General features: G+C 67.8%; 50 protein-coding genes, 1 tRNA gene and 2 pseudogenes (1 of these 53 cut by a window edge). 25 read left to right on the top strand and 28 right to left on the bottom strand.

Features of this window, described 5'->3' with window-relative positions:
- Positions 1 to 174 precede the first annotated feature (174 nt).
- The 4 genes from BY998_RS11675 to BY998_RS11660 all read right to left on the bottom strand — a co-directional run bounded on the left by BY998_RS11675 (position 175) and on the right by BY998_RS11660 (position 5283).
- The gene (locus BY998_RS11675; RefSeq protein WP_245421562.1) at positions 175 to 1317 is read right to left on the bottom strand and encodes a DUF4880 domain-containing protein; all 1143 of its coding nucleotides are present in this window, start codon (positions 1315 to 1317) and stop codon (positions 175 to 177) included.
- Entirely contained in the window at positions 1280 to 1825 is a 546-nt protein-coding gene (locus tag BY998_RS11670) for an RNA polymerase sigma factor (RefSeq protein ID WP_110351787.1), read from the bottom strand. Before BY998_RS11670 ends, BY998_RS11675 begins: the two co-directional genes overlap by 38 nt.
- A gap of 631 nt (positions 1826 to 2456) precedes the next feature.
- Entirely contained in the window at positions 2457 to 4172 is a 1716-nt protein-coding gene (locus BY998_RS11665; RefSeq protein ID WP_110351786.1) for a bifunctional protein-serine/threonine kinase/phosphatase, read from the bottom strand.
- A 271-nt stretch (positions 4173 to 4443) separates the two neighbouring features.
- On the bottom strand, positions 4444 to 5283 hold the full coding sequence (locus tag BY998_RS11660; RefSeq protein WP_110351785.1) for a formate/nitrite transporter family protein: 840 nt from the start codon (positions 5281 to 5283) through the stop codon (positions 4444 to 4446).
- 290 nt (positions 5284 to 5573) lie between these two features.
- Between BY998_RS11660 and BY998_RS11655 the strand changes: the two are divergent.
- Positions 5574 to 6098: pseudogene (locus BY998_RS11655) on the top strand (IS630 family transposase); the annotation flags it as partial.
- Between the two features lie 363 nt (positions 6099 to 6461).
- Here the strand turns inward: BY998_RS11655 and BY998_RS24325 are convergent.
- Entirely contained in the window at positions 6462 to 7031 is a 570-nt protein-coding gene (locus BY998_RS24325; RefSeq protein ID WP_110351784.1) for a hypothetical protein, read from the bottom strand.
- Between the two features lie 1904 nt (positions 7032 to 8935).
- On the opposite strand from BY998_RS24325, the gene BY998_RS25165 reads away from it, so the two are divergent.
- The 3 genes from BY998_RS25165 to BY998_RS11620 all read left to right on the top strand — a co-directional run bounded on the left by BY998_RS25165 (position 8936) and on the right by BY998_RS11620 (position 10575).
- Positions 8936 to 9544, top strand: coding sequence for a hypothetical protein (locus BY998_RS25165; RefSeq protein WP_348629216.1), 609 nt, complete (start codon positions 8936 to 8938; stop codon positions 9542 to 9544).
- 104 nt (positions 9545 to 9648) lie between these two features.
- Positions 9649 to 9900, top strand: coding sequence for a hypothetical protein (locus BY998_RS11625; protein ID WP_110351846.1), 252 nt, complete (start codon positions 9649 to 9651; stop codon positions 9898 to 9900).
- A gap of 33 nt (positions 9901 to 9933) precedes the next feature.
- Positions 9934 to 10575 carry a MarC family protein gene (locus BY998_RS11620; protein ID WP_110351782.1) on the top strand — a complete coding sequence of 214 codons (642 nt, stop codon included), beginning with the start codon at positions 9934 to 9936 and terminating at the stop codon, positions 10573 to 10575.
- Between the two features lie 419 nt (positions 10576 to 10994).
- Here BY998_RS11620 and BY998_RS11615 read toward each other — a convergent pair whose 3' ends face one another.
- From BY998_RS11615 to BY998_RS11590, 5 genes are all read right to left on the bottom strand, one after another.
- Positions 10995 to 11894 carry a diguanylate cyclase gene (locus tag BY998_RS11615; RefSeq protein ID WP_110351781.1) on the bottom strand — a complete coding sequence of 300 codons (900 nt, stop codon included), beginning with the start codon at positions 11892 to 11894 and terminating at the stop codon, positions 10995 to 10997.
- A 104-nt stretch (positions 11895 to 11998) separates the two neighbouring features.
- Positions 11999 to 12319, bottom strand: coding sequence for a hypothetical protein (locus BY998_RS11610; protein WP_110351780.1), 321 nt, complete (start codon positions 12317 to 12319; stop codon positions 11999 to 12001).
- Positions 12320 to 12343: 24 nt separating this feature from the next.
- The gene (locus tag BY998_RS11605) at positions 12344 to 12844 is read right to left on the bottom strand and encodes a protein phosphatase CheZ (protein WP_245421561.1); all 501 of its coding nucleotides are present in this window, start codon (positions 12842 to 12844) and stop codon (positions 12344 to 12346) included.
- Positions 12845 to 13471: 627 nt separating this feature from the next.
- Positions 13472 to 14269 carry a molybdate ABC transporter substrate-binding protein gene (gene modA / locus BY998_RS11595; RefSeq protein ID WP_110351778.1) on the bottom strand — a complete coding sequence of 266 codons (798 nt, stop codon included), beginning with the start codon at positions 14267 to 14269 and terminating at the stop codon, positions 13472 to 13474.
- Positions 14270 to 14305: 36 nt separating this feature from the next.
- Entirely contained in the window at positions 14306 to 15361 is a 1056-nt protein-coding gene (locus tag BY998_RS11590; RefSeq protein WP_110351777.1) for an NAD(P)-dependent alcohol dehydrogenase, read from the bottom strand.
- A gap of 137 nt (positions 15362 to 15498) precedes the next feature.
- Here BY998_RS11590 and glp point away from each other — a divergent pair, with 137 nt between their 5' ends.
- The 7 genes from glp (at position 15499) to BY998_RS11555 (ending at position 24059) form a co-directional block, all read left to right on the top strand.
- Positions 15499 to 16749 (top strand): gephyrin-like molybdotransferase Glp, encoded by a 1251-nt coding sequence (gene glp / locus BY998_RS11585; protein WP_110351776.1) that lies wholly within the window; start codon positions 15499 to 15501, stop codon positions 16747 to 16749.
- 96 nt (positions 16750 to 16845) lie between these two features.
- Positions 16846 to 17190 (top strand): winged helix-turn-helix domain-containing protein, encoded by a 345-nt coding sequence (locus BY998_RS11580; RefSeq protein ID WP_110351775.1) that lies wholly within the window; start codon positions 16846 to 16848, stop codon positions 17188 to 17190.
- A gap of 182 nt (positions 17191 to 17372) precedes the next feature.
- Entirely contained in the window at positions 17373 to 18035 is a 663-nt protein-coding gene (locus tag BY998_RS11575) for a DUF2325 domain-containing protein (protein ID WP_245421560.1), read from the top strand.
- Positions 18036 to 18194: 159 nt separating this feature from the next.
- Positions 18195 to 18761, top strand: a complete 567-nt coding sequence (locus tag BY998_RS11570; protein WP_110351774.1) for a DUF2478 domain-containing protein — start codon at positions 18195 to 18197, stop codon at positions 18759 to 18761.
- Positions 18762 to 18915: 154 nt separating this feature from the next.
- Positions 18916 to 20553, top strand: coding sequence for an OFA family MFS transporter (locus BY998_RS11565; RefSeq protein WP_110351773.1), 1638 nt, complete (start codon positions 18916 to 18918; stop codon positions 20551 to 20553).
- A gap of 129 nt (positions 20554 to 20682) precedes the next feature.
- A complete protein-coding gene (locus tag BY998_RS11560) occupies positions 20683 to 22053 on the top strand; it encodes a sigma-54 dependent transcriptional regulator (RefSeq protein ID WP_110351772.1) in 1371 nt (456 codons plus the stop codon).
- A complete protein-coding gene (locus BY998_RS11555) occupies positions 22041 to 24059 on the top strand; it encodes a cache domain-containing protein (RefSeq protein WP_110351771.1) in 2019 nt (672 codons plus the stop codon). Before BY998_RS11560 ends, BY998_RS11555 begins: the two co-directional genes overlap by 13 nt.
- A gap of 25 nt (positions 24060 to 24084) precedes the next feature.
- On the opposite strand, the pseudogene BY998_RS11550 reads toward BY998_RS11555, so the two are convergent.
- Positions 24085 to 24255, bottom strand: a pseudogene (locus tag BY998_RS11550) (IS5/IS1182 family transposase); the annotation flags it as partial.
- Positions 24256 to 24287: 32 nt separating this feature from the next.
- On the opposite strand from BY998_RS11550, the gene BY998_RS24320 reads away from it, so the two are divergent.
- Positions 24288 to 24449 (top strand): hypothetical protein, encoded by a 162-nt coding sequence (locus tag BY998_RS24320; protein WP_181425489.1) that lies wholly within the window; start codon positions 24288 to 24290, stop codon positions 24447 to 24449.
- A 184-nt stretch (positions 24450 to 24633) separates the two neighbouring features.
- Here BY998_RS24320 and BY998_RS11545 read toward each other — a convergent pair whose 3' ends face one another.
- The 4 genes from BY998_RS11545 to BY998_RS11530 all read right to left on the bottom strand — a co-directional run bounded on the left by BY998_RS11545 (position 24634) and on the right by BY998_RS11530 (position 31422).
- Positions 24634 to 25656, bottom strand: a complete 1023-nt coding sequence (locus tag BY998_RS11545) for a hypothetical protein (protein ID WP_146221765.1) — start codon at positions 25654 to 25656, stop codon at positions 24634 to 24636.
- Positions 25657 to 25880: 224 nt separating this feature from the next.
- Positions 25881 to 26939: a serine/threonine-protein kinase gene (locus tag BY998_RS11540; protein WP_210205496.1), complete on the bottom strand. Its 1059-nt coding sequence runs from the start codon at positions 26937 to 26939 to the stop codon at positions 25881 to 25883.
- A 31-nt stretch (positions 26940 to 26970) separates the two neighbouring features.
- Positions 26971 to 27423 carry a hypothetical protein gene (locus BY998_RS11535; protein WP_110351768.1) on the bottom strand — a complete coding sequence of 151 codons (453 nt, stop codon included), beginning with the start codon at positions 27421 to 27423 and terminating at the stop codon, positions 26971 to 26973.
- Positions 27424 to 27690: 267 nt separating this feature from the next.
- The gene (locus BY998_RS11530) at positions 27691 to 31422 is read right to left on the bottom strand and encodes a vitamin B12-dependent ribonucleotide reductase (RefSeq protein WP_110351767.1); all 3732 of its coding nucleotides are present in this window, start codon (positions 31420 to 31422) and stop codon (positions 27691 to 27693) included.
- A 508-nt stretch (positions 31423 to 31930) separates the two neighbouring features.
- On the opposite strand from BY998_RS11530, the gene BY998_RS11525 reads away from it, so the two are divergent.
- From BY998_RS11525 to BY998_RS11515, 3 genes are all read left to right on the top strand, one after another.
- Positions 31931 to 32347 carry an NADH:ubiquinone oxidoreductase subunit NDUFA12 gene (locus tag BY998_RS11525; RefSeq protein ID WP_110351766.1) on the top strand — a complete coding sequence of 139 codons (417 nt, stop codon included), beginning with the start codon at positions 31931 to 31933 and terminating at the stop codon, positions 32345 to 32347.
- 90 nt (positions 32348 to 32437) lie between these two features.
- Entirely contained in the window at positions 32438 to 33535 is a 1098-nt protein-coding gene (locus BY998_RS11520; protein ID WP_110351765.1) for an L-dopachrome tautomerase-related protein, read from the top strand.
- A gap of 120 nt (positions 33536 to 33655) precedes the next feature.
- A complete protein-coding gene (locus BY998_RS11515) occupies positions 33656 to 34315 on the top strand; it encodes a DUF2155 domain-containing protein (RefSeq protein ID WP_110351764.1) in 660 nt (219 codons plus the stop codon).
- Positions 34316 to 34438: 123 nt separating this feature from the next.
- On the opposite strand, the gene BY998_RS11510 is transcribed toward BY998_RS11515, so the two are convergent.
- On the bottom strand, positions 34439 to 34918 hold the full coding sequence (locus tag BY998_RS11510; RefSeq protein WP_110351763.1) for a DUF4188 domain-containing protein: 480 nt from the start codon (positions 34916 to 34918) through the stop codon (positions 34439 to 34441).
- Between the two features lie 47 nt (positions 34919 to 34965).
- On the opposite strand from BY998_RS11510, the gene BY998_RS11505 reads away from it, so the two are divergent.
- On the top strand, positions 34966 to 35577 hold the full coding sequence (locus BY998_RS11505) for a TetR/AcrR family transcriptional regulator (protein ID WP_110351762.1): 612 nt from the start codon (positions 34966 to 34968) through the stop codon (positions 35575 to 35577).
- A gap of 114 nt (positions 35578 to 35691) precedes the next feature.
- On the opposite strand, the gene aat is transcribed toward BY998_RS11505, so the two are convergent.
- The 10 genes from aat to carB all read right to left on the bottom strand — a co-directional run bounded on the left by aat (position 35692) and on the right by carB (position 47048).
- Entirely contained in the window at positions 35692 to 36363 is a 672-nt protein-coding gene (aat, locus tag BY998_RS11500) for a leucyl/phenylalanyl-tRNA--protein transferase (RefSeq protein ID WP_110351761.1), read from the bottom strand.
- 117 nt (positions 36364 to 36480) lie between these two features.
- Positions 36481 to 37848: an acetyl-CoA carboxylase biotin carboxylase subunit gene (accC, locus tag BY998_RS11495; protein ID WP_110351760.1), complete on the bottom strand. Its 1368-nt coding sequence runs from the start codon at positions 37846 to 37848 to the stop codon at positions 36481 to 36483.
- A 9-nt stretch (positions 37849 to 37857) separates the two neighbouring features.
- On the bottom strand, positions 37858 to 38331 hold the full coding sequence (accB, locus tag BY998_RS11490) for an acetyl-CoA carboxylase biotin carboxyl carrier protein (RefSeq protein ID WP_110351759.1): 474 nt from the start codon (positions 38329 to 38331) through the stop codon (positions 37858 to 37860).
- Between the two features lie 18 nt (positions 38332 to 38349).
- Positions 38350 to 38805, bottom strand: a complete 456-nt coding sequence (gene aroQ, locus BY998_RS11485) for a type II 3-dehydroquinate dehydratase (protein WP_110351758.1) — start codon at positions 38803 to 38805, stop codon at positions 38350 to 38352.
- Positions 38806 to 38920: 115 nt separating this feature from the next.
- Positions 38921 to 39811, bottom strand: a complete 891-nt coding sequence (locus BY998_RS11480; RefSeq protein WP_110351845.1) for a LysR family transcriptional regulator — start codon at positions 39809 to 39811, stop codon at positions 38921 to 38923.
- A gap of 357 nt (positions 39812 to 40168) precedes the next feature.
- The gene (gene trxB / locus BY998_RS11475; RefSeq protein WP_110351757.1) at positions 40169 to 41143 is read right to left on the bottom strand and encodes a thioredoxin-disulfide reductase; all 975 of its coding nucleotides are present in this window, start codon (positions 41141 to 41143) and stop codon (positions 40169 to 40171) included.
- Between the two features lie 157 nt (positions 41144 to 41300).
- A complete protein-coding gene (locus BY998_RS11470; RefSeq protein ID WP_245421558.1) occupies positions 41301 to 42374 on the bottom strand; it encodes a mitochondrial fission ELM1 family protein in 1074 nt (357 codons plus the stop codon).
- Positions 42375 to 42461: 87 nt separating this feature from the next.
- Positions 42462 to 42956 (bottom strand): hypothetical protein, encoded by a 495-nt coding sequence (locus tag BY998_RS11465; protein WP_110351756.1) that lies wholly within the window; start codon positions 42954 to 42956, stop codon positions 42462 to 42464.
- Positions 42957 to 42961: 5 nt separating this feature from the next.
- Entirely contained in the window at positions 42962 to 43438 is a 477-nt protein-coding gene (greA, locus tag BY998_RS11460) for a transcription elongation factor GreA (RefSeq protein ID WP_181425498.1), read from the bottom strand.
- A 136-nt stretch (positions 43439 to 43574) separates the two neighbouring features.
- Positions 43575 to 47048, bottom strand: a complete 3474-nt coding sequence (gene carB, locus BY998_RS11455; protein WP_110351755.1) for a carbamoyl-phosphate synthase large subunit — start codon at positions 47046 to 47048, stop codon at positions 43575 to 43577.
- A 296-nt stretch (positions 47049 to 47344) separates the two neighbouring features.
- On the opposite strand from carB, the gene BY998_RS11450 reads away from it, so the two are divergent.
- Positions 47345 to 47779, top strand: a complete 435-nt coding sequence (locus BY998_RS11450; protein WP_110351754.1) for a pseudoazurin — start codon at positions 47345 to 47347, stop codon at positions 47777 to 47779.
- A gap of 57 nt (positions 47780 to 47836) precedes the next feature.
- Here the strand turns inward: BY998_RS11450 and BY998_RS11445 are convergent, their stop codons facing one another.
- On the bottom strand, positions 47837 to 48325 hold the full coding sequence (locus tag BY998_RS11445) for a CAP domain-containing protein (RefSeq protein WP_110351844.1): 489 nt from the start codon (positions 48323 to 48325) through the stop codon (positions 47837 to 47839).
- Positions 48326 to 48531: 206 nt separating this feature from the next.
- Positions 48532 to 48608: transfer RNA gene (locus BY998_RS11440), tRNA-Asp, on the bottom strand.
- 530 nt (positions 48609 to 49138) lie between these two features.
- Here BY998_RS11440 and BY998_RS11435 point away from each other — a divergent pair.
- The 8 genes in view from BY998_RS11435 to nuoH are tightly spaced (at most 52 nt apart) and all read left to right on the top strand, a layout consistent with a single transcriptional unit that may run on beyond the window.
- Positions 49139 to 49504: an NADH-quinone oxidoreductase subunit A gene (locus tag BY998_RS11435; protein WP_110351753.1), complete on the top strand. Its 366-nt coding sequence runs from the start codon at positions 49139 to 49141 to the stop codon at positions 49502 to 49504.
- Positions 49505 to 49556: 52 nt separating this feature from the next.
- A complete protein-coding gene (locus BY998_RS11430; protein ID WP_110351752.1) occupies positions 49557 to 50144 on the top strand; it encodes an NADH-quinone oxidoreductase subunit B in 588 nt (195 codons plus the stop codon).
- Positions 50145 to 50155: 11 nt separating this feature from the next.
- Entirely contained in the window at positions 50156 to 50815 is a 660-nt protein-coding gene (locus BY998_RS11425) for an NADH-quinone oxidoreductase subunit C (RefSeq protein WP_110351751.1), read from the top strand.
- Between the two features lie 12 nt (positions 50816 to 50827).
- Positions 50828 to 52018 carry an NADH-quinone oxidoreductase subunit D gene (locus BY998_RS11420; protein WP_110351750.1) on the top strand — a complete coding sequence of 397 codons (1191 nt, stop codon included), beginning with the start codon at positions 50828 to 50830 and terminating at the stop codon, positions 52016 to 52018.
- Positions 52019 to 52038: 20 nt separating this feature from the next.
- Positions 52039 to 53277: an NADH-quinone oxidoreductase subunit NuoE gene (nuoE, locus tag BY998_RS11415; protein WP_110351749.1), complete on the top strand. Its 1239-nt coding sequence runs from the start codon at positions 52039 to 52041 to the stop codon at positions 53275 to 53277.
- Positions 53278 to 53287: 10 nt separating this feature from the next.
- Entirely contained in the window at positions 53288 to 54589 is a 1302-nt protein-coding gene (nuoF, locus tag BY998_RS11410; RefSeq protein WP_110351748.1) for an NADH-quinone oxidoreductase subunit NuoF, read from the top strand.
- A 34-nt stretch (positions 54590 to 54623) separates the two neighbouring features.
- A complete protein-coding gene (gene nuoG, locus BY998_RS11405; RefSeq protein WP_110351747.1) occupies positions 54624 to 56690 on the top strand; it encodes an NADH-quinone oxidoreductase subunit NuoG in 2067 nt (688 codons plus the stop codon).
- A 12-nt stretch (positions 56691 to 56702) separates the two neighbouring features.
- Positions 56703 to 57132, top strand: the 5' end (the start) of a protein-coding gene (gene nuoH / locus BY998_RS11400) for an NADH-quinone oxidoreductase subunit NuoH (RefSeq protein WP_110351746.1). The gene runs 593 nt beyond the window's last position; the window shows 430 of its 1023 coding nt (coding positions 1-430); it begins with the start codon at positions 56703 to 56705; its stop codon lies off the right edge, out of view.

Raw genomic sequence — 57132 nt, 5'->3', positions numbered from 1 at the left:
CCTGCTGCCATCCGCCGACCGTTCCGTCCCGCATTCCCCGTCTGTCGCCGCCCGTTCATCAGCCCACCGTCTCCCGCGCGGCTTGCCGCCGCTCTCCCGCAGGTCGATCCGTGCCTGCCTGAGTGCTGAGACGTGCGGGCGCCCAAACCCCGCAAAGAAAGTTTGGCGGGGGCTTCAGCGCAGGATGACGAGGCCGGCGCCCAGGCGGTATTCGGTAAGGCCGAGGGCGGCGCCGATGCTCGTGAGAGCCTCATCCGGCCGGTCGAGATGGAACACGCCGGTGACACGGCGCGCGGTGGCGCTCGCCAGCATGATCCGCCCGGACCGGTAGCGGTTGAGGTCGCTGACGACCGTCGCGAGTGGCGTGTCGCGAAAGACCAGCAGGCCGCGGCGCCACGCGGCGGCCGTGGCTGCATCAATTCCGTGAACGGTGCCCGCGCCGTGCCCGGTTCCGATGCCGTATCCCGCTCGCAGGCGCGTCGGCGTCACGCCCGCGCCGCTCTGGAAGTCCACCTCGCCGGACAGGCAGGCGACACCGACATCCGTGCCGCCCAACCAGCCTGCGGCGTCGGGCGCCGAACGACACGACACAGCGATTTCGGCTGGAAGGCCGGCACGCGTACTCGTCCGGGTGTCGCCTGCCCGGACGGTGACCGAAACGGCCTCCGGTGCCGTCACGACGAGAGCGCCGGCACGGAGACTGACGACGTGCCGTTGCCCGACGGTCTCCAGATCGAGGGCCGTCTGTGCGTCGAGGTCGAGACGCGTGCCGTCCGGCAGTCTCACGGATCGGACTTCGCCCGTTCCGGTTCGATGCGTGGCGCTCAGTTCCGACCAACGGAGCGCGATCGCCCCGCCGCCCGCCGCGAGGGAGGCGGCACCGGCGCCCCAGGCGGCCCGGCGCAGAACCTGTCGCCGTGTCGGCTGGGACAGGGCCCGTCCGTCCCATGCGGACGCGCTGTTGCGCAGAGCGGGCGCGGCCTGCTGCCAGAGGCGGGCGGCCGCCCGGAAGGCGGCATCGTGATCCGGGTTCGCGCGCCACGCCGCGCAGGCGTCCGCATCGGCCTGCGTCGCCGAACCCGAAGTCAGCCGGATGATCCAGGCACGCGCCTGCGCATCGAGACCGCCGCCCGCCGGCTCGACCGGTCGCTTCTCGTCATCGGCCCCCGTCATGCCTGCCGCATCCGCTCCTGCCTTGTCCGAACGGCGACGCTGCCGCGCCGGTTTCGTCGGTTCGTCGCCCCGATTGTTCGACGTCTCAAGGGGCGGACCTCCGCAATCAACGGCCGGGCTGGGTTCGGCCGAGCCGTTCGGCACAATGATCGAGGGCCATGCGGATCTCAGCCTCGACGGTGCGCACCGATACACCGAGGCGGGCTGCGATGGCCTGATGGCTGAGACCCTCCAGGCGGCTGAGCCGGAACGCGTCCGCGCGCCGCGGCGGCATCTCGGCCAGGGCGCGGGCGAGGCTCTGACCTTCGAGGCGCGCCTGCGCGGCGTCGGCGGGACGCGCGGTCTCATCGGGAATGTCGAGGATGGCATCGATCTCGTCGCCCGTCAGCAGGCGCGAGCGGCGACGTGACTCCCGGCCGTGATCGGCCGCGAGGTTGCTCGCCACCTGAAACAAGAACGCCTTGTCGTTGCGGACCGAGTGCGGATCGGTCTTGGCGCGGGCCATCCGGATGAAAGCCTCCTGAAGCAGATCCGGAGCATCATCGTGGCCGACACGCCGCGTGAGGAAGCGCAGCAAGGCGGTCCGGTACAGGCGATAGAGCAGGCCGAGATGGGAATTCGACTCGTCCTGCCGTTCGGAAGCCGCGGCCATTAAGAACATCCGATGCACCGCAACGCTGCGGCAACGTCGCAAGAGCGTCTGATGATCGGCTTTTGCCTCGATTGCTATGGCCTGGAAGGCACACCCTTCAATCAACGAGTCAATTTAGAAGAGTTATAATCAAAATCTGTCACAGATTACTGATGATAGACTATCGATTTGAAACGTATTCATAGAATTTGACGGGCGAAAACCGCGAGCGATCCGAAATTTGCGTATTGGACATCTTTGAGCAGACTCGCGCGCCAATTCCGGCCCGAGATCGACGTCGGAACATCTCGGCCTTCGTGCCGACGCTCGCCGCGCGCAACGACCTTCAGCCTCCGGTCCGATAGCGGCCGAAAAGCCGAAGCCTCGGATCAAGGCGCCCGTCACCAGACGTCACGCTCCTCATCCGGCGTCAGGATCGTCGGCATGGCGCTTGGATGGAGCGGTGCCCCGGATGTGGTCGAGCGCTTCGCCGACGACGCGTGTGGCCGGCCTACGCCGGCGGCCGGCTGGGGCGCTGGCCGAGCCGACGCTGGGTGGGCCCGATGCGGGCGACCATGATCGCGTTCACCCACGACGCGCCGGGGCACGAGATCGGGCGGTACAGAGCGGAGAAAAGCGTCGACCGGTGTGCTCAGGCTGCTCGGCTCGCGAGCAGGGCCAGGAGTGCGAGCGCGAGCCCCAGCGAGACGAGCTTCCAGAACAGGACCGGATTGCGCTCCAGCAACGCCGCCCGGCGCACCCCGGCGAGCGATGGGTTCGGGTGGCGCAGGTCGTAGGTGAAGGCCGAGAGCGCCTCGTAGCGCAGCGCCGGGTTCGGATGGACGGCCTTGCGCAGGGCGCCGTCGACCCAGACCGGTAGGCCCGGCCGCACGGCGGAGAGCGGGACGTAGCGCAGGCGCCGCGCCCGCGCCTCGGTCAACGCCCGGGCGGCGGCCGCGCCGTAAGGCAGCTGCCCGGTCAGCATCTGGTAGGCGATGATCCCGAGGGAGAACACGTCCGCCGCGGGCGTGCCGGGATGGCCGGCGAGGTATTCGGGCGCGCTGTATTGCTGGGTGCCGAGCACCGGTTCCTCGGGGGCGAGCTCGGCCACGCCCGCGACGCGCGTTGCGCCGAAATCGATGATCCGCGCGGTGCCGGCGGCGTCGATCAGGACGTTCTGTGGGCGCAGGTCCTGATGCACCATCTCGCGCCGGTGGAAGGCCTGCAGGCCCCGCGCGATCTGCTCGACGAGGTCGCGCACCGTCTCCAGATCCGGCGCGGGATTGTCGCGCGTCCACTGCGCCAGCGTGCATCCCTCGACATATTCCATCGCCGTGTAGAGGTGGCTGCGCCGCCGCGCCTGCGGCTGGGCCTTCAGCACGTGCGGGCTGTCGATGCGCCGGGCGATCCACTCCTCCATGACGAGCCGGCGGAGCTGCGCGGGGTCGTCGCGCGCTTCCGTCGAGGGGACCTTGAGGGCGACCGTCGCGCCGGTCTCGGAATCCAGCGCGAGGTAGACGTGGCTGCGATGGCTCGCGTGGAGCGTGCGCAGCACCCGGTAGCCGTCGAAGCCGGTCGGCGGATCGAGCAGGGGGGCGGGCGCCAGATCCGCCACGCGGCCCGTGAGATCGGCCGGCCCGTCCTCGGGTGCCGCCTCGATGCGCACGATCTGTGCGGTGAGATTGTCGGTGCTGCCGGCTTCGTAGGCATGCCTGACGATTTCACGGGCAGCTTTGTCCAGATCGGCGGCATGGCGCGCGATCAGGCTGGCGATCGTCTCCGGATCGACGTGCTCGTGCACGCCGTCGGTCGTCAGGACGAAGACGTCGCCGGGCTCGGTCGGCACGCTGGCATGGTCGATCTCGACGCGTCCACCCGCGCCCAGTGCCCGACCGAGATAGGATTCCTCTGCCGACAAGACGAGGCGGTGGTCCTCGGTCAGCTGCTCCAGGGAGCGGCCCGCGACCCGGCAGATCCGCCCGTCGCCAACGTGGAAGAGGTGGGCGGTGCGACCCTTGAGGACGAGGGCGCTGAAGGTGGTGACGTAGCCGCGATCGGGCTCGTGCCGGCTGCGCCGCGTCTCGGCGTGGAGCCAGGAATTGGCCGCGGCGATCACGCGCTGCGCGGCGCTCTTCACCGACCACGTGTCGGGGGTGTCGTAGTAGTCGGTGAGGAAACTCTTGACCGCGGTCTCGCTGGCGACGTGACTGACCGCGCTGCTGCCGATCCCGTCCGCGATGGCGATGGCCGCGCCCTTGAGCCCTAGAGCCGGCTGCTCCGGGACGAGCGCCCCGTGAAAATCCTGGTTGTGGGGCTTGCGGCCTGCCTCGCTGTGCTGGCCGAGGGCGAGCCTGAGATCGTTCGGCATGAAAACGTCGCCCGGTCTGTGGCTCGTGCCCTTGCGGCGCGAGCGCCTTCCGGTCAAGCGCGCGGGCTGCGCGCATCGCTCGGCGGTCGGACTTCCGACATCCCCGGCGTCATTCCGGGGCGCTGAACGCAAGTCCGGATTTCAGGAGCACCGCGGTATCGCGCCCTGTGGCTCGGGTGCGCCTGAATCCCGGGCTCCGCTTCTCGGCCCCAGGATAGCCCGCGGAGATGGCGCCGGCCGCGATAGGGGTCGCGGCCGGAACCGGTCCGGATCAGGCGGCGAGGCGGCGCGACTCGCTCTGCACGACCGTACGCTTCGGCGCGGTGCGGACGTGGGTGGTGTAGAGGGTGAGCCCCGTGAAGGCGAGGCCGCCGACGAGGTTGCCCAGGACGGTCGGGATCTCGTTCCAGAAGAGGTAGTCGCCGATCGAGAAGTTGCCGCCCATCATCAGGCCGAAGGGGAACAGGAACATGTTCACCACAGAGTGCTCGAAGGTCATGTAGAAGAACACCATGATGGGCATCCACATGGCGATGACCTTGCCGCTCACCGTGGTCGAGATCATCGCGCCGACGACGCCGGTCGAGACCATCCAGTTGCACAGCATGCCGCGGATGAAGATCGTGAACCAGCCGCCGACGCCGTGGGCCGCGTAGCCGACGGTGCGGCGCTCGCCGACATGGGCGATGAACTCGCCGACCTTATCGGCCGGCGCGGTGAAGCCGAAGGTGAAGACGAAGGCCATCATGAAGGCCACCGTGAGCGCCCCCAGGAAGTTGCCGAGGAAGACGAGGCCCCAGTTGCGCAGCACCCCGCCCCAGGTCACGCCCGGGCGTCCATCGAGGAGCGCCAGCGGAGCCAGCACGAAGACGCCGGTCAGAAGGTCGAAGCCCAGCAGGTAGAGCATGCAGAAGCCGACCGGGAACAGCGCGGCGCCGAGGATCGGGATCCCGGTCTGCTGAGTGATGGTGACGGCGAAGACCGCGGCGAGCGCCAGGATCGCGCCTGCCATGTAGGCGCGGATCACGGTGTCGCGGGTGGACATGAAGATTTTGGATTCTCCGGCATCGACCATTTTGGTCACGAATTCGGAGGGCGCGAGGTAAGCCATACCGGTTTCCTTGTGGCGGCCGGAGGATGCTGGGGTTCGACGGGTGCCCCTGCCCGGATCTCCGGGCGTCTCCGGTCCGACGTGCTGTCTGACGCGACGGCGCGGGCGTTGCCCGCACCGGTGATCGCGCCCCGCAAGATCCGCGCCCGTTGCCTCAAGATGCGGCATCTTACGGGCTCCTACCGATCCGCTCGGCCCCCGTCGCATGCGGTCATCCCGGTGCGTCCGCCGAGCGGGCCCGGGATCTGTGAACGCCGCGGTCGCTCACCCGAGGCGGGAGCCTCGGGCCGGAGGCGGCGCGGCGCTTCGAGGTCAGCCCCGCCAGCGCGGTGCGCTGGCACGAGACCTTCGTGCAGGAGGTGCGGACACAGGCCAAGCCGATGTGCGGCGCTCAGCGCTCACAGCCCGTCGAGGCGCAGGCCGCGTTGATCCGACAGACCTACGAGGCGCAGCCCGGACTGTTCCTGCACGAACTTGCGCGACCGTCCGGCCGAGCGTGGCCGGCGGATCGAGGTGAGCAGCCTGTCACGCATCTTCAAGCGCCACGGCATCATGCGTAAAAAACTATCGGCCATGCGGCCGAGCAGGATCGAACGGACGTGAAGGCAGCCCGTCTGGCCTGGTTCGAAAGGCAAGTCGATCTCGATCCGGACCGGCTCGTCTTCCTCGACGGGACCGCAACCAACACGAAGATGGCGCGGCGTTACGGGCGAGCGCCGCGCGGCGAGCGCTGCCGCATCGCCGTCCCCTTCGGGCATTGGAACCTCATCACCGTCACGGCCGGCTTACGCGCCAACGGCCTGATGGCCACCGCCCAGCGCGTCTCGACGGCCGGGTGCCGTAACGATCTCGCAGCCGCAGGTGACGACGCCTGCGATCCAACCTGGTCGGATGCCGCTCGAGGGCGCCATGGAAAGGCAATGTCCGCTCGACCACTTCCACCCACATCGCCGAGAACTGTCCGCTCCTTCAATAGGAAGCAACCTTCCGCCTGGTGAGGGCGAAGGTGGGGTTGCAGCGGGCCGCCGAACAAGCGGCCTGCGGACGGAGGCTCGATCGGGTCCGCGACCAGTGGGCGATGATCTGCACCGCCCACTGCCTTTCGAAGCAGGCACAGGCTGGCCGTCACGTTCCTCGAGCCGCAACCACTGCTCAGAGTGACGGTTCTACCTCGGCTTTCAAGCTTGCTGTTCCGGCAGGCTCCTAGCTGATCGGACAGCGGCCTCGGCCCGTATAAACGTATGGCCGGCCGCCGAAATTATAGCAGATCTTCCCCACCGCAGGTCCGCCACCATATCCGCCCTGCCCGTAGCCGCCTCCGCCGTAATCGGCAGGCCGATAAACGCCACCGCCGGGGCGGCCTCCTCCGCCGCCGTAGCCGCCACCCTCGTTCCAGCCGCCGGGACGGCCACCACCACCGGGACGACCTCCGCCGCCATAGCCTCCGCCCTCATTCCAACCACCGGGACGGCCTCCGCCTCCGGGGCGCCCTCCGCCGCCGTAGCCGCCACTTTCACTCCAGCCGCCGGGGCGCCCCCCGCCGCCGTAGCCGCCGCCCTCATTCCAGCCTCCGGGGCGCCCTCCGCTGCCAGGACGACCTCCGCCGCCGTAGCCGCCACTCTCGCTCCAGCCACCGGGACGACCCCCGCCGCCCGGACGACCTCCGCCGCTCTCGTTCCAGCCGCCAGGACGTCCTCCGCCGCCATAGCCGCCACCCTCATTCCAGCCGCCGGGGCGACCTCCGCCACCAGGCCGCCCTTGGCCCACCGGCTTGTTGCCCACGCTCGGCGTTCCGCCATAGCCGCCGCCCCATTCAGCCTGCGCCGAGACAGCAAATGTGAACATCGCTGCGCCGAATAAGAGGGCACCCGTACTGGATTTTGTGAAGGCAAGCATTGCGTCCGCTCCTCTGTGAGATTTGGGCCCCCAAGCGACAGAGTGCGTATTATTGTCCGTCGAGGAATGAATCGACGTTACGGCCCGATTAGCACAATCGAAAGCTTTCGGATAGGATCGATCCGCTCTGCATAAATTACACCAAAGTCATTAGCAGATTTGGTTCCTATCAATTTTCGCAGAATTTGAATTGATTCCCTGCATCTAGAAGTAGTCTATGCTATTGACGACTCGGTCTGAAGATTCGAAAACGGTGGTTTGCTGAGATCCGATCTCCGTGCAGCAGCAAGTTGCAGGGTGTGGAGGGGAAGCTCCGCCACTCTGTTCCCTCTTGCTGCACAAACTCCTGAGCAGGCTCGGCCTGCGCTTCGGCGATTCCGCGTCGAGCGCGCCTTCGTTGCGTGCTTCAACCCGCGACGAACTCTTCCGCCCGCATGCGGCGATGCGGGGCGCCTTCATCGACGGCACCGTCGTACGTGACCGGATCCTCGCCCTGCAAAAGGGACCGACACCCGATTCCTTCGCCTCGCCGTCGCGGCGCACGAGTGGAAGGGCATCCAGACGGCCAATCCGACGTGCTTGATGTCGCAGCGTCCCGTTCGGGCGAGAACTGGCTGCACATGGCAGCAGCCGTAGACCCAATCCCTTGCTTTCATCGATCAAGAGGTCAACACCGAGCACCGTATGAAAGTTTAAATATTCGGAAAAGGTCCCGTTTTATCTCAAATAACTTATGGTGCGTGAATGAAATCTGGATAAGTTGAAAATAACATTTGAGATAAACAATACGATCATGAAATGAGGCAGGCCTTCCTCAATGCTTAGAGCGGCGTTAACAAATCGTTAACCATTTCCGTGAATTCATCGCGCGCAATCCGTCTGCGTTGACGCCGCGTTCATTTTTGCCTCCCGCCAGGCCATCCCGTGAGACATGGGCTCTTCTCCTCCCTCCGCAGCCTCCTCGCACTGCTGCTGGCGCTGGCAACGGGCCTCGGCGGCCTTGCGGTCCTGGGGACTGCCGACATCCGGATCGACGGCGGGCCGCACGATGACGGCAGGGCGCGCGAGGGTGCGGCCCTGATCGCGGAGAGAGTGGAAGACGCTCTTCTCTCGGCCGGACGGGATCTGGCTCTCATCGCTGAGAGCCTGATGCTCCAACCTCCGGAAGCGGTTGGAGAGACGGCCGAACGTATGTTCGCCGTGTGGCGCAGGCTTCACCCGGAATACGCCGACGTTCTGCTCGCAGATCGAACGGGCCGCATCGTCGCCACGTCGCGGCAGCGTATCCTCGGTGCCGACGTGTCCGGCAGCCCCTGGTTCGCGAAATCCCTCGCCGGCATCGTGATCGGAGAGGCGGCGGAGGCGAGCCGGGCGGGCCTCGCGGTGCCGCGGAACCTGATCGTGGCGGCACCCGTGGGCAGCGGAGAAACCACCCGGGGCGTGCTCGCGGTCCAGCTCACCCCGAAATGGACCGACGGCGTCATCGCTGCGGCCCGGCGCTCGCTGCCGGAGGCGGGTCGCGGCCTGTCGATCCAGGTGCTGAACGGGTCAGGACGCACGCTCCACCGCTCCGGCCCTGAGGTTCAGGGCTCGGAGATGAACGCCACGGTTGGCGATGTCCGGCGCGGCGGCGTCGGCTGGCTGGTGAGCGTGCGGGCGCCCGAGCCGCCACAATCGGGCGTCCCGGTCCTGACTCTGCTCGGTGCCGTCGGGCTCGTCGCCGGCTTCGGCTGGCTCGTTGGGGGGCAACTCAGGCGTGTCCGGCGACACGCCCGCGGAGATCGAGGCGGCGCAGCGGATCGTGAGCGTGGCGACGACGCGCGATCCGCTCGGCAGCCCCCTGGGACTGAGCGCGCTCGCCCAGGCGCGCGGCGTGCCGGCCCGCAGCGGCGAGACGCTCGGTCTGGCCGCCTTCGGGCTGCAGAGCCGGGAGTTCTCCGGCCGCCTGTTCCGTACGGGCTTCGACGTCACCCTGCCGACGGACTTCGTGCCCGCGGACTACGACAAGATCACCCTCGATCTCGCGGGCGGATACGCCGCCGGCCTGGAGGTCGGCGCGCAGATCATCGTCGACCTCAACGTGAGGACATCGAAGCGCATTCCCTCCAGCCTCGTGCTGCTCGGCGCGGTCCTTGCCGTGCCGGGCGCGGCCTGGGCACAGGCCTCGCGCGAGGTTCCAATCACCCGTGACCTCAATGTCGAGCGCAGGCTCGACCGGAACGCGCAGCCCGCGCTCGATCCGAACGTGACGCCCGACAACCCGGATGGCGTCGTCGGCTTCGACGGTCCGCCGGGCATCCCGGAGGACACCATCGACGCCGGGCCGCTTCCGCCCGGTTCCCCGGCCGATGCGGACCTCGAGTGACGGCCGGCATCCTTCGGCTCTTCACGAGGTCGGCGCCGGTTCCGCCCGCAGGCCGGGGCGCTTGGCCCGACACTTTCATCGTCACCAAGCGGGGAAGCCGGACGATGAGCCGCCAGTTGGTTGCTGTCGCGGCCGGTGCGGGGGCGACGATGGCGTCGACGAGCGCGCAAGCCTACCAAGGCCGAAGGGAGCGCGCCCTGTCGCCCCTGTTCGATGCCCTCGCCTCGTTCCGTGAGGCGTCGTCGAACAAGGGCGGGCACCGGGTGGAGGCGATGGCGCTGGTGCAGCAGGCCATCGAGCAGATGCAGGCCGGCATCGAATCCGCCGACGACCAGGGTGGCGGTGGTGGACGGTAGCATCGAGGCGCTTCGAAGGGAGACGGGGCGGCAATGGAATTCGATCTGACCTTCGTGACCAAGGTCTTCGCCGCCCTCTTCGCGATCATGAACCCGATCGCCAACGTGCCGGTCTTCCTCTCCCTGACCCAGGACGCGTCCGATCAGGTTCAAAGGAAGATTGCCCTCACGGCCACGCTCGGCACGATCGTCGGCTGTATCGTCAGCGTCGTTGCCGGCAAGCTGATCCTCAGCCTCTTCGGCATCAGCGTGAACGACTTCCGCTTGGCCGGCGGCCTGCTCATCCTCCTCATCGCCGTGACGATGCTGCAAGGCTCGGACAGTCACGTTCACGCCGCGACGCCGAAGGAGAAGACCGAGGATCTCGACCCCGAGGGCGTCGCGATCTATCCGCTCACCGTTCCGCTCCTCGTCGGCCCGGGAACGATCGCCACGCTCATCGTCTTCGGCGAGACCGCCCGGACACAGGGCAAGCTGGTGGAACTGGCGGTCGGACTGAGCGCCTTTCTGGCGCTGCTCGCGGCCACGCTTCTCTCGGCCCCCTTCCTGGGGCGGCACCTCCCACCGCAAGCGACGGCGATCACGCGCCGGCTCATGGGCATGATCCTCGCCGCCCTCGCCGTCGAGATGATCATCACGAGCCTCCGGACGGCGTTTCCCGGGCTTTCGAGCTGAGAATACAGGCGCGCAGGCTGTGTCGGCGCCTGCTGCTCCGTCACATGAGGTGTGGCTCGCGGCGGTACGCTCTCGCGCAGGGATGAGCGTCGCTGCCGGGCAGCCTGCCGCCAATCCACGACCGTGACGGCCGCCGCCGATCGAGCTGCACCCGCCCAAGAGATTCTGCGCGATGTGAGCCAGGCCACGCCGGCACGGGCGAGGCGGCCAGGAACATTGCAGGCGTGCAGGGTGCTGCCGAAGAAGCGGGTGTGGCAGCCCCACAGGTGCCGGCCTCAGTCTCCGAGCTGTCGCGCCAATCCGAGCATGTCGACGCCGTGGCCGGGCGCTTCCTCGCCACCACGCGCGCCGCCTGACTTGTCGAACCGTGCTCGATCCCCGCTCGTCGAGGGAGACAGAGCGCGGCCCCATTCCGACGACTAGCTCACGAACTCGGTCTTCAGCGCGGCGCTCGTCACCGCCACGCGGTCCCGGCCGCCTTCCTTGGCCGCGTACAGCGCCACGTCCGCCCGCTTGAGCAGCGTGCCGACGCCGTCGCCCTCCGACCATTCGCTGAGCCCGATGCTCACCGTGAAGCGCACCGGATTGCTCCGCTCCAGAACCGCCGTTCCGGCGCACTGGCTGCGGATGCGGTGCGCCACCACCGCCGCGCCGGCCAGGCCGTGGCCCGGCATCAGCAGCGCGAACTCCTCCCCACCCAGTCGGCCGGCGATCGTCCCGGTCTCCCGCAGGATCTGGGCGACGTGCCGGATCACCAGATCCCCCACGTCATGGCCATGCCGGTCGTTGATCCTCTTGAAATGGTCGATGTCGATCTGCATCACCGTCAAAGGCCGGCTCGCCGCCGCGTTCTCGACCGCTGCCCGAGCCTGACGCATCAGCGCTCCGCGGTTGAGGAGTTGCGTCAGGTGGTCGGTGTCGGCCTGCCGGATCAGCGCCTGCTGCAGCTTCAGCACCCGCTCGGCCGAGCGCAGGCGCCCCCGCAACTCCTGCGCCTCCGGCGGCTTCATCAGGAAATCGTCCGCGCCGGCATCGAGCACCTCGTCCAGCGGACGGTTCTCCCGCGCGGAGGACATCACGAGGATGGTCAGGGGGCGCCGGTCGTCGGCCAGTGCCCGCAGCGACCAGCACAACTCCAGCCCGTCGAGCGGCTGCACCTCGAGGCTGGTGAGCACGCAGGTCACCGACGGATCGGCACCGACATGCGCCAGCGCCGCGGCCGAGTCCGAGAACGCCACGACGGTGTGCCCGGCCGAGACCAGCATTCCCGAAATGGTCTTGCGGATCACGCCGCTGGGATCGACGAGGACGATGTGCATGGCGGGCGGATCGAACCGAAGTCAGGTGTCGCGGGGGAAGTTTGGCGTGAGAGCCGTTGCAATCGGATGAAAGGCCTTCACCAGCACGGGATCGAGGCGGTCCATCATTGCCCGAAGGATCGCGTAGGCCGCGTCGGCTTCCAGCTGGCCCCGAGCGCCAGCGCCTGAAGGCGGGTCTGCGGCGTATCCTGCCGCAGCACCACGATGCGTGGGGCGCCGCGGCGTGCCCGCATCAGCAGGTGGCGCGGACGCTGGACGTTGACCGCATCGGGATCGAGCCCGTCCGTGACCAGGACCGCCGCGGCCTCGACCGGAGCCGCTTGGGTCCACCGATCGTGAATTTGATACGCCAGGCCGAGATCGAGACCGCCCGCGAGATCCGCGCTCCGGTCCGGATCGTTCGTGATCGGGAGGATCTGCCCCATCGTGGGATCTCGCTGCCGGACGGCTTACGGGAACATCGCGTCGATGGCGTCCTGGGATACGCAAGCTGTACCGGGGAGCGCCGGACCGTTCAGGAGCGCGGCCTCGCCGGTCCGCTCGCGACGCGCCGGTTTCGGAGCCGCCGGCGCCGCATCCGGGCCGGACCAGAGGCGCAGCATCTCGGCGATCCGCTCCTCGACGAACTCGATCGTCTTCACCACCTTCGAGATGCGCTGGCCCGTGAGATCCTGGAAGTTGCAGGCCTCGAAGATCGTCTGCATCTGATCCTGGATGGCCTTCGCGTCCCCCCGGGTGGCGTCGTCCCGAGCCCGCCTCGCGATGCCGCGGGCCAGGGCATCGACGGTCTCCGAGGTCGAGAGGATCGTGTCGGTGGCCCGCTCGGTCCCCTGAACCACCGCGTTCAGCTCGTCGCAGGTGCGGCCAACCTCTTGTTCATGCCGCAGGTCGGCGATCTCCTGCCGGGTCCGCTCGATCGCCGTCGAGATCGCGGCCAGATGACTTTGCAAGAGGGCGGAACTCCCCTCGAACCCGGGGGCATTGGGTGTACCATTGGTCATGGCGTCCGACCGAACTATCATTCCGACAGTCTGGACTTAGTCCCATAACATTAATCAATTCCGAGTGCCGTCACAGCTCTTTCCCGACGTGGGTTTTTCGTGTGTGACCTGAGATCGCGTCGGCCCGATCCTGACGGAAAATATTACTAAAATAAAGATGATTGTATCTGTCTGAGCTATCCGATCGCACGAAGATCAGATCATCCATTATAATAAATTGATAGAAATATGAATGGCGCTTGTCCTGCATTCAGAAGTGTCTCAAATGATTTACATGCTAACACAGCTTGCAGCCGTTCCCAGCACGGACTGATCCGCCCGATCCGCTGGCCCAGGTTCGAAGTTCGTGCCTTTGGCCCTTGGAATCGACCCAGTTTGGCGGGTCAGGGTCGCCGATCACAATGGGGCCAGAGCGGCAGGTGCATGCCCATGTCAGGCACGATCTCGCTCCAGAACCGCCCCTGGCGAGCAGGCAGGCGATCCCGATATCCGGCGGCAGGCTCGCCAGCGTGCCGGTGGCCGCGACGAGCAAGCTGGGACGCAGTGCCGCTCACGCGTCGGGCGTGAGCCGGTCCATTACTGCGCGGCGGTGGTCGAGCGGTTCAGCACGGTGAAACCCTGCTTCTCGAAAGCGGCCTTGGCGGCTGGTCCGCGCAGATAGCTCAGCAGGGCCGACGCGTCCGGATTGCGCGAATCGGTGGTGATCGCGACCGGGTAGACGATCGCTGGGTGGCTGTCGGCGGGGAAGGTGGCGACGATCTTCACGTTCGCGTCCGCCGCCGCGTCTGTGGCGTAGACGATGCCGAGCGGCGCCTCGCCGCGCGAGACGAGTAGCAGCGCGGCCCGCACGCTCTCGGCCTGCGCGATCCGATCCTTCACACCCGCCCAGCCGCCGAGCTTCTCCAGCGCCGCCTTGCCGTACTTGCCGGCCGGCACCGCATCGACGTTGCCCATGGCGAGCTTGCCGGAGCCGAGCGCCGGCGTGAGATCGAGGCCGGGGCCCATCTTCACCTCGGCCTTCGCATCCTTCGGAGCAATCAGCACGATGCTGTTGGCCAGAAGGCTCACTCGCGTGTCGGGCCGGATGAGATCCTTCTTGGCGAGATAGTCCATCCAATCGAGGTCGGCCGAGAAGAACAAGTCGGCAGGTGCACCCTGCTCGATCTGCTTGGCCAGCGTGTTCGACGCCGCGTACGAGACCTTTGGGGCCGGGTTGCCTTCCTTGGCGTAGCTTCCGGCGATGTCGTCGAGAGCGTTCTTCAGGCTCGCGGCGGCGAAGACCGTCGGCGCTTCCGCCGCCGAGGCGGGGAGTGTCCCCGCCAGAGTGATGGCGAGGAGACGGGCCAGGAGACGGGTGCGGGTGAGCAGGGCCATACGGGAAAGTTCCTGTGTCGAACGGGGGGAGGGGGGTCAGGCGGCCTTAGGCAGGCTCGCCATGTCGATGACGAAGCGGTACTTCACGTCACTCTTCAGCATGCGGCCGTAAGCGGTCTCGATCTGATCGATCGGGATCATCTCGATGTCGGCGGTGATGCCGTGCCGGCCGCAGAAGTCGAGCATCTCCTGCGTCTCGGCGATGCCGCCGATCAGCGAGCCGGCGAAGTTGCGCCGCCGCCAGATCACGCTGAAGACGTTCACGTCGAGGGGTTTGTCCGGCGCACCGACCTGCACCAGCGTGCAGTCGCGCTTGAGCAGGCCGAGATAGGCGTTGATGTCGTGCTGGGCCGCCACCGTATCGATGATCAGGTCGAAGCTCTCGGCATGCCGGCCCATCTGCTCGGCATCCTTCGAGATCACCACGGCGTCGGCCCCGAGTCGGCGGGCATCGGCCTCCTTGCCCGGAGAGGTCGTGAACAGCACGACCTCGGCGCCCAGCGCGTGGGCGAGCTTCACGCCCATATGGCCGAGGCCGCCCAGCCCGACGATGCCGATCTTCTTGCCCGGCCCCGCACCCCAGCGCCGCAGGGGCGACCACGTGGTGACGCCCGCGCACAGGAGCGGCGCGACGCCCGCCAGATCGAGCCCCTCCGGCACGTGCAGCACGAAGTGCAGGTCGACGACGATGTGGCTCGAATACCCGCCGAAGGTGTTGGCGCCGGTGCCCTGCTCCGGACCGTTATAGGTCGCGGTGAAGCCCGGCTCGCAATACTGCTCGAGACCGTCGCCGCAGGCCGTGCAGCTGCGGCAGGAATCGACCATGCAGCCCACCGCGGCGAGGTCGCCCGGTTTGAAGTCCCTGACCTCCACCCCCACGCGGGTGACGCGGCCGACGATCTCGTGGCCCGGCACGCACGGATAGAGCGTGTTTTGCCACTCGTTGCGGGCCTGATGCAGATCGGAATGGCAGACGCCGCAATAGACGATCTCGATCTCGACATCGTTCGCGCCCGGATCACGGCGCTCGAAGGTGAAGGGTGCCAGCCCTGTCTCGGCGCTGGCGGCCGCATAGCCCGTGCAGGTGAACATGCGCGTGTCTCCGCGATGATGGCGCCCGGACCAGCCGGGCCGGCAGCCAGCCCCGGTGGCGCTATATACGGTGAAGTATAGCTTCGGCTAGGGCCGATCGGCTATTCCCGATGGACGGGATGCGCCGAGGAGCACACGTGCAGACGTCGACCACCACCGCGAACGCGACCATCGCCATGCCGGAGATCGCCGAGGCCCTCTCGCAAATGGAGCGGAGTCTGCGCGCCGTCGGCAGCGAGCGCGTCCGGCTCGATGACGCCGCCGGCCGCATCTGCGCCGAAGCACTCGCGGCGCGCCTCGATGCGCCGCCCTTCGCGGTAGCGGCGATGGATGGCTACGCCCTGCGCTGGGCCGAGGCCGACGCCCTCCTGGCTTACGCGGGCGTGGTCAGGGCGGGCGATCCGATCGGTCCGCCGCTCGCACCTGGAACCTGCCGCCGGATCTTCACGGGCGCGCCGGTGCCGCCTAGGGCCGACACGGTCGTCGTCCAAGAACTGACCGAGACCGTCGGCGAGCGCGTGCGCATCCTGCCGGGTGCAGCGCCGCACCGGCACATCCGCGCCGCCGGCAGCAACTTTCGCGCGGGCACGCCCGTCGCCCGGCCCGGGATGCGCCTGAGCGCCCGGGACATCGGCGTCGTTGCCGCCGCGGGCCATGCGGAAATCCCGGTCCACCGCCGGCCGCGCGTCGCGGTTCTCTCGACGGGAAGTGAGCTGTCGCGTTCCTTCGCGGAAGGGCAGGGGGCTCAGATCCTCGATGCCAATCGCCCGGCCCTCAAGGCGCTGGTGCGAGCCTGGGGCGGGGTGCCCGTCGATCTCGGCATCGCACCGGACGACGGCACGGCCCTTTCCGTCATCCTCTCACGGGCGCTCGCGACGGAGGGAATCGATCTTCTCGTCACGTCGGGCGGGGCCTCGGTCGGAGACTTCGATCTCCTGAGCCCGGCCCTCGCCGGCCTGGGCTTCGAGCCAGCCTTCGACAAGGTCCGCATGCGGCCGGGCAAGGCGACCCTGTTCGGGCGGCTTGGACACCTCCCGGTCCTGGGCCTGCCCGGGAATGCCGTGGCGGCGCTGGTGAGTGCGCTCCTCTTCCTCAAACCGGCGATGTCCCGGCTGGCGGGGGCGGGGTGGGCGGAGCCGTTGCCCGAACACGCCGTCCTCGCAACCGCGCTGCCGGCCACGGGCCCGCGCACGACGTTCCTGCGGGGGCGGCTCGGCCGCGATGATCAGGGCATGCCGACGTTCTCCGTCCTGGCGGATCAGGACAACGCCATGCTGTCGGGGCTGGCCCTTGCCGACGCCCTCGTCATCCGCCCGGCCGATGCGCCTCCGGCCGCGCCGGGCGATCCGGTCACGGTCATCCGCTTCGATCTCAGCCCTGGCTTTTGAGGGGAGGCCGCATCTGGCCGGGTCGGCAGCGATGACGCCGGCCTCGTCTTCGTCCCTTCGGGCGCTTAGAACCATTCGAACCGCGCGAGGAGAAAGATGGCCCGCTTGAGCATCCGCATCGATCTCGGGCCGGATCGGCGGATCGGGCCGGGCAAGGTTCAGCTCCTCGAGGCGATCGCCGAGCACGGCTCGATCTCCGCCGCGGGTCGGGCGCTGGGCATGTCCTACCGCCGCGCCTGGCTCCTCGTGGAGGACATGAACAAGAGCTTCGGGCGCCCGGTGATCGAGGCGCAGATCGGCGGCAAGGCGGGCGGCGGGGCCCGGCTCTCGGCGTTCGGCGCCGACGTCGTCGCGCATTACCGGGCGATCGAGCGTGCCGCCGAGAAGGCGGCCGCACCGTTCCTGGCCCGCCTGACGCAACCGGTCGATCCGGTCGCATAAGAATTCCGGCAAGGAATGGGTCTGGCCAAGGCGCGCGCTTTCCGTCTTTCTCGCTATATCTGATTGGATATAGCAATCGCACGGAGTCGCTCGTGGCGCACGGCTCTTATCAGGATGGACCCGCCCTGCTCGCCCCGAAATCGGGCGCCGGATGCCCCGCTCCCCTGTCGCCCGAGGCTGTCGTGGCGGCGGAGCGGCCGAGGGACCGGATCTGGGAGCTGGCCGAGACGCTGCACTGCTCCATCGTCGGCACCTGCCTGAGCACGGCCGACGGCCGGTCTCTGCTCGCCAAGCTCGGTGTCGCGGCAGCGAAACCGGACGACACATTGCGCGAGACCGTGAAAGGCCTCGAAGCCCGGCTCGCCCGCGAACGCGCCCATGCCGAGGCGCTGGAGGAGAAGGCCGCGGTGCTCATGTGTGCCATGGCAAAGCTCAGCCTCGATCTGGAAACCGAGACGGCGCAGCGGCGGGCGGCCGAGACGGAACTCGCCGCCGTCGAGAGCCTGATCGTCGACGATCGAGGACACGAACGCTCAGATGCGGGGCGGGACGAAAGCCGACTCACGGGGCGTACGCTGCTCAATGTCGGCGGGCGCCCCCGGCAGGTTGCCCGCCTGCGCCGGTTCGTCGAGCAGCAAAACGGCCGCATGCTCAGCTACGACGGCGGCATCGAGGACAACCTTACCCTGCTGCCGGGCCTCGTGAGCCGGAGCGATCTCGTCCTCTTTCCGGTCGAGTGCGTCAGCCACGAGGCGACCGACTTGGTCAAGCGGTACTGCGAGGCGGGGAGCACGGCTTGCAGGCCGTCCGCGGCGCCAGTCTGGCGAGCTTCGTCCACGCCGTGACGGTTCCGGATGCACATCCCGGGAACGGCGCGTGATCCTCAGCCGCAACCCTCCCCACGGGATGCACCGCTTTCACGGCTCGATGAGCTGGCGTAGGTGAAGATGAGGGACGCGAGCGCCCTACAGTCGACAACACGCTCGGCGCGGAGGGCGAGCGGCATGGCAGCGCCGATTCTGGCCCTGACGGGGGCATCGAACCCCACGATCCAGGCCCTCCTGCTGACCAGCGCGCGGCGCTGGCAGCTGGCCGGGCGGCGGGTCGTCGGTGTCGTCGAAGTGCCTTCCGGCGGATCCGGCCATCGGCTCGAAGATCTCGCGACCGGCGCACAGTACGAGATCTATCAGGAATTGGGAGCCGGCTCCGAAGCCTGCCGGCTCTGCGGTTCGGGCATCATCGAGGCCTGCGAAAGCCTCTGCCGCCAGATCGCGGCCGGCTGCGATCTCGTGGTGATCAGCAAGTTCGGCAAGCTCGAATCGTCCCGCAGCGGCCTGATCGCAACCTTTTCCGCGGCGATCGCGGCGGAGAAGCCGATCCTGACAGCGGTGGCTCCGAACTTCGTGGAGGCGTGGCAACGGTTTGCCGGTTCGCTCGCCAGCTTCGCGGATCCGGACGAGGAAGCGATCGAAGCGTGGCACTCGATGCATGCGGCCGAGGATTGGCATCGGGCGGGCGAAGAGCAAGGTCATTTTGTCCACCATCGAAGCCGTCAAGAGCGGGTGAAGTAGACAAATTGTCCAGACGATCTCCGGCGTCGAATTTGTCCAAGTTATTGCCTCATATCGATAAAATCAGCACCTGCGCAGATGGCTCGGACATTGCTGTCGAGATCTTCGAAGTGCGGCGAAGACCGCACCTCGAGGAATCGCGCCAGGAGGATTCATGTCCGTCAGCATTGCCGTCGAACCCGGCTTTTTCAGTCGTGAGCGCACGGTCGCCGCACCCAGCTTCAACCGCTGGCTCGTGCCGCCGGCCGCACTCGCGATCCATCTCTGCATCGGCATGGCCTACGGCTTCAGCGTGTTCTGGCTGCCGCTCTCGCGCGCCGTCGGCATCACGCAGCCGGTCGCCTGCCCGGCCGAGATGGGCTTCCTCGGTTCCCTGGTCGCGACGGGCTGCGATTGGAAGATCAGCCAGCTCGGCTGGATGTACACGCTGTTCTTCGTGCTGCTCGGCTGCTCCGCGGCGATCTGGGGTGGCTGGCTGGAGCGCGCCGGGCCGCGCAAGGCCGGCCTCGTCTCGGCCCTGTGCTGGTGCGGCGGCCTGCTGATCTCCGCGCTCGGCGTCTACCTGCACCAGCTCTGGATGCTCTGGCTCGGCTCCGGCGTCATCGGCGGCATCGGTCTCGGCCTCGGCTACATCTCGCCCGTCTCGACGCTGATCAAGTGGTTTCCCGACCGGCGCGGCATGGCCACCGGTATGGCGATCATGGGCTTCGGCGGCGGCGCGATGATCGGCGCGCCTTTGGCCGATTGGCTGATGCGCCAGTTCGCGACCCCGACCTCCGTCGGCGTTTGGCAGACCTTCGCGGCGATGGCCGTCATCTACGCCGTGTTCATGACGGCGGGTGCCCTCGGCTACCGCGTGCCGCGCGAGGACTGGAAGCCGGCCGGCTGGACGCCGCCCACCACGAGCAAGAGCGCGATGGTCTCGTCGCGCAACGTCGATCTCGGTGTCGCGACCCGCACGCCGCAATTCTGGCTGATCTGGGCCGCGCTCTGCCTCAACGTGTCGGCCGGCATCGGCGTCATCGGCATGGCCTCGCCGATGCTGCAGGAGATGTTCGGCGGCCGCCTGATCGGGCTCGACGTTCCTTTCGGTCAGCTCGACGCCGCGCAGAAGGCGCAGATCGCGGCGATCGCGGCGGGCTTCACCGGACTGCTCAGCCTGTGCAACATCGGCGGACGCTTCCTGTGGGCCACCTCGTCGGACAAGCTCGGGCGTAAGCTCACCTTCGCGATCTTCTTCCTGCTCGGCATCGTGCTCTACGCCGCAGTGCCGACGCTGGCGGGCCTCGGCACGACCCTGTTCTTCGTGCTCGCGGTCGGTATCATCATCTCGATGTATGGCGGCGGCTTCGCCACGGTGCCGGCCTATCTCGCCGACATGTTCGGGACCAAGATGGTCGGCGCGATCCACGGCCGTCTGCTGACGGCCTGGGCGACGGCAGGCATCCTCGGCCCGGTGCTCGTCAACTACCTGCGCGAGTACCAGATCGCGGCGGGCCTGCCGAATGCGCAGGCCTATAATCAAACCATGTACATCCTGGCCGGGCTCCTCGTCCTCGGCCTGATCTGTAACCTCCTGGTCCGGCCGGTCGCGGCGCGCCACTACATGGCCGAGGAGAAGGCAACGCCCGCCGCTCTCCGCCCGGCGAACCAGGCGTCGCTTGCCGCCACGCCGACGGCCGAGCGCACGGCCTCGCCCGTGCTCGTGGTGCTGGCCTGGGCGGCGGTCGGCGTGCCGCTCGCGATCGGCGTGCTGATCACGCTGCAGAAGACGGCGATCCTGTTGCATTGACGCGCCCGTGCAACCCGCCGGCTCTCCGCCGGCGGGTCAGCGCATCGCCATCGGGAGGAAATTCCCCTAAGCAGGCATCGCTCCGGGCCTGCTTGCGGCAGCCCCTCCCGCTGGCCCGATCGCGGTTCCATGACAGACGGCCCAGGCGCGACAGACGCTTCCGCTGCGACCAGCGACCCGTGGCTCGCCAAGGCGCAGATCCTCGTCGTCGACGACGAGCCCGGCATGCGCAACTTCCTGGTCAGGACGCTGGCGCCGCGCTGCGCCCGGGTCGAGGCGGTCGGCGATACCGTCGCCGCGGGCCGGCTGATCGAGGCGAGCAGCTTCGACCTCATCATTCTCGACAACATTCTGGGGGGACGCACGGGCCTGTCCTGGCTCGCGGATCTGCGGCGCGACGGCCTGTTCACGGAAGTGATCCTGATCACCGCCTGCGCCGATCTCGAGACGGCGATCGAGGCCGTGCGGGCGGGCGCGGCCGACTTCGTGCTCAAGCCGTTTCGCACCAAGCAGATCCTCAACGCCGTCGTGCGCTGCCTCGACCGTTCCGCCCTGCGGCGGGAGAACTTCGTCCTGCGCCGCCAATTGAGCCCGCCGACCCGGTCGCAGGCCGCCGGGCGCATCGTCGGGGTGTCGGCGCAGATGGTGCGCACCCGCGATCTCGTCGCCCGCGCCGCCGCGACGCGCAGCACCGTGCTCGTCACCGGCGAGTCGGGGACGGCCAAGGAGGTCACGGCGCGCGCGCTGCACGAGCAGTCCGCCTTCGCCGACCGGCCGTTCGTACCGGTCAATTGCGGAGCGATCGCCGCCGACATCATCGAGAGCGAGCTGTTCGGCCACGTGAAGGGCGCCTTCACCAGCGCCGCCTCCTCGCGGGAGGGCCTGTTCTTCTACGCCCAGGGCGGTACGCTCTTCCTCGACGAGATCGCGGAGTTGCCGCTCGCGCTCCAGGCGAAGCTTCTGCGGGTGATCGAGGACCGCAAGGTCCGCCCCGTCGGCTCGGACCGCGAGATCCCGATCGACGTCCGCCTGATCGCCGCGACCAATGCCGACCTCGCCGAGCGGGTCGCGGCCGGACAGTTTCGGGCCGATCTCTATTACCGGCTCGACGTCATCCGCATCCATCTGCCGCCGCTGCGCGAGCGGGTCGAGGACATCGAGCCGCTCGCGCGGATGTTCATGGACCAGCTCTCCGCTCAGCTCGGCCTGGCGCCGCTTCCGATTCCGCCGAGCGCGCTGCAGCGCTTCGAATCCTACGCGTGGCCGGGCAACGCCCGCGAGCTTCGCAACCGGATCGAGCGCGCCCTGATCCTCGGGACCTTCGGCGAGCCATCGGCTGGAATGCCCGCTGAACCCCGGACTGACGACCTCGCCGAGGTCGAGAAGCGCCATATCCTGCGGGTGCTTGCCGCCGCCGACGGCAATCGGGCCGAGGCCGCGCGCCGGCTCGGCGTCTCGCGCAAAACCCTCGACCGCAAATGCGCGGAATGGAATGCGTGAGCGATCCGGGAGCGCCTGAACCATCCGCAAGCGGCTGGCATCCGCGTTCGGTTCGCACGCGGCTGCTCACCATCGCACTGCTACCGATGGGGGCCGTGCTGCCCGTCGTCCTCGGCTTCGCCCTGTTCTGGTGGCTCGGGCAATTCGATGCGCTCCTCGTCTCCAAGGCGCATGACGACCTGATCATCGCGCGCCAGTATCTGCGCCGGATCATGGAGCGCGGCGACGAGCAGATCGCGGCGCTCGGCCAGTCGACGGCCTTCGCGGAGGCGGCTCGCTCAGGCCGGCTCGACACCCTTCTGGAGGAGAGGCGGAAAGCGCTTGGCCTCGACTTCCTCTACGTGACCGCTGCCGACGGTGCGATCCTGGCCGCCTCGCCGGCCGGAGCCGAACCTTCGGGCAACGCACGGTGGCGGGTCGTCGGCGCCGCGCTCGGCGGCAAGCCGGAGACCGCGATCGACCTGTTCGACGCCGACGCGATGGACGCGGTCTCGCCCGGTCTGGCGGCCCGCGCACGCCTCGATCTGGTGCCGACGACCGCCGCCGCCGAGACCGATCGCACGGTCGAGACCCGCGGCCTCGTCATCCACTCCGCCAGCCCGGCGCCGCTGCCCGACAGAGGGGGAGGCGCGCTCGTCGGCGGCTCGCTTCTGAACGGCAATCTCGGCTTCGTCGACACCCTCAACGACCTGATCTACGCCCATGCCGACCTGCCCGGCGGCAGCCAGGGCACGGCGACGCTTTTCCTCGACGACGTGCGGGTCGCGACCAACGTGCGCCTGTTCGGCAACCGCCGCGCGCTCGGCACGCGTGTCTCGAAGGAGGTGCGCGACGCCGTGCTCGGCCAGGGCCGCCTGTGGCTCGACAGCGCCTTCGTGGTCAACGACCGCTACATCTCGGCCTACGAGCCGGTTGCCGACAGCACCGGCCAGCGCGTCGGCATGCTCTATGTCGGCTTCCTCGAACGCCCGTTCCGTCTGGCGCGCTGGGCGATGGTGGCGGCGGTGGTGGCCGCCTTCGCCCTCGCCGCCCTCGTGACGGTTCCGTTCCTCCTCCGTCTCGCCCGAGCGATCTTCAAGCCGTTGGAGCGGATGAACCGCACGATCGCGGCCGTCGATGCCGGCGATCTCGGCGCCCGAACCGGGACCGTTTCAAGTCAGGACGAGATCGGGCTCGTGGCGCGCCGCTTCGACGAATTGCTCGACCGTCTCCAGGCGCGCGACGCGGAGCTGAGGGCCTTCGCGCGCGAGCTCGATGCCCGCGTCGAGGAGCGCACGCGCCAGCTCGAGGAGACCCGCCGGCAACTCGTCATGTCCGAGAAGCTCGCCTCGATCGGCGAGATCACGGCCGGTGTGGCTCATGAGATCAACAATCCGATCGCCGTGATCCAGGGCAACCTCGAAGTCGCACGCGAGGCGCTCGGCCCCGCCGCCGACGAGGTCCGCACCGAGTTCGACCTGATCGACCAGCAGGTCCACCGGGTGAACATGATCGTCACCCGCCTGCTGCAATTCGCCCGGCCGGACGAGTATGCCGGCTATGTCGAGACGGTCATGCCCGCCGATGTCGTCACCGATTGCCTCGTGCTCGTTCGCCACCTTCTCGAACGTGCCGCCATCGTGATCGAGAAGGAGGATATCGCCACCCGCACGGTTGAAGTCAGTCGGACCGAGCTGCAGCAGGTCGCGATCAACCTCATGGTCAACGCCATCCACGCCATGCCGGAGGGTGGGCGGCTCCGCCTGAGGACGCGGGACGAGGACCGCTCCGGCATCGAGGGGGTCGCGATCGAGGTGGCGGATACCGGTGTCGGCATCCCGGCCGACCGCCTGCGCAAGATCTTCGACCCGTTCTTCACCACCCGCACGCATGGCGGCACAGGATTGGGCCTCTCGATCAGCTACACGCTGATCGCCCGCTACGGCGGTGCCATCACGGTCGAGAGTGCGTTGGAGCGCGGCTCGACCTTCGTGATCTGGCTTCCGGCCGTTCGTCGTCCGAACTGATGGGACGCATCTGCCCCCGAAGCTGTCATGAACCGGCTGCGAGAAGCGCGGCCTGTTCGAGCATGAGGCAGATGATGGCGGCGAGGAGCAGGTCGGCCAGCGTGCTGGCGTAGCGCTCGTCGTCTTTGACGAACCGGCGAAGGCGGGGGCCCCAGGCGAAGGAGCGCCCGACGACCCAGTGCCTGGGCAAGAGCACGTCCTTCGACAAGGTCACGTTGAAGGTTGCGCTTGGCCAATGGCGTCGTCGAGGGCCTTCCCGATCGGCAGGTTTTGGTGGCCGCGTTCGACTTCGTCTGGCTGACCACCGACCACAGTCGATTCACCAACGAGATGTCGATGCCCTTAGCGGCCTGGATGGTTCACGAGGCCGAACTTCGGCCTCGTGAGTGAGCAGGCGGTGTGAAGAGCCGCATTGTTCGACCGCATCGTCCCTAAGCGAGAGCGACCAGGCTTTAGCAGGTAGGCCCGCAAACATCCTCATAGGTGGCCCGCGACGCGCCGGCCGCCGGAGGCATGTCCGAGTCTACAGGCATAAAAAAGCCCCGCAGAAGCGGGGCTCTGGTTGCCGCTAATCTCATCGAGGCAAGGCTGACTTTCGATAGAAGGCGGCACTAAAAACTTCTTGTCTCAGTGCTGGTTGGATCCCGGCCGCTTCGAGCTCAGCCTTGATCTTCAGGTGATGATTCCCGCGCTCCCGAGCGAGGTCGAAGAGGCTGACGTACTCTGCCTTAAACTTTTCGATGTCGTCTCTGTCGATCACCCGGATCGGGGCTCGTGTCTCTGGATGAACCGACATGTGCGTCCTGAGCATGCCCTGCTCGACCAGAGCCTTCACGACCGGGTAGGACCGGCGCAGCACGAACTGGGCGTCAAGGAACGTGAGGCCGGTGAGTTCGCGACCTCGGACATGCTCGCGCACCTCTGTCACGTCGACGAACAGGGCCGAAAGGTCGTTGCCGCCCACGCGGGCGGCTACCCACCCGAGCTTCCGTTCAAGAACCAGCGCGACGACCTCGGCGAGGGAGCACTGAGCCCGCTTGAAGGCCCACACGACCGGCTCGACGACGCGCCCCACCTTCATCGCCTCGTCCAGTGGGACCGCGTCGGCAAGCAGACGCGCCATCAGTCTGTCCACCGCCTCCATGGAGAACGCCGGCGTGCCTATGCCATTCCCGCTCGGCGTGAACGGGACGATGACGCCGGCGGAAACGAGCGACCTGGCCTGGATTACTGACAGACCGAGCCGTGCGGCCAAGCCGGGCAACGACAGATGATTGGTGGCCATCCCCAGCACCTCCCGGGCGGCCTCCGCGTCGAAGAGGACATGGTTGTCGCTCAGGCTTTCATGCGCCGGCTGCAACAGCCCCGCCCTGTCGAGCAGCTTCCTCAGGCGCTTCGGATGCGCGCCCGTCTCCTTCGCCGCGGTGTAGATCGAATGCAGGCGCCGCTGCTCCACCGGCATCGCCAAGACCACGTCGCCGGGGCCGACCGGGCATGTCCGGATGACATAGTCGCGCACGAAGTCCGTGACCTGCCTGAAGTCCTCCTTCTTCCGGACATCGCCCAGCCATGCGCCGATCTTTCCGAAGGTCGGCACCCTCGGCGCGCGCCTGCCGGTTGCGTAGCTTTCTTCCCTCGCCATTGAGAGGAAATCAGCGAAGGCTTCCTCGCCTCCTGAGAGGATGTCGAAGCCGGCGCCCCCAGCTCGGTGTAAGTCCTCGTCGCCTACGACCGCGGCGCTCCGCTCACTCGTGCGAGACGTGTTTGTGTCGATACGAAAAAAATTTGCCCACCTAAATCAGGTGGGCAAATTCTAGGGGCTCAGCCATAGGCGGGAAGTTCATCTGGGATCTTAGTTCTGGAGGGTCGCCGTGCTGTCATCCTAGTAGTCGATACTAATGTCGTACTAGCCACGGCACGTTCTAAGGCCCGACGTGCCTCTCGCTCGGTGGGAAACGTCCTGCAGAACTCGGTTCTTCGCCGACCGTTCACGACATACTCGGTCCGTGGTTGCCCACCGTCGAGATAGCGCAAGATCTCCGGTTTACCCGCATGTTCGCAGGACCACTCGTCCGGCCCCAGCCGAACCCACCGGCGGGCGAAGCGAAGCCGCTCTAATGCCTGACGGAAGGCAGCGGCACGTGGATAGCGATCTCCGTAACCGGGAGCGCAGGCGGTGTTGAGAATCTTCTTGAGGGGGGTAGGCACGTAGTCGGGAAATCCCACCAAGGCCGGGATGCCGCCGTTCGCAACCTCGTTTCGCCAGGAGCCATCATCAGTGATGATATGCCCCCAGGCGGCCATGTTGTTGATAGCTCGCATCAAGGTCAGGCCGGTGGCGTAGACGTCGCTCGCGGGCGAGAAGGAGCCTCCGTTAGCTGCCTCCGGCGACGCGTGTGGCATATAGAATTCGTCGATGACGCTGATCCCGGTCGATGGATGGGTTGCCGTCCCAAAATCGGAAAGTTTTGCGCCATTGGGTGCAAGCATGATGTTCCCGGGCTTCACGTCGCGATGGACGATGCCGCGGGCATGCGCGTGCTCCAGGGCGTAGAGAATGTGCTTTACGTAGGACACACTGTCCGCGACCGGCACGAACTCGCGCAGGAGCCGGTCACCGAGCGAGCCTCCTTCGACGAACTCCATCTCGATAAGGACCGAGCTGTCGAAGACATCCGCCGTGCGGACCTCGACGACATGGTCATGCCCGCAAAGGCTCTGGGCCTGCGCCTCGACCACCGCCTTGTGTCGGTCCGGCTCGGTCACCAGCACAATCTTGAGAGCCGAGATGAGGCCCAAGTTCAGGTTGCGCACCTGGAACACCTGCCCATAGCGGCCAGCCCCCAGAGGCTTGAGCACCTGGTACTTGTTCAGGATCACCTGACCGGGTTGGACCAGGAGAGGCAGGGGGCTATTCATCGAGCGACACCCATGCGCTCAGGGCGGCCAGCTTGGCGTCCTTGTCCCACTTGCCCGGGCGGCCGGAGATCAACGCATCGCAAGCGGCGAACTTGTCGTCCTTCACGCCGAGCGCCTTGGCTGTGAAGGATTGCGTCACGTATTCGCGGATGTGCAGGCCACGCTCGTGCGCGACCAGATTGAGGATCCCGAACGGGAAGGTGAGATAGGCGACTTGGTCCGCCTTCTTCGCTTCAAGCGATAGGCGGTACGCCAACCGGCTCCCCGGCGCGCGGTCGATCACCTCGGAGAAGGTCTGCTTGAAGTAATTGGCGAGCTCGGTCCGGGGCTGGGCCGCATCGAAGCGGTGCCGGTCATGGCCGACATACACTGGCGCACCGCGCGTTCCTTCGAGGATGCAATACCAGAGCTCGCCCTTCTTGATGTTGAAACCTATGACCGACATCACCCTCTCGAACCGCGACTAGAACGACCACGGGTGAAGGCTAACCCGATTCGCTGCGCGGGAGCGTCAACCATGCCGCCGATAGGCGGGCCGCCGTTAACGGGCGGCCCGACGCTTCATGGCTTCAGGTTAGGATTGGGCGCTGGGCGACGGGACGGGAGTTATCCTTGTCCCATTCGCCCGGCGGGCCGACTATGGCTCACTCTGCGGGCGGGCACTCTTTGAATGCGGACCAACAAAGGTGCTCGCCACAGGCGGCAGGGATACTTAGCTACATCCCGTCGTGCCACCGCAGGTGTCGCATTTCAGGCAGGTTCCGTTGCGGACCAGCGTGAAGTTCGCGCATTCCGGGCAGGCTTCGCCGACATAGCCCTTCATCTTCGCCTCGGCCCGCCGATCCGCGACGCTGCGCTCCGCCTTCGGCTCGGGCTTGGCGAAGGGCAGCGTCTCGACGCTGCCGAGGCTCTGCGGCTCAGCCTTGAGGGCCGTCGCGCCCCGCACGGCGTGGACCGTGCCGCCGGCCGGGGCCGATTGGCCCGTGGCCGCTGCGGCGACCCCCGTCGTGGCGCCCGACGGACCGCCCTGGATCAGGGTGAGCCGATCGGCCGAGCCGCGCAGCAGGCCGCGAGAGACGACGGCCGAGGCTGCCGGCGCCGGCTTGCCGGCCTCGCGGGTGGTGTCGCCCTCGCCGCCGCCAAGCACCGTGCCGCCGATCTCGGACGGGTTGACGTGGGCGAGATCCATCCGGCCGAGATAGGACACAGCCAGTTCGCGGAAGACGTAGTCGAGCAGCGAGGTCGCGTTCTTGATCGCGTCGTTGCCCTGCACGAAACCCGCCGGCTCGAAGCGGGTGAAGGTGAAGGCCTCGACGTATTCCTCCAGCGGCACGCCGTATTGCAGGCCCAGTGAGATCGCGATGGCGAAGTTGTTCATCAACGAGCGGAAGGTCGCGCCTTCCTTGTGCATGTCGATGAAGATCTCGCCCAGCCGACCGTCATCGTACTCGCCGGTGCGCAGGTAGACCTTGTGCCCGCCCACGACCGCCTTCTGGGTGTAACCCTTGCGGCGGTCGGGCATCTTCTCGCGCGAGCGGATCCGCTCGATGCGCTCGATCACCCGCTCGACGATCTTCTCGGCCGCCACCGTCGCCTTGGCCGCGGCGGGGGCCTGGATGATCGCCTCCAGCGCCTCGTCGGCCTCCTCCTCGTCGTCGGCGATCAGCGCCGAGTTGAGGGGCTGCGAGAGCTTGGAGCCGTCGCGGTAGAGGGCGTTGGCCTTCAGCGCGAGGCGCCAGGACAGCAGGTAGGCCGCCTTGCAATCCTCGACCGTGGCGTCGTTGGGCATGTTGATGGTCTTGGAGATCGCCCCCGAGATGAAGGGCTGCGCCGCAGCCATCATGCGGATGTGGCTCTCGACCGAGAGGTAGCGCTTGCCCGTGCGCCCGCAGGGGTTGGCGCAATCGAACACCGCGTAGTGCTCGCGCTTCAGGAAGGGCGCGCCCTCCAGCGTCATCGCCCCGCAGACGTGGGTGTTGGCGGCCTCGATGTCCCGCTTCGAGAAGCCGAGGAAGGGCAGCAGTTCGAAGGTCGGGTCGGCGAGCTTGTCCGCGGGCACCTTGAGGGTGTCCTTGAGGAAGTCGTCGCCGAGGTTCCAGCGGTTGAACACGAACTTGATGTCGAAGGCCGACTTCAGCCCGGCTTCCACCGCCGCGATCTTGTCGTCCGAAAAGCCCTTCGAGCGCAGCGAACCGGGATTGATCGCGGGCGCCTGGCCCATCGAGCCGTGGCCGACGGCGTAGGCCTCGATCTCGGCGATCTCGGATTCGCGGTAGCCGAGCGCCCGCAGCGCGTCCGGCACGGCGCGGTTGATGATCTTGAAGTAACCGCCGCCGGCGAGCTTCTTGAACTTCACGAGTGCGAAGTCGGGCTCGATGCCGGTGGTGTCACAATCCATCACGAGGCCGATCGTGCCGGTGGGCGCGATCACGGTGGCCTGCGCGTTGCGGTAGCCGTGTTGCTCGCCGAGGCTCAGCGCCCGGTCCCAGGCGGCCCGGGCATGGGCGCCGAGATCGTCTTGCGGGATGTTGGCGTGGTCGAGCGGCACGGGGGCGACGTTCAGGCCCTCGTAGCCGGCGGCCTCGCCGTGGGCGGCGCGGCGGTGATTACGAACCACTCGCAGCATGTGGTTGGCGTTGTCCGGATAGGCTTCGAAGGTTCCGAGTTCGGCCGCCATCTCGGCGGAGGTGGCGTAGGCCACGCCCGTCATGATCGCGGTGAGCGCACCGGCGAGCGCCCGGCCTGCATCCGAGTCGTAGGGCAGGCCCATGGTCATCAGCAGGCCGCCGATATTGGCATAGCCGAGGCCGAGCGTGCGGTACTTGTAGGAAAGCTCGGCGATTTCCTTCGACGGGAACTGCGCCATCATCACCGAGATCTCGAGCACCACCGTCCAGAGACGGTTGAGGTGTTCGAAGGCCTCGACGTCGAAATGCTTGGCCTGACGATCGTAGAGCGTCAGCAGGTTGGCGCTGGCGAGATTGCAGGCCGTGTCGTCGAGGAACATGTACTCGGAGCACGGGTTCGAGGCCCGGATCCGCCCGCCGGTCGGGCAGGTGTGCCAGTCGTTCATCGTCGTGTTGAAGTGTAGGCCCGGATCGGCCGATGCCCAGGCCGCCTCGCCGATCTTCTCCCAGAGCTCGCGGGCCTTGAGCGTCTTGGAGACCTTGCCCGTCGTGCGGGCCGTCAGGCTCCAATCCCCGTCCGCTTCCACCGCGCGCAGAAACTCGTCGGTCAGCGAGACCGAGTTGTTGGAGTTCTGGCCGGCGACCGTGAGGTAGGCTTCCGAGTCCCAGTCGGTGTCGTAGACGGGGAACTCGATCTTGGTGAAACCCTGGCGAGCGAACTGCACGACGCGCTTGATATAGGCGTCGGGCACCATCGCGCGGCGGGCGGCCTTGATCTCGCGCTTGAGCGCCGGGTTGCGCTCGGGGTCGAAGCAGGCGTCGCCTTCCGCCTCGCACTGGGTGCAGGCCTTCATCACCGCGGAGAGGTGCTTGGAGACGACCTTGGAGCCGGTCACCAGGGCGGCGACCTTCTGCTCCTCCTTCACCTTCCAGTCGATGAAAGCCTCGATATCGGGATGGTCGATGTCGACGATCACCATCTTGGCGGCGCGGCGCGTCGTGCCGCCGGACTTGATGGCGCCCGCGGCCCGGTCGCCGATCTTGAGGAAGGACATCAGGCCCGACGATTTGCCGCCGCCGCCGAGTTTCTCGTTCTCCGCGCGCAGCATCGAGAAGTTCGAGCCGGTGCCCGAGCCGTACTTGAACAGGCGCGCTTCCCGCACCCACAGGTCCATGATGCCGCCCTCGTTCACGAGGTCGTCCTGAACGCCCTGGATGAAGCAGGCATGCGGCTGCGGGTGCTCGTAGCTCGAGCCCGACTTGGTGAGTTCGCCGGTGCGGTAGTCGCAGTAATAGTGGCCCTGGCTCGGGCCATCGATGCCGTAGGCCCAGTGCAGGCCGGTGTTGAACCATTGCGGCGAATTCGGCGCCACCATCTGACGGGCCAGCATGAAGCGCAGCTCGTCCATGAAGGCCGAGGCATCCTCCTCCGAGGAGAAGTAGCCGCCCTTCCAGCCCCAATAGGTCCAGCAGCCCGCGAGCCGGTCGAAGACCTGGGTGGACGAGATCTCGGAGACGAAGCGCTCGTCCTCGGGCAGCTCGCTGAGCGCGGCCTCGTCGGGCACGGCGCGCCAGAGGAAGGAGGGAACGCTGTTCTCCTCCACCTTCTTCAAGCGGGCCGGGACGCCGGCCTTGCGGAAATATTTCTGCGCCAGAACGTCGGCGGCGACCTGGCTCCAGCTCTCGGGCACGGAGATGCCCTCGAGCCGGAAGACGATCGAGCCGTCCGGGTTACGGATCTCGCTCACCGCCTTGCGGAAGGCGATGGCAGCGTAGGGCGACTGGCCGGCCGTGGTGTAGCGCCGCTCGAACCGCATGAATCCCTCTCCCTCGGAGCCAAAAGGCCCCGTGCCGCGGCGGGGCCGCGGTGCGTGGATGAAAAGCCGGAACGTGCCTCGGCCGGTCCGTGCCCCTCGACAGGGGGCCGTCCGTCATGCGGAAGCAGGGTCTTTCCAGACCCCGCCGAGCCGTCCGAAGCGTTGCCCAGACCTTACGTCCGGGTCGCCGTCTGCGTCAATAACTAGTGCCGGCTACCCGTGTTCCTCGCTAGATGTTGTGTTCTGGGTGATAATCCTGTGGATATTCGCGGCGTTCCGCTAAGTGGCCTTTCGGTCGAGTTGAATCACGCGGGATTTTTTTTCGATCCACAGGATGAGGCGGTGGGCAGTCCGTTCCCGGGCTGGTCCGACAGGGTTAACGGCAGCACGAGGCGGGCGGAGCGTGCCGTAAATGCGACAGCGGCCGGTCGCGCTGGACTCGCGCGCGGGGAGTGACCATAACGGCCCGGCGACGGCGCCCGCGGACCCGTCGCCCGCCGGAGGAACCATGGCCCTCAAGGACACGCTGCTGCGCATCTTCACCTGGTGGAACGGGCAGACGATGTCGCTCGCGCTCTACACCGCGCGCAGCGGCCAGTTCGTCGGATCGGACGAACTCGGCAACAAGTACTACAAGGCGCAAGGTGCCCTGATCGACCGCTCGGTCGGATCGGAGCGGCGCTGGGTCGTCTATAACGGCTATGCCGACGCCTCCCGCGTGCCGCCGGGCTGGCGGGCGTGGCTGTGTCACAACGGCGACGTCGCCCCGAGCGAGGAGGACTACAAGCCTCGCGAGTGGCAGAAGGCCCACGAGGAGAACCTCACCGGCACGGCGGCTGCCTATCGGCCCAAGGGCTCGCAGCTCTCCTGGGGCGCACGCCCCGCCGCCACCGGCGATTACGTGCCATGGACGCCGGGCGAGTAGACGGTTTCGTGATCGCGAGGCCGGCTTCCCTCTGAACGGATCGGCGCCTCGGGCCTTGTCCCTCCATCGAAGGATGGAACGGATCGACCCATGCGAGCGACGATGTTGGCTCTGCTGCTGTGCCTCGGCGCAGCGGCATCTCAGGCCCAGGAAGCGGACGCCCAGGCGCCGTCCGAGCTGACGCCGGTCCTGAAATCCGAAAGCCTCGTCTTCAACGGCATCACCCGCACCCGGGACGGGCGGCTGTTCTCGCCGTTCCAGCGCCAGCAGAAGGACAAGGGCCTTCAGCTCGGCGAGTGGATCGACGGCAAGCCCGTGCCCTATCCGGATGCCGCCTGGAACGGCTGGAAGACGGGCGACGCCGCGTCCAAAGCCTTCGTCGGCGCCAACGCCATCCGCATCGGCCCGGACGGCGATCTCTGGGTGGTCGACAAGGGTGCGGCCGAACTCGGCGGGGCGCCCCTGCCCGGCGGGCCGAAGCTCGTGCAGATCGACCTCTCGGCCAACACGGTCCGCAAGGTGTTTCCCCTTGAGAAGGGGACCACGGACAAGAGCTTCATCGACGATTTCCGCTTCAACGGCCGCAAGGTCTACCTGACCGATGCCGGCCAGCCGGGGATCATCGTGCTCGACCTCGATGACGGCTCGCTGCGGCGGGTGCTCGACGGGCACCCCTCCACGGTGGCGCAGCGCCCGCTCACCGGGGAGAACAAGGTCCTGCGCGATGCCAAGGACCGGCCGATCGCCATCCATGCCGATCAACTGGAGGTCTCGCCGGACGGGAAGTGGTTCACCTACCAAGCCTGCACCGGCCCGCTCTACCGGATCGAGACCAAGTGGCTCAACGATGCGGGTGCCAGCGAGGCCGAGCGGGCCAAGCACGTGACGCTGTTCGCCGCCACCGTCTCGACCGGCGGCACGGCGATCGACGCGGACGGCAACATCTACGCCTCCGATACCGACAATCTGCGCATCCTGAAATTCGCGCCGGACGGCACCCAGACCACGCTGGTTCAGGACCCGCGTCTCGTCTGGGGGGACGCGATGTGGATCGACGAGGAGGGCGGGCTGTGGATTCCGGCCGCGCAGATGAACCGCAGCAAGGCGATGAACGGCGGCACCTCGAAGATCGTCTTCCCGACCACGATCTTCCGCATGTCGATCGGTGCCAAGCCGGTGCGGAACTAAGGCGATCGGCCCGGCCGCTGTTTTTCCCGCCACCCGCCCTTTTTCGACCACCCTTGGGGTGTTGGAACGGCCGGATCGTTTGCCGGCCGTGGCGGCCGGAGTCAGACTCAAGAGGGCGCCTTGAGCCGCATCCCCGCACCTGTTCTGCGCCGGACCGCGCTCGGCACGCTGGCGCTGATCCTGTCCGCACTGCCGGCCTCCGCCGACAAGATCAAGAACCCGACCGCGGTGTTCTCCGGCCTCGACAAGATCACCGGCCGGATCGTGACCTTCGAGGTCGCCATCGACGAGACGGTACAGTTCGGCGCGCTGCAGATGACGCCGCGGGTCTGCTACTCGCGCCCCCCTACCGAAACACCGAAGACGACGGCGTTTCTCGAGGTCGACGAGGTGACGCTGGACAGCAAGTACCGGCGCATCTTCACGGGCTGGATGTTCGCGGCGAGCCCCGGCCTGCACGCCATCGAGCACCCGATCTACGACGTGTGGCTGACCGATTGTAAGGGTGGCACCGACGTGATCGCCGAGGCGAAGGAGCAGGAGGACGTGCCCGCGCTCGCCTCCCGCCAGGAGAAGCCGAAGAAGAAGGGTGGGGACCCGACCAAGACCGCCCAGCAGGTCAACCAGAACGGTCAGGTCGACGTCGAAGGGCCGCGCGGCGTGCCGGTGCAGCCCAAGCAGAAGCCTTCGCGAAAATTCTTCCCGAACAACGAGGGACCGGCGGCCGCCCCGCCGCCCCCGCGCGAGCCGCAATCGATCTTCGACGCGATCTTCCGGTAGCGGTCGTCCGTCATGGCGCGGCGAAGCCATCCGGGCCGGTGAATTGTATAGAGAGGTGGCGCCGCTGGATCGCTTCGCTGCCGCGCGCGATGACGGCCTTGAACTGGCCGGACGGACGCCGTCTCACGCCGCCAGCCGCTGCCGCGAGGTCATGAACGGGCCGTCCGGCTGCCGAGCCGCGGCGAAGGTGCCGAGCCCGACCGGGCGCGGCATCCCCACATAGATCGCTTCCATGCCGCCGGAGAGCCGGTAGGCCTCGTGCCAGAAGCCGTTGCCGGCCGGATCGCGGGCGAAATCCCGCCACCACGTCTTGTGCGGCTCCGAGCGGGTGAAGGACTCCAGGCTCTCCAGATCCCGCCAGTACTGCCGCATGCCGATATGGTTGAGGCCGTAGACGAGATTCTCGTGCGCGAGGAGCCCGTCGGGCATCGTCCGCTGCATTTGTGCGAGCCCGCGTCCGATGCCGAGCAGCGCCCTCAGGCCGCGCAGGCGTCCGACCCGGAAGCCGAGATAGACCACCACGAGACCGGGATGATCCGAGAGATCGACCGAAACCCGGGAGGGGCGGGCCGAAGCGGCCGCTTGCTTGTCCGTCGCCCGCATGGCACTCACTCCATGTTTACGGTGTAATCATAGGCCCCTGATTTACAGTGTCAACATCGAGCATGGGATCGAAGCCGGGCAAGGGAAGCTACCATCACGGTGAGCTGCGCGAGTCCCTGATCGCCGCGGGTCTGGCAATCCTAGAGGAGGGGGGCGACCCCTCCGCGCTCGGCTTGCGCGAGGCGGCGCGACGGGCCGGGGTCTCGGCCATGGCGCCCTACCGGCATTTCCCGGACAAGGATGCCCTGCTCGCCGCCGTCGCGACCGTCGGGTTCGAGCGGCTGCGCGCGGCGCTGGAGGCGGCGGACGGGGGAGGGGAGGGGCGCGAGGCCCTTTACGCGCAAGGTGCCGCCTACGTCGCCTTCGCCTGCGCTCAGCCCGGCCTGTTCCGTCTGATGTTCGGGGCTCGATCCGGCGGAGTGCGCCCCGAGGCCCTGTGCCTCGCCTCGGCTGCGGCCTACGCGGTGCTGTCCGAACGCGTCGCCGCGTTGGTACCCGCCGAATCGGCCGCGGAGGAGGCCCTGCGCTCCTGGGCCCTGGTTCACGGCATCGCATCGCTCGCCATCGACGGCATGATCGGGGAGGCCGCGCGCACCGACCCGCAAGCCGCCGCCGCCCTGGCTGAGCGGTTGCTGCGACTCGAAACCCTTCCTCGATAAGGCCAGGATCCCAAAGGGATCATCCCTTCGGCGGGGTGCCGGGGCCGAGCCCCGGCATTCCTTTCAGGGCTCGGCCCTGGACCCGCGAAAGGACTCGTCCTTTCGAAACCTCGACTATCCGCCCGCGCCGATCCCGAGGGCGGCGAGCGCTTCGGCGCCGCTGAAGGCTTGGTTCCGGGGACCCCAATGGGCGCGCTCGACGATCGCGGCGGAGAGCTGGCGGTTGTAGATGTGGCGCGGCACTTCCTCGACGCCGAACTGGCTCAGATGCTCGGTGAGGAACTGCGTGTCGGCGAGGCGGTAGCCGCCCCGGCGCAAGCGGGCGACGAGGTGGACCAGCGCCACCTTCGAGGCATCGCGCACCTCGTGGAACATGCTCTCCCCGAAGAAGGCTGCTCCCAGAGACACGCCGTAGAGCCCGCCCGCCAGCCGCCCCTCGTGATAGACCTCGATCGTGTGGCAATGGCCGAGATCGAACAGCGCGCCGTAGAGGTCGCGGATGCGGGCATTGATCCAGGTTCGGGCCGTGTCCCGCCGCGGGGCGGCGCAGCCGTCGATCACGGCATCGAAATCCCGGTCGCTCACGACCTCGAACAGGTCGGAGCGCACGGTGCGGGCGAGACGCCGCGGCACGTGGAACCGGTCGAGGGGCAGCACGCCGCGGGCTCTCGGCTCGACCCAGTAGATCGTGGGATCGTCCGCATCCTCGGCCATCGGGAAGATCCCGGCAGCGTAGGCCTTGAGCAGGATGTCGGGCGTGATGTCCACGGGATGCCTGTCGTGCATCGCAGCGTTGTCGCGCGCCCCGTGCCCGAACGCCAGCCGTCAGGAGGAAGCAGGCGCGGGCGTTCACACCTGAGATGGAGCCGCAAAGCGGGGGGGCGGCCGAGCCGCCCCGCACCGTCAGCGCCGCGGCTCGACCCCGGCCACGTCCTCGCGGGCGAGGAAGCTCTCGAGCCAGTGGATGTCGTACTGGCCGTTCTGGACCTCGGCGTTGCGCACCAGCGTGCGGAACAGCGGCAGCGTGGTGTCGATTCCGTCGACGACGAACTCGTCCAACGCCCGGCGCAGGCGCATCAGGCACTCGTTGCGGGTGCGCCCGTGCACGATCAGCTTGCCGATCAGCGAATCGTAGTGCGGCGGGATGCGGTAGCCCTGGAAGGCGGCCGAATCGACCCGCACGCCGAGGCCGCCCGGCGGGTGGAAGTAGGTGATCAGCCCCGGCGAGGGCCGGAAGGTCGAAGGGTGCTCGGCGTTGATCCGGCACTCGATGGCGTGACCCTCGACCTTGATGTCCTCCTGAGCGACCGAGAGGCCGCCGCCGGCGGCGACCCGGATCTGCTCGTTCACGAGGTCGATCCCGGTGATCATCTCGGTGACGGGATGCTCCACCTGGATGCGCGTGTTCATCTCGATGAAGTAGAAACGGCCGTCCTCGTAGAGGAACTCGATCGTGCCGGCGCCGAGATAGCTGAGCTGGCGCATGGCGTTGGCGCAGATGCCGCCGATCTCGGCGCGCATCGCCTCGTCGAGGGCGGGCGAGCCGCCTTCCTCCCAGACCTTCTGGTGACGGCGCTGGAGCGAGCAGTCGCGCTCGGCCAGATGCACGGCATCCCCGCGCCCGTCGCCGAGGATCTGCACCTCGATGTGGCGGGGCTTGGTGAGATACTTTTCGAGGTAGACCGCGTCGTCGCCGAAGGCGGCCTTGGCCTCGGTGCGGGCCATGTCGAGCGCCTGCTCCAGCTCGCCTTCCGAGCGGGCGACCTTCATGCCGCGCCCGCCGCCGCCGGAAGCCGCCTTGACCAGCACGGGATAGCCGATTTCGGCGGCCACGCGCTTGGCCTCGTCCGGGTCGGTGACGCCGCCCTCGGAGCCCGGCACGCAGGGGATGCCGAGCGCCTTGGCCGTGCGCTTGGCCTCGATCTTGTCGCCCATGATGCGGATATGCTCGGCCTTGGGGCCGATGAAGCCGATGTTGTGGTGGGCCAGCACCTCGGCGAAGCGGGCGTTCTCCGACAGGAAGCCGTAGCCCGGATGCACGGCGTCCGCCCCGGTGATCTCGCAGGCCGCGATGATCGAGGGGATGTTGAGGTAGCTGTCGCGGGCGGCCGGCGGGCCGATGCAGACGCTCTCGTCGGCCAGCCGCACGTGCATCGCGTCGGCATCGGCCGTGGAATGGACCGCGACGGTGGCGATACCGAGCTCCTTCGCGGCCCGCAGGATGCGGAGCGCGATCTCGCCGCGGTTGGCGATCAGGATCTTGTCGAACATCGCTGAACGCTACTCGATGACGAGGAGGGCTTCGCCGTACTCGACCGGCATCCCGTCCTCGACGAAGATCGCGGTCACCGTACCGGCGCGGGGCGCGACGATCTCGTTGAAGGTCTTCATCGCCTCGACGAGCAGGACCTTGTCGCCGGCCTGGACCTTCGTGCCGATCTCGATGAAGGGCTTGGCCTCGGGCGAGGGGCGCAGATAGGCGGTGCCGACCATGGGGGAGGGCACGGCGCCGGGATGGCCCGCGCCGGACTTGGCGGGTGCGGGTGCCAGCGCCGCCGGGGGCGCGATGGCCGGAGCCGCCGCGAGCGGGGCCGGCGCGGCGGGGGCGACCTGAACCGCGACCGGCTCGATCTTGCGGGCGACACGGATGCGCAGGTCACCCTTCTCGACCTCGATCTCGCTCAGGTCGGTCTCGGCGACCATCCGGGCGAGTTCGCGCACCAGTTCGGGATCGAAGGGTTCGTTCTTGGCCATCGGCTCTTGGTTCTGACGTCAGGAGGCGGACGCGAGGCGTCCGCGCAGGAGATGGGCGAGGGCGTCGAGCCCGACAACGTAACTGTGGGCACCGAAGCCCGAAATCACACCGGCGCAGACCGGAGCGATCCGGGAGACGTGCCGGAATTCCTCACGAGCATGGACGTTCGAGAGGTGGATCTCCACCGCCGTCACCCCCGCTCCCGTGATCGCGTCGCGCAGCGCGATCGAGCTGTGCGTGTAGGCGGCGGCGTTGATGAGCACCCCGGCCCCGGCCGCGCCCGCCTCCTGCACGAACGTCACGAGTTCGCCCTCGTGATTCGTCTGACGGAAGGTCAGGGCGATATCGAGGCGAGCCGCCTGCTCCCGGAGGGTCCGCTCGATGTCGACGAGCGTGGCGGCGCCGTAGATGCCCGGCTCGCGCTTGCCCAGGAGGTTGAGGTTTGGCCCGTTGAGGCAGTGGATCGCGATCATGCCGTCCGGATTCTACGGCCGGAGCGTCGCGCGACGCCCGGCGAGGTCGGCCGGTCTTAGACGAGTGGCTCGGGGTGCGACAAGGGCGCAGGGGCGGCCGTTTTCCGGCTACGCTTCAATAAGTCCAGCGCTGAGCCTTGTTCACGAGGAAATCGCGGAACGCCTGGACGCGGGCGACTGAGCGCATCTCCTCGGCATAGACGAGGTAGCTCTCCATGGTCGGCATCTCGCTCTCGCGCAGCACTTGGACGAGGCTCTCGTTCCCGTCGACGGCGTAGTCCGGCAGGATGCCGACGCCGATGCCGGCCTCCATCGCCTTGTGGAGCGCGGTGATGTTGTTGACCGTGAAGTGGACCGGGCGGCGGTCGTCGGCTTGGCGGCCGATGCTGGCGAGGTAGTGCGTGGCCAGCAGGTAGGACGGCTCGTTGCCGCCGAAGGAGACGAGGCGGTGCTCGTCGAGGTCGGCGATGGTCTTGGGCTCGCCGAAGCGCTTCACGTAATCGGGACTGGCGAAGGCGTGGTAATGCACCGTGAACAGGCGCCGCTGGATCAGGTCCGGCTGGGCCGGGCGGCGCATGCGGATCGCGATGTCGGCCTCGCGCATGGCGAGATCCAGTTCCTCGTTGGTGAGCACCAACTCGATCCGCACGTCCGGATAGAGGTCGAGAAACTCGGAGATGCGCTGCGAGAGCCAGGAGGTGCCCAGGCCCACCGTGGTCGTCACCCGCAGGTCGCCGGAGGGGCGCTCGCTCGTCTCCACGAGGCGGGCGCGGGTGTTCTCCAGCCGGAGCTTCATGTCGCGCGCGGCGCGGAACAGCAGGTCGCCCTGTTCGGTGAGGATGAGGCCGCGGGCGTGACGGTGGAACAGCGGCGCCTTCAGCTCCCGCTCCAGCGCACTGATCTGCCGGCTCACCGCCGACTGGCTGAGGCCGATATCGTCACCCGCCCGCGTGAAGCTGCCGGCTTCCGCGACGTTGAGGAAAATCCGGATCTTGTCCCAATCCAAGGCCGTCACTCCCGCCCGTCGAGGCCGGCCCGTCACGGGAGACCGCGACCTTCGGGCGTCGCACGACGCAAGTCTGTCCGCCCCCACCATGCCCGGCGAGGGGCTCCTCGCGAAACCTGCCGGCTCCGGCACCGCTCAGGCTAGGACAACAAGCTTGCGATTTGGTTGCGTCGTCGCCGTCGTCAACAGGGAAGTTGGGGCCTGACAACGTTTTGTACTGCTTCAAAAACGCCCGACCCGCCTCGCTTCGCCGGCCGACACGGCGGCGAAGCGAAGGTTGTTCTGAAAACTACTTCGCGTTTTTCTCGATGGCGCCGGACCTGCCGGGACGAACCGGCAGGTCCACGAGCGCGGCCGCTATTCGGCCGCCGCCTGGGCCGGGCTCTCGCCGACATCGAGGGCGGCGAGGTACTTCTCCGCCTCCAAGGCCGCCATGCAGCCCATCCCCGCCGCGGTGATCGCCTGACGGTAGACGTCGTCCGTGACGTCGCCCGCGGCGAAGACGCCGGGGATGCTGGTCTCGGAGGTGCCCGGCCTCACGCTGATGTAGCCGCCCTGGCGCATGGGCAGCTGGCCCTCGAAGATCCCCGTGGCGGGCTGGTGCCCGATCGCCACGAACAGGCCGTCGGTCGGCTGCTCGACGATCTCGCCCGTGCGCAGGTCCTTGAGACGCAGATGCGTGACGGAGGGCGGCGTGTCGGAGCCGCAGATCTCCTCCACCGCGTGGTGCCACTTCACGGTGACGTTGGGATGCTTGAACAGGCGCTCCTGCAGGATGCGCTCGGCCCGGAACTCGCCCCGGCGGTGGATCACGGTGACGGACTTGGCGAGGTTGGCCAGATATAGGGCTTCCTCGACCGCGGTGTTGCCGCCGCCCACCACCGTCACGTCCTTGCCACGGAAGAAGAAGCCGTCGCAGGTGGCGCAGGCCGAGACGCCGAAGCCCTGGAACTTCGCCTCCGAGGGCAGGCCGAGCCACTTGGCCTGGGCGCCGGTGGCGATGATGAGCGCGTCGCAGCTGTAGGTCTCGCCGGAATCCGCCTCGAGCCGGAAGGGGCGAACGTTCAGATCGACGCTGGTGATGTACTCGGAGAGGATCTTGGTGCCCACGTGTTCGGCCTGGAGGCGCATCTGCTCCATGAGCCAGGGGCCCTGGATCGCCTCGGCGAAGCCCGGGTAATTCTCCACGTCGGTGGTGATCATGAGCTGGCCGCCGGGCTGGAAGCCCGAGATCAGCAGGGGCTCGACCATGGCGCGGGCGGCGTAGATCGCGGCGGTGTAGCCCGCCGGCCCCGAGCCGATGATTACGAGCCTCGCATGGGTGTGCGCCATCTGTGCCCTCTCCTGTCGGCGACCGGCTCCGCTGTTCCCGGTGCGGGCCGCTCTCTCGTCCTGTGAACCGTCGCGCCCAGTCTGACACCGCGCGATCAAAAATTTCTTCTCAACGCGGCGCCCGAGGCCGAGAAACGTCCCGTCCCGCCGGTTCCGCTCAGAAGGGCGGACGCGCCGGGGATAGTGCCGGAGCGGGCGGAGCGTTCGTCCGCTCGCCCGTCATCCCTTGCCGGTGGCGCTCGTAGGCCTCGGCCAGGGCCGCGGCGATGGTCGGCGTGGCGTCGATGGGTGCGTAGCGAAGAGCCTCCAGCCGGCCGATGAAGGGCTTCAGCGCGCCGGCCATGGCGAGGCCCGCGAACATCCGCCTGTGCCGGATATAGGTGCGCGGCAGGTCGAACAGCAGGAGGGGCACGCCGGTGCTCGCCGCCTCGCCCACCATGTTGGCCGAGTCCGAGGTGACGACGATGTGGTCGGCGATGGCCAGCATGCCGACGTAAGGATTCTCGCCGCTGCCGTCCCAGAAGAACCCGCCCTTGTCCCGGACGAGGTTCTCCAGCGCCGTGCGCAGATCCGGAGGGGTGCGCCGGGATACCGTCAGCATCAGCGAGCAGCCGCCTTCGGCGAGCTTGGTCAGGTCGCGCACCAGCCGGCGCATGTCCGTCTTGCGGTAGCGCAGATGGCGGCTATCGCCGCCGATCAGGACGGCGATGCGCGGCCAGGGCAGGCCGGCAAGCCGTGGATCGGGGGTCAGGCGGGCCGCGTCGAGGCGGGCGCGGGAGACCGGGTGCGGAGCGGTCAGGGTGGTGAAGACGTTGGGGCCGCGCAGGTCGTCGTAATCCGGCACCCAAATGAAGTCGGCGGTGTCGTGGCCGGTGCGGGGATCCTTGAGGAAGGCGGTGAAGGTCCGCTCGCCCGAGGCGCGGCGCACGGCGCGCAGATAGGGCACGGCGCGGCGCCCCGAGGCGATCAGGAGGTCGGGCAGCGGGCCTTCCAGCATGCCGCCGGCCCGGCCCGGTGCGTCGCGCGGGTCGATCGGCCCCCAGGGCGCCATCCAGGTCAGCGGGCGCCCCTTGGGAATGCGCCGCCTCTCGTAGGAGACGCCCAGTGCTTCGGCGATGCCGATGCACTGGTTCTCGTCGCCCGCCTTGCCGTCGGTGACGATCCAGGCGCGGGCATGCGCGAGGTCCGGCGGCACGCTGCCGTCCGCCGTCACCGGCCCTGTCTCGTTCACGCGACGCAAACCTCCGACTTTTGTTCTGATGCGCTCTTCGAGGCCGAACCGGTGTCCAGTTCGGCGGAAAGCACTTCGGAACCAGCCCTACTGGGCCGGGAGCATCCGCCGCAGCCACTGGGCGTAGTGCTCGGCGAGCGCTGCGAGCCGGCGCCGCTCGGAGGCCGGATCGTACCACGCGCCGCCCGAACTCGCGGGCAGGGCCGAGAGCTGAGGATGACGCGCGAGGATCTCGCCCCCGCGACCCACCAGCAGAGCCTCGCCGTCGAGGTAATCGGTCGAGCCGCCGCCCCCGAAGCTGCCGCCGCGGCCGACGCCCTCGCCGCCCGCATAGGGGTTGAGGGTGAGGCCGCTCACCCGCACCACCAGCGTCGGGGCTCCGCGCACCATGCGGTCACCGAAGCTGCGTCGCAGGGCCTCGGTCAGGTCCGCGCGCAGGGCTTCCGCCTGCGGGCCGCGGGCATAGGCCTGGAGCGGGCGCATGTCGACGGCGACGCCGCCGATCCGGTCGAACCCCTGCGCCAGGGCGGGAGCCGCCCCGGCGAGGAGGCCGATCAGGGCCGCGAAGCCGAGGACGCGCAAGGGGTTCAGGCTCCCCACTCGACGGCGACGACCTCGTAGGACTTGCCGCCGCCGGGCGTGGTCACCTCCACCGTGTCGCCGACGGCCTTGCCGATCAGGGCGCGGGCGATGGGCGAGGAGATCGAGACCCGGCCCTCGCGCACGTCCGCCTCCGGCTCGCCGACGAGCTGGTAGGTCTTCTCCTCCTCGGTGTCCTCGTCCACGAGCTTCACGCGGGCGCCGAACTTGATCTTCGCGCCGGACAGCTTCGAGGTGTCGATGATCTCGGCGCGCGCGATCATGCTCTCCAGTTCGAGCACCCGGCCCTCGTTGTGGGACTGGGCCTCCTTGGCAGCGTGATACTCGGCATTCTCGGAGAGGTCGCCGAGCGCGCGGGCCTCGGAAATCGCCTGGATGATCCGGGGACGTTCCACCTGCTGGCGACGCTTCAGCTCCTCCTCGAGGGCTGCGTAGCCGCGTGCCGTGATGGGAAGCTTGTCGATGCTCATGGTCTCGCGCCACAATGAAGAGGCCCGGCCGGAGCGGGGTGCTCCTTCCGGGCCGGGAAACGGCTCTTGAACGCGTGGCTCGAAGCCGCCCGCCTTGTGAGGGGCGGAGGGCTTGCCACGCGGAGTCTATTTAGGCCGCGAAGTATTCCTGCAAGGCGCGCACCTGAAGATCGCCTTCGAGATAGGCTTTGATCCCCTCGGCCGCTGCCATCGCGCCGGCCAGAGTGGTGTAGTACGGCACTTTATGCAAGAGGGCCGCCCGCCTGAGCGAGCGGGAGTCCGAGAGCGCACCGGCGCCTTCGGTGGTGTTGATGACGAGCGCGATCTCGCCGTTCTTGATGGCATCCACGATGTGGGGACGGCCCTCCAGAACCTTGTTGATGCGGTTCGTCGGGATGCCTTCCTCGGCGAGGTAGCGCTGCGTGCCGCTGGTCGCGAGGATGGTGAAGCCGAGCGTGTGCAGCAGCCGGATCGCCGGCAGCACGCGGGGCTTGTCGTCGTCGCGCACGGAGACGAACACCGTGCCCGTGCGCGGCACGGCCGTTCCGGAGCCGAGCTGGCTCTTGGCGAAGGCCACGCCGAAGCCGGCATCCAGCCCGATCACCTCGCCCGTCGAGCGCATCTCCGGCCCGAGCAGCACGTCGACGCCGGGGAAGCGGGCGAAGGGGAACACCGCCTCCTTGACCGCGATGTGGTCGAGCTTCTTCGGCTTGAGGCCGAAGGTGTCGAGGCGCTCGCCGGCCATGATCCGCGCGGCGATCTTGGCGATCGGCTCGCCGATGACCTTGGCCACGAAGGGCACCGTGCGCGAGGCGCGCGGGTTCACTTCCAGCACGTAGATCGCGCCGTCCTTGATGGCGTACTGCACGTTCATCAGGCCGCCGACCTTGAGCGCGAGCGCCATCGCCTTGGTCTGTCGCTCCAGCTCGGCCAGGATCTCGGGCGCGAGCGTGCGCGGGGGCAGCGAGCAGGCGGAATCGCCCGAGTGGATGCCCGCCTCCTCGATATGCTCCATGATGCCGGCGATGAACACGCTCTCACCGTCGCAGACCGCGTCCACGTCGACCTCGGTCGCATCCGACAGGTAGCGGTCGAACAGGAGCGGGTTCTTGCCAAGCACCGTGTTGATCTGCCCCGTCTTGTCGTTGGGGTAGCGCGCCTTGATGTCGGACGGGATCAGGCTCGGCAGCGTCCCGAGCAGGTACTCGGCGAACTGCGCCTCGTCGCGGATGATCGCCATGGCGCGCCCGCCGAGCACGTAGCTGGGGCGCACCACGAAGGGCAGGCCGAGTTCGGCCGCCACCAGCCGGCTCTGCTCCACCGAGTAGGCGATGCCGTTCTTGGGCTGCTTGAGTCCGAGCTTGTCGAGCAGCCGCTTGAACTGGTCGCGGTCCTCGGCGAGGTCGATGGCGTCGGGCGAGGTGCCGAGGATCGGCACGCCGGCGCCCTCCAGAGCGCGGGCGAGCTTGAGCGGTGTCTGTCCGCCGAACTGCACGATCACGCCGTGGAGCGTGCCCGCCTGCCGCTCGGTCTCGACGATCTCAAGGACATCCTCTTCGGTGAGCGGCTCGAAGTAGAGCCGGTCGGAGGTGTCGTAGTCGGTCGAGACCGTCTCCGGGTTGCAGTTGACCATGATGGTCTCGAAGCCGGCCTCGGTGAGTGCGAAGCAGGCGTGGCAGCAGCAATAGTCGAACTCGATGCCCTGGCCGATCCGGTTCGGGCCGCCGCCGAGGATGATGACCTTCTTCTTATCCGACGGGTACGCCTCGTCGGCCACCGTGCCGGCGAACGGCGCGACGTAGGACGAGTACATGTAGGCGGTCGGCGCCTTGAACTCTGCGGCGCAAGTGTCGATCCGCTTGAAGACGGGGCGCACGTTCAGCGCCCGGCGTGCGGCACGTACGGCCTCCTCGTCGGTATCCGTGAGGACGGCGAGCCGCGCATCGGAGAAGCCGGCCGCCTTGAGCTGGCGGAAGGCGCCCGGCGTTTGGGGCAGGCCGTGCGCCTTCACCCGGTTCTCCAGATCGACGATGGCCTGGAGCTGCTCTAGGAACCACGGGTCGATCCGGCAGGAGGCGTGGATCTCCTCGTGGCTGATCCCGAGGCGCATCGCCTGGGCGACCTTGAGCAGGCGGTCCGGCGTCGGCGTGCCCAGCGCTGCCTTGATGGCGTTGTGGTCGTCGCCCTTGCCCAAGCCCTCGATCTCGATCTCGTCGAGGCCGGTGAGGCCCGTCTCCAGGGAGCGCAGGGCCTTCTGCAGCGATTCCGCGAAGCAGCGGCCGATCGCCATGGCTTCGCCCACCGACTTCATCGCGGTGGTCAGCGTCGGCTCGGCGCCGGGGAACTTCTCGAAGGCGAAGCGCGGGATCTTGGTGACGACGTAGTCGATCGTCGGCTCGAACGAGGCCGGGGTCGCGCCGCCGGTGATGTCGTTGGCGATCTCGTCGAGCGTGTAGCCGACGGCGAGCTTAGCCGCGACCTTGGCGATCGGGAAGCCAGTGGCCTTCGAGGCGAGCGCCGAGGAGCGCGAGACCCGCGGGTTCATCTCGATCACGATCATCCGACCGTTCTCGGGGTTGATCGCGAACTGCACGTTGGAGCCGCCGGTCTCGACCCCGATCTCGCGCAGCACGGCGAGCGAGGCGTCGCGCATTACCTGATACTCTTTGTCGGTGAGCGTCAGCGCGGGGGCGACGGTGATGGAATCGCCGGTATGCACGCCCATCGGATCGACGTTCTCGATGGAGCAGACGATGATGCAGTTGTCCGCCTTGTCGCGGACGACCTCCATTTCGTACTCCTTCCAGCCGAGCACGCTCTCCTCGATCAGCACCTCATTGGTCGGCGAGGCGTCGATGCCGCGCTCGACGATCTCGAGGAATTCCTCCCGATTGTAGGCGATGCCGCCGCCGGTGCCGCCCATGGTGAAGGAGGGGCGGATGATCGCCGGCAGGCCGACTTCGGCGAGCGCGATCAGGGCCTGGCCGAGCGCGTGCTCGATGTAGCGCCGGCGCCGGTCGCCCTCGGCTCCGCTCCACTGGCGCTCGAACTCGGCGAGCGCCACCTCGCGGGTGGCCGGGTCGGAATTCGCGCCCTCGATCCGGGCCTTCTCGGCGAGATAGCGGTCGCGATCGACCTTCTTGGCGGCGGAGGCGTTGGCCAGCGCCGATTTCGGCGTCTCCAGGCCGATCTTGGTCATCGCGTCGCGGAAGAGGTTGCGGTCCTCCGCCTTGTCGATGGCCTCGGCGGTCGCGCCGATCATCTGCACGCCGAACTTTTCCAGCACGCCCATGCGCTTCAAGGAGAGCGCGCAGTTCAGCGCCGTCTGGCCGCCCATGGTGGGGAGCAGCGCGTCGGGCCTCTCCTTCTCGATGATCTTGGTCACGATCTCCGGGGTGATCGGCTCGACATAGGTCGCGTCGGCCATGTCCGGATCGGTCATGATCGTCGCCGGGTTCGAGTTCACCAGGACGATCCGGTAGCCTTCTTCCCGCAGGGCCTTGCAGGCCTGGGTCCCGGAGTAATCGAACTCGCAGGCCTGCCCGATGATGATGGGGCCCGCACCGATGATGAGGATGGAGGAGATGTCGGTGCGTTTCGGCATTGAGCGCCTTGAATCGAGTTCGCGCGCGCTCGCCCTCGCGCGCCGCCGGTGTCGGGCGGCGCCAAGGGGGCGCAGGCGGCTGGGATGATCGTCAAGCCCCGCGTTTACACGCAGCCGCGCTGGTTTGAAAGGCCCGCCGCTTGAGGGGCAGGGGAGCACGTCTTCCGCACGTCGCTTGAAGTATAATTATTCAATTTACTGGATAAATGACGATTTGATGCTGCGTATTTGACTCGATATCTTGCGTGTCTCGGCGAGATTCGTCGATGTTTTTGAGAATTATTCCGAGGAAGCGAATGACGATCTTCAGAGTTTTTGCCGCTACGGTTGCCCTTGCCGCTGCCCTGCCGGCCGCGGCGGACGAAATCCCGGTCAAGATGCTCAACAGCGGGCCGAACGGCATGATGGTGTTCGATCCCGCCTTCGTGCGACTGAAGCCCGGGGACAGCATCAAGTTCCTGCCCACCGACAAGGGACACAACGTCGAGACCATCAAGGGGATGGCGCCGGACGGTGCGGACTATGTGAAGTCGACCGTCGGACAGGAGGCGGTGGTGACCTTCGAGCGCGAGGGCGTCTACGGCTTCAAATGCTCACCCCACTACTTGATGGGCATGGTCGCCCTCGTCGTGGTCGGCGACAAGCGCGACAATCTGGAGGCCGCCAAGAGCGTCCAGCACAACAAGCTCACGCAGAAGCGCATGGAGCCGCTGCTCGCTCAGGTGCAGTAAGCCCCGATACGTTGGCGCGCGGGGCGGCCCGGTTCCTCGCGGCCCGGGCCGCTTGCCTCAATCGCCCGCCATCACGAGCGCCCAGAACCGCTTGTAGCGGGTCGTCGGAGCATCGACGCGAGCTATGCCGACCCGGCGCAATTGCGGCATCAGCATATTGCGATTGTGCTCCGGCGAGGCCTTCCAGCGCGCCAGCACCTGATCGAAGGTCTCCGAACCCGCGCTGAGATTCTCCGAGGCGTAGCGCCGGCCGAAGCCGGCGCCCGCCATGCGGCTTTCGAAGCTGCCGGCGATCTCGTGGCTGAGTCGCCCCGCCCGCGCATTGGCCTGTGCCTGGAACGAGGCCGCGCTGATGAGGCTGCGATCGAGCGAGACAGGCCCCAGGCCGTGCTGTGCCCGGTAGCGCGAGATCGCTGCGGCGGCAGCCTGCTCGTCGAGAATCGCGGGCAGCGTCGGCTGGGCTGCGTCGAAAACGGGAGACCCGCCGCAACCGGCGAGCGTCAGCGCGATCAGCGTCGCGGCGGCGGGAAGACGAAGGTTCGGCATCGGAGTCAGCAGGGCGGCCATGAGAAGGCGCCCGATTCCGCAAGGCTTGCGGCGAAACCACGGCGGGATGCGGCCTGCGGCGGATGACATGGACGCCTGTGGCCTCGCGGCCACGCACCGTATGCCGACAACAGCACAAGCGTCGACGCTTGTCGTGGAGGCTGAGGCTGATTGGAAAGAAGGTGTTTCCGACGGGGCGGGAAACATGGCGCGGGCGACGGGGCTCGAACCCGCGACCTCCGGCGTGACAGGCCGGCACTCTAACCGACTGAGCTACGCCCGCGTTTTGCGTCGCCGGCCGGCTGGGCTCGTGTCGGCGACGAGGCGGGGTTTAGGTGGGGCGCCCTGGGCTGTCAAGCCGCGGAATCGCGGAATGCGACGGTTCGGCGACGGATCGGGGAAATGCCCTCCCGAGCCGCGATTGAGACCGTCTCTGTGCTGGTAGAGCAAGCGGCTCCCCCGAACGAAACCGTTCCGCGGCGTCGAGGTCGTGCTTGCGGCGGCGACCGCTGGTATGCCAGATACCACGAATAAGAACATGGGGGCGGCGGGGATGATGCGGCAAGGCTCAACCGTGGTCGGGCCTGCGCCGATCCGTCTCTGTGGTTGTGTGCATGGATGCCCCCATCTGTCAGCGAAAGGGGTGATTGTGCGACGCGCAATACCCTTGTTTCGCCGGGGGGGCTCGTCTAAGCCTCGCCCGGCGCTCAGTCTGGCATTGGAGGAATTCCATCGCAGGAATTTCTCGTGTTCGGACCCGTCGCGAGGGCAATCTCCCATGATCCTCACGCGCAACGAAATGAGGGGTGCGGCATGACCGGCCTGCTGGCAGACTACCTGCCGCTCATCGTGTTCATCGGCGTGTCGCTGTTCATCGCGGTGGCGCTGCTGGTTGCTCCCTTCGTCGTGGCTTATTCGAGCCCCGATCCGGAGAAGCTCTCGGCCTACGAGTGCGGCTTCAACGCCTTCGACGACGCACGCATGAAGTTCGACGTGCGCTTCTATCTCGTGGCGATCCTGTTCATCATCTTCGACCTCGAGGTCGCCTTCCTGTTCCCCTGGGCGATCACCTTCGGGGAGCTCGGGTGGTTCGGCTTCTGGTCGATGATGGCCTTCCTCGGCGTTCTCACCGTCGGCTTCGTCTACGAGTGGCGCAAGGGCGCCCTCGAATGGGACTAACGGCGCGGGCTCACTCGCGTCGCTTCCCCTCCGTTCTCGCTCAGAGGCAGACATGGCCCTGACTCCGACCCTCTCCCGCGCGCCTCTGGTCGCGCCCGCGCCGATAGGGATCATCGATCCCGCGACCGGGCGTCCGATCGGTGCCAACGACCCGACTTTCCTGTCGATCAACGACGAGTTGGCCGATCGCGGATTTCTCGTCACCAGCGCCGACGAACTCATCAACTGGGCCCGCACCGGCTCGCTGATGTGGATGACCTTCGGTCTGGCCTGCTGTGCCGTCGAGATGATGCAGATGTCGATGCCGCGCTACGATTGCGAGCGCTTCGGCTTCGCGCCGCGCGGCAGCCCGCGCCAGTCCGACGTGATGATCGTGGCCGGCACGCTGACCAACAAGATGGCCCCGGCGCTGCGCAAGGTCTACGACCAGATGCCGGAGCCGCGCTACGTCATCTCCATGGGCTCCTGCGCCAATGGCGGCGGCTACTATCACTACTCCTACTCGGTGGTCCGCGGCTGCGACCGGGTGGTGCCGGTCGACATCTACGTGCCGGGTTGTCCGCCCTCGGCCGAGGCGCTGCTCTACGGCGTGCTGCTGCTGCAGCGGAAGATCCGCCGCATCGGCACGATCGAGCGGTGAGGGAGCGCACGATGGAGGCCATCACCACCAACGGCATCACGCTGCGCCGGACCGTCGAGGCGGCCCAGGGCGAGAACGCCCTGCAGGCCATGGGCGAGCGGATCGCCGGGGCGCTCGGCCCCGCGGTCACGGACTGGTCGATCGCCTTCGGCGAGTTGACCGTCGTCGTCCAGGGCAGCGACATCGTCTACGCGCTGACCTACCTGCGCGACGAGCCGGCCTGCGCCTTCCGCTGCTTCATCGACATCTGCGGTGCCGACTACCCTCAGCGAGCGCGCCGCTTCGACGTCGTCTACCACCTGCTCTCCTTGCGTCATAACATGCGGGTGCGCGTGAAGGTGCAGACGGACGCCGCGACCCCGGTTCCCTCGGCGATTCCCGTCTTCCCGGCGGCCAACTGGTACGAGCGCGAGACCTACGACCTCTACGGCATCCTGTTCTCGGGCCATCCCGACCTGCGCCGCCTGCTGACCGATTACGGTTTCGAAGGCCATCCGCTGCGCAAGGACTTCCCGCTGACCGGCTTCGTCGAGGTCCGTTACGACCAGGACGAGGCGCGGGTCGTCTACGAGCCGGTCAAGCTGACCCAGGAGTTCCGCAACTTCGACTTCCTGTCGCCGTGGGAGGGCACGGACTACGTGCTGCCGGGCGACGAGAAGACGTCGAGCTGAAGGCTTGCGGCGATGAGCGAACACAACATCCGCAACTTCTCGATCAACTTCGGGCCGCAGCACCCGGCGGCGCACGGCGTGCTGCGCCTCGTGCTGGAGCTCGACGGCGAGGTGGTCGAGCGGGTCGATCCGCATATCGGACTCCTGCACCGGGGCACCGAGAAGCTGATCGAGCACAAGACCTACCTCCAGGCGACGCCCTATTTCGACCGGCTCGACTACGTCGCGCCGATGAATCAGGAGCATGCCTTCTGCCTCGCGATCGAGAAGCTCGCCGGCATCAAGGTGCCGCGGCGGGCCCAGCTCATCCGCACCCTGTTCTGCGAGATCGGGCGGCTGCTGTCCCACCTCCTCAACGTCACCACGCAGGCGATGGACGTCGGCGCGCTGACGCCCCCCCTGTGGGGCTTCGAGGAGCGCGAGAAGCTCATGATCTTCTACGAGCGCGCGTCCGGTGCGCGGCTCCACGCCAATTACTTCCGGCCCGGCGGCGTCCATCAGGACCTGCCGCCCGCGCTGATCGACGACATCGAGGCGTTCTGCGATCCCTTCCTGACGGTGGTCGACGACCTCGACAACCTCGTCATGGCCAACCGCATCTTCAAGCAGCGCAACGTCGATATCGGGATCGTCTCGGTGGACGAGGCGATGGCCTGGGGCTTCTCGGGCGTGATGGTGCGCGGCTCCGGCATCCCGTGGGATCTGCGCAAGTCGCAGCCCTACGAACTCTACGAGGAGATGGAGTTCGACATCCCCGTGGGGAAGAACGGCGACACCTACGATCGCCAGGTGATCCGCATGGAAGAGATGCGGGAATCGGTGAAGATCATGCGGCAGTGCTGCGCCAAGCTGCGCGAGCCTGCCGGCCAAGGACCGATCGCCTCGGTGGACGGCAAGTTCGCCCCACCGCCGCGCCGGGAGATGAAGCGCTCGATGGAAGCGCTCATCCACCATTTTAAGCTCTACACCGAGGGCTTCCACGTGCCCGAGGGCGAGGTCTACGCCGCCGTCGAAGCCCCCAAGGGCGAGTTCGGGGTCTATCTCGTCTCCGACGGCACCAACAAACCCTACCGCTGCAAGATCCGCGCTCCGGGCTTCGCCCATCTTCAGGCGATGGACTGGATGTGCCGCGGCCACTTGCTCGCCGACGTGTCCTGCGTGCTCGGCACGCTGGACATCGTGTTCGGCGAAGTGGACCGCTGAAGGAGACGGGTGGAAACGTCATGGCGAACCGTAGGCTAGCCCCCGCCGCCGAGCAGCCCCAGAACTTCGCGTTCACCTCCGAGAACGCCGACTGGGCGCGCGGCCAGATCGCGAAATACCCGGAGGGCCGTGAGGCTTCGGCCGTGATCCCGCTGCTGTGGAAGGCGCAGGAGCAGAACGGCGGCTGGCTGCCGCAGAAGGCGATCGAGGCGGTGGCGGACCAACTCGGCATGCCGCATATCCGCGTGCTGGAGGTGGCGAGCTTCTACACGATGTTCGCTCTGGCGCCCGTCGGCCGCTTCTGGGTCCAGCTCTGCGGCACCGTGCCCTGCGATTGCTGCGGGGCGAAGGAGTTGAAGGCCGCGCTCCAGGAGCGTCTCGGGCCGCCCGGTCACGTCACGGCCGACGGCAACTTCTCCTGGCTCGAAGTCGAGTGCCTGGGGGCCTGCTGCAACGCGCCGATGGTGCAGATCAACCAGGACTATTACGAGGATCTGACCCCGGAGAGCCTGAACAAGCTCCTCGACGATCTCGCGGCCGGACGCCCCGTCAAGATCGGTTCGCAGATCGGCCGCGTCTCCTCCGAGCCGAAGGACGCGGTCAACACGCTGACGGACGAGTCGCTGTTCGACGGCTCGCGTGTCGGCGCCTGGCGCAAGCGCTTCGAGCAGACCGAGGGCGCCGACCAGGGCGGAGAGAGCGTCAAGCAGGACGAGGCCGCCTCGACCGAGGCCCGCGTCAAGGACGAGACCAAGCCGGCCCGTCCGTCCGCCGGTCGCGCGAACGAATCGAATGCCGTCGACGCCCCCGCCGAGCGGGCAAGCGCGGGTCAGATTCCGGTCAAGCCGGAGGATCGGGCTCAGGCGCGCGAGGCGAAGGCGCCGATCGCCCAGGACCCGGCCGTCGAAGAGGACAAGGCGCTGCGCACGGAGCCGCCGCAACATCCGGCGACGGTCGGCGCCGGCGACGACGTACCCGAGGGCGAGAACCCGGAAGCCCGGGCCGACGCCGCGGGCACCCGTCCCAAGGGGCTCGACGCCCCCCGCGACGACCGCCCGGACGACCTGACGAAGATCAAGGGCATCGGGCCGGTCAACCAGCGCCGCCTCAACGATCTCGGCGTCTGGCACTACGATCAGGTCGCCGCGTGGTCGCCGACCGAGGTCGCCTGGGTGAGCGCCTACCTCGCCTTCCCGGGACGGATCGACCGGGAGAACTGGGTCGGCCAAGCGGCCGATCTCGCCGGCAGCAAGGGCTGAGGAGCGGATCATGCTCGCCGATCAGGATCGCATCTTCACCAATCTCTACGGCCTCCACTCGCCGGGGCTCAAGGCCGCGAAAAAGCGCGGCGCCTGGGACGGAACCAAGTTCCTCCTGGAGATGGGCCGCGATTGGATTATCGATGAGATGAAGGGCTCCGGCCTGCGCGGCCGCGGCGGCGCGGGCTTCCCGACCGGCCTGAAATGGTCGTTCATGCCCAAGAAGTCCGACGGGCGCCCGCACTACCTCGTCGTCAACGCCGACGAGTCGGAGCCGGGCACCTGCAAGGACCGGGAGATCATGCGGCACGATCCGCACCTCCTGATCGAGGGCTGCATGCTGGCCTCCTTCGCCATGGGGGCGCATGCCTGCTACATCTACATCCGCGGCGAGTACGTGGCGGAGAAGTTCGCGCTCCAGCGCGCGGTGGACGAAGCCTACGAGGCGCGTCTCGTCGGTCCGTCGAACGTCCACGACTACCCCTTCGACATCTACGTCCACCACGGCGCGGGCGCCTATATCTGCGGCGAGGAAACGGCGCTCATCGAGAGTCTCGAGGGCAAGAAGGGGATGCCGCGGCTGAAGCCGCCATTCCCGGCCAATATGGGCCTCTATGGCTGCCCCACGACCGTCAACAACGTCGAATCGATTGCGGTGGCCGGCACGATCCTGCGCCGCGGCGGCGCGTGGTTCGCGGGCCTAGGCGGCAAGAACAACACCGGCACCAAGCTGTTCTGCGTCTCCGGCCACGTCAACAAGCCCTGCAACGTCGAGGAAGAGCTCGGCATCACTTTCCGCGAGCTGATCGACAAGCATTGCGGCGGCATGCGCGGCGGCTGGGACAACCTGCTCTGCTCCATCCCCGGCGGCTCCTCGGTACCGCTGGTGCCCGCGGAGCAGATCATCGACGCCAAGATGGACTTCGACACCCTGCGCAACCTCGGCTCGGGGCTGGGCACCGCGGCGGTGATCGTGCTCGACCGGTCGACCGACATCGTCGGCGCGATCGCCCGCATCTCGTACTTCTACAAGCACGAGAGCTGCGGCCAGTGCACGCCGTGCCGCGAGGGCACCGGCTGGATGTGGCGCGTGCTCACTCGCATGGCCGCCGGCCGGGCGCAGAAGCGCGAGATCGACATGCTCCTGGAAGTCACCAAGCAGGTCGAGGGCCACACGATCTGCGCGCTCGGCGACGCCGCGGCCTGGCCGATCCAGGGCCTGATCCGGCACTTCCGCCCCGAGATCGAGAAGCGGATCGACCAGTACAGCGCCAACCCGCACATGGATGCGGTGCCGATGGCGGCCGAGTGAGCGCCGCCCCGATGCTCACCTTCGAGATGACCCGATGACCAAAATCCTCATCGACGGCACCGAGGTCGATGTCCCGGCCGATTACACCCTGCTGCAGGCCTGCGAGATCGCGGGCGCGGAGATCCCGCGCTTCTGCTTCCACGAGCGGCTGTCGATCGCCGGCAATTGCCGCATGTGCCTGGTCGAGCTGAAGGGCGCGCCCAAGCCCGTGGCTTCCTGCGCCTACGCGGTCAAAGATTGCCGGCCCGGCCCCAACGGCGAGCCGCCGGAGGTGCTGACGCGCTCGGGCACGACGAAGAAGGCCCGCGAGGGGGTGATGGAGTTCCTCCTCATCAACCACCCGCTCGATTGCCCGATCTGCGACCAGGGCGGCCATTGCGACCTGCAGGATCAGGCGATGGCCTACGGCGTCGACTCGACCCGCTACCGCGAGAACAAGCGGGCGGTCGAGGAGAAGTATATCGGCCCGCTGGTGCGCACGGCGATGAACCGCTGCATCCACTGCACCCGCTGCGTCCGCTTCCTCGCGGAAGTCGCCGGCGTGCCGGATCTCGGCGCCATCGGCCGCGGCGAGGACATGGAGATCACGAGCTACCTCGAACAGGCCATGGGCTCGGAGCTTCAGGGCAACGTGGCCGACCTCTGCCCCGTCGGCGCGCTGGTTCACAATCCGCAGAGCTACAACGTGCGCCCGTGGGAGCTGCACAAGACCGAGTCCGTCGACGTGATGGATGCGGTGGGCTCGGCGATCCGCATCGATGCCCGCGGCCGCGAGGTGATGCAGATCGAGCCGCGCATCAACGACGACATCAACGAGGAGTGGATCTCCGACAAGACCCGCCACGTCGTCGACGGACTGCGCCTGCAGCGCCTCGACCGGCCGTTCCTGCGCGAGAACGGGCGCCTGCGCCCGGCCTCCTGGGGCGAGGCTTTCTCGGCCATCGCCGCCCGGATGAAGGGCGCGGACCCCAAGCGCGTCGGCGCGCTCGTGGGCGATCTGGCCGGCGCGGAGGAGATCTTCGCGCTCAAGGCGCTCATGAGCTCGCTCGGCGTGACCAACCTCGACGCCCGCCAGAGCGGCGAGGCGATCGATCCGGCCTGGGGCCGGGCCGCCTACACGCTGGGGGCGACCATCCCCGGCATCGAGGCAGCGGACGCGATCCTGATCGTCGGCGCGAACCCGCGCACCGAAGCCTCGCTCCTGAACGTGCGCATCCGCAAGCGTTGGCGCATGGCCCCGGTCTCGATCGGCCTGATCCTCGACGAGCAGCCGGACCTGACCTACCCCTACACCTATCTCGGCGCCGGCACCGACACGCTCGCCTCCCTGGCCAAGGGCGACCACAGCTTCCTCGACGTGCTGAGGAAGGCCGAGCGCCCGCTTGTGATCGTGGGCGAGAGCGCCTTCGGCTCGCTCGCGGGAATCGCGGCCCTGGCCAAGGATGTCGGCGCGGTCAGCGCGGAGTGGAACGGCTTCGGCGTGCTCAACACGGCGGCCGCCCGCGTCGGCGCGCTCGATCTCGGCTTCGTGCCGGGCGAGGGGGGTCTGACCTTCTCGCAGATGCTCGAGCCGGGCGCCCTCGACATCGTGTTCAACCTCGGCGCCGACGAGCGGGTGATCGGACCGGGTGCCTTCGTGATCTACCAGGGCACCCACGGCGATGCCGGCGCGAGCCGCGCCGACGTGATCCTGCCGGGAGCGGCCTATACCGAGAAGAGCGCGACCTACGTCAACCTCGAAGGCCGGGTGCAGATGGCCAACCGCGCCGGCTTCCCGCCGGGCGATGCCCGCGAGGATTGGGCGATCCTGCGCGCGCTCTCCGACGTGCTGGGCAAGCGCCTGCCCTACGATTCGCTCGCGGCCTTGCGCAAGGCGATGTATGCCGAGCACCCGCATCTCGCGGCGGTCGGGCAGGTCGAGGTGTCCGACGCCGCGGCCGCGCTGGAAAAGCTCGCGTCGCTTCCGGCCGCGACGGAAAAGGCCAGCTTCGCCTCTCCGGTGACCGACTTCTACCTCACCAACCCGATCGCCCGCGCTTCGCGGGTGCTCGCCGAGTGCTCCGGTCTCGCCCGGGGCCGCGCCCTCGAAGCGGCGGAATAGGGGACGCTACCGATGACCTTCTGGGAAGTGCTCGGCACCGTCCTCCTGATCGCGCTGAAGAGCTTCGTGCTGCTCGCAGCTCTCCTCGTCTTCATCGCCTTCGCGCTGCTGGCGGATCGCAAGATCTGGGCGGCGGTGCAGCTGCGCCGCGGCCCGAACGTGGTCGGGCCGTTCGGTCTGCTCCAGTCCTTCGCCGACCTCCTGAAGTTCGTGCTGAAGGAGCCGGTGATCCCGGCCGGCGCCAACAAGGCGATCTACCTGCTGGCGCCGCTCGTCTTCGCCATGCTGGCGCTGGCATCATGGGCGGTCATCCCGCTCGCCGACGGTTGGGCGATCGCCGACATCAACGTCGGCATCACCTACATCTTCGCGATCTCCAGCCTGGGCGTCTACGGCGTCATCATGGGCGGCTGGGCCTCGAACTCCAAATACGCCTTCCTCG

It is taken from the genome of Methylobacterium sp. B4 (genome assembly GCF_003201865.1).
Lineage (GTDB): Bacteria > Pseudomonadota > Alphaproteobacteria > Rhizobiales > Beijerinckiaceae > Methylobacterium.
Note: the sequence above shows the minus strand (reverse complement) of the source record. Positions and strands in the feature narration are given on the sequence as shown.

Coding starts and splice junctions, on each gene's coding strand:
- BY998_RS11670 (WP_110351787.1), bottom strand. CDS start 1,825: ATGGCCGCGGCTTCCGAACGGCAGGACGAGTCGAATTCCCATCTCGGC.
- BY998_RS11665 (WP_110351786.1), bottom strand. CDS start 4,172: ATGCCGAACGATCTCAGGCTCGCCCTCGGCCAGCACAGCGAGGCAGGC.
- BY998_RS11660 (WP_110351785.1), bottom strand. CDS start 5,283: ATGGCTTACCTCGCGCCCTCCGAATTCGTGACCAAAATGGTCGATGCC.
- BY998_RS11625 (WP_110351846.1), top strand. CDS start 9,649: ATGAGCCGCCAGTTGGTTGCTGTCGCGGCCGGTGCGGGGGCGACGATG.
- BY998_RS11620 (WP_110351782.1), top strand. CDS start 9,934: ATGGAATTCGATCTGACCTTCGTGACCAAGGTCTTCGCCGCCCTCTTC.
- BY998_RS11615 (WP_110351781.1), bottom strand. CDS start 11,894: ATGCACATCGTCCTCGTCGATCCCAGCGGCGTGATCCGCAAGACCATT.
- BY998_RS11610 (WP_110351780.1), bottom strand. CDS start 12,319: ATGGGGCAGATCCTCCCGATCACGAACGATCCGGACCGGAGCGCGGAT.
- modA (WP_110351778.1), bottom strand. CDS start 14,269: ATGGCCCTGCTCACCCGCACCCGTCTCCTGGCCCGTCTCCTCGCCATC.
- BY998_RS11590 (WP_110351777.1), bottom strand. CDS start 15,361: ATGTTCACCTGCACGGGCTATGCGGCCGCCAGCGCCGAGACAGGGCTG.
- BY998_RS11580 (WP_110351775.1), top strand. CDS start 16,846: ATGGCCCGCTTGAGCATCCGCATCGATCTCGGGCCGGATCGGCGGATC.
- BY998_RS11570 (WP_110351774.1), top strand. CDS start 18,195: ATGGCAGCGCCGATTCTGGCCCTGACGGGGGCATCGAACCCCACGATC.
- BY998_RS11565 (WP_110351773.1), top strand. CDS start 18,916: ATGTCCGTCAGCATTGCCGTCGAACCCGGCTTTTTCAGTCGTGAGCGC.
- BY998_RS11560 (WP_110351772.1), top strand. CDS start 20,683: ATGACAGACGGCCCAGGCGCGACAGACGCTTCCGCTGCGACCAGCGAC.
- BY998_RS11555 (WP_110351771.1), top strand. CDS start 22,041: ATGGAATGCGTGAGCGATCCGGGAGCGCCTGAACCATCCGCAAGCGGC.
- BY998_RS11535 (WP_110351768.1), bottom strand. CDS start 27,423: ATGTCGGTCATAGGTTTCAACATCAAGAAGGGCGAGCTCTGGTATTGC.
- BY998_RS11530 (WP_110351767.1), bottom strand. CDS start 31,422: ATGCGGTTCGAGCGGCGCTACACCACGGCCGGCCAGTCGCCCTACGCT.
- BY998_RS11525 (WP_110351766.1), top strand. CDS start 31,931: ATGGCCCTCAAGGACACGCTGCTGCGCATCTTCACCTGGTGGAACGGG.
- BY998_RS11520 (WP_110351765.1), top strand. CDS start 32,438: ATGCGAGCGACGATGTTGGCTCTGCTGCTGTGCCTCGGCGCAGCGGCA.
- BY998_RS11510 (WP_110351763.1), bottom strand. CDS start 34,918: ATGCGGGCGACGGACAAGCAAGCGGCCGCTTCGGCCCGCCCCTCCCGG.
- aat (WP_110351761.1), bottom strand. CDS start 36,363: ATGCACGACAGGCATCCCGTGGACATCACGCCCGACATCCTGCTCAAG.
- accC (WP_110351760.1), bottom strand. CDS start 37,848: ATGTTCGACAAGATCCTGATCGCCAACCGCGGCGAGATCGCGCTCCGC.
- accB (WP_110351759.1), bottom strand. CDS start 38,331: ATGGCCAAGAACGAACCCTTCGATCCCGAACTGGTGCGCGAACTCGCC.
- aroQ (WP_110351758.1), bottom strand. CDS start 38,805: ATGATCGCGATCCACTGCCTCAACGGGCCAAACCTCAACCTCCTGGGC.
- trxB (WP_110351757.1), bottom strand. CDS start 41,143: ATGGCGCACACCCATGCGAGGCTCGTAATCATCGGCTCGGGGCCGGCG.
- carB (WP_110351755.1), bottom strand. CDS start 47,048: ATGCCGAAACGCACCGACATCTCCTCCATCCTCATCATCGGTGCGGGC.
- BY998_RS11450 (WP_110351754.1), top strand. CDS start 47,345: ATGACGATCTTCAGAGTTTTTGCCGCTACGGTTGCCCTTGCCGCTGCC.
- BY998_RS11445 (WP_110351844.1), bottom strand. CDS start 48,325: ATGCCGAACCTTCGTCTTCCCGCCGCCGCGACGCTGATCGCGCTGACG.
- BY998_RS11435 (WP_110351753.1), top strand. CDS start 49,139: ATGACCGGCCTGCTGGCAGACTACCTGCCGCTCATCGTGTTCATCGGC.
- BY998_RS11430 (WP_110351752.1), top strand. CDS start 49,557: ATGGCCCTGACTCCGACCCTCTCCCGCGCGCCTCTGGTCGCGCCCGCG.
- BY998_RS11425 (WP_110351751.1), top strand. CDS start 50,156: ATGGAGGCCATCACCACCAACGGCATCACGCTGCGCCGGACCGTCGAG.
- BY998_RS11420 (WP_110351750.1), top strand. CDS start 50,828: ATGAGCGAACACAACATCCGCAACTTCTCGATCAACTTCGGGCCGCAG.
- nuoE (WP_110351749.1), top strand. CDS start 52,039: ATGGCGAACCGTAGGCTAGCCCCCGCCGCCGAGCAGCCCCAGAACTTC.
- nuoF (WP_110351748.1), top strand. CDS start 53,288: ATGCTCGCCGATCAGGATCGCATCTTCACCAATCTCTACGGCCTCCAC.
- nuoG (WP_110351747.1), top strand. CDS start 54,624: ATGACCAAAATCCTCATCGACGGCACCGAGGTCGATGTCCCGGCCGAT.